At 59.5% G+C, this 57,671-nt stretch carries 40 protein-coding genes (1 of these 40 running past the window's edge); 22 read left to right on the top strand and 18 right to left on the bottom strand.

The features are described from left to right. From AC0ZWN_RS14330 to AC0ZWN_RS14300, 7 genes are all read left to right on the top strand, one after another. On the top strand, positions 1-78 hold the end of the coding sequence (locus tag AC0ZWN_RS14330) for a glutamate/aspartate ABC transporter substrate-binding protein (protein WP_476335487.1). 849 nt of this gene lie to the left of the window's left edge; the window shows 78 of its 927 coding nt (coding positions 850-927); its start codon lies beyond the left edge, outside the window; it ends in the stop codon at positions 76-78. A gap of 193 nt (positions 79-271) precedes the next feature. Further along, the gene (locus AC0ZWN_RS14325) at positions 272-1,018 is read left to right on the top strand and encodes an amino acid ABC transporter permease (protein ID WP_016986630.1); all 747 of its coding nucleotides are present in this window, start codon (positions 272-274) and stop codon (positions 1,016-1,018) included. Beyond that, on the top strand, positions 1,018-1,689 hold the full coding sequence (locus AC0ZWN_RS14320; RefSeq protein ID WP_003227756.1) for an amino acid ABC transporter permease: 672 nt from the start codon (positions 1,018-1,020) through the stop codon (positions 1,687-1,689). The genes AC0ZWN_RS14325 and AC0ZWN_RS14320 overlap by 1 nt, the downstream gene beginning before the upstream one ends. Further along, on the top strand, positions 1,686-2,420 hold the full coding sequence (locus AC0ZWN_RS14315) for an amino acid ABC transporter ATP-binding protein (RefSeq protein WP_007963947.1): 735 nt from the start codon (positions 1,686-1,688) through the stop codon (positions 2,418-2,420). Before AC0ZWN_RS14320 ends, AC0ZWN_RS14315 begins: the two co-directional genes overlap by 4 nt. Positions 2,421-2,590: 170 nt before the next feature. Continuing rightward, a complete protein-coding gene (aauS, locus tag AC0ZWN_RS14310; protein WP_095048297.1) occupies positions 2,591-4,492 on the top strand; it encodes a two-component sensor histidine kinase AauS in 1,902 nt (633 codons plus the stop codon). Further along, positions 4,489-5,817 carry a two-component response regulator AauR gene (aauR, locus tag AC0ZWN_RS14305; protein ID WP_095048298.1) on the top strand — a complete coding sequence of 443 codons (1,329 nt, stop codon included), beginning with the start codon at positions 4,489-4,491 and terminating at the stop codon, positions 5,815-5,817. Before aauS ends, aauR begins: the two co-directional genes overlap by 4 nt. Positions 5,818-5,828: 11 nt before the next feature. Then, on the top strand, positions 5,829-6,167 hold the full coding sequence (locus tag AC0ZWN_RS14300; protein WP_095048299.1) for a GlpM family protein: 339 nt from the start codon (positions 5,829-5,831) through the stop codon (positions 6,165-6,167). Positions 6,168-6,343: 176 nt separating this feature from the next. Here the strand turns inward: AC0ZWN_RS14300 and AC0ZWN_RS14295 are convergent, their stop codons facing one another. Together AC0ZWN_RS14295 and AC0ZWN_RS14290 are read right to left on the bottom strand one after the other, a co-directional pair. Beyond that, positions 6,344-7,003, bottom strand: coding sequence for a DsbA family oxidoreductase (locus AC0ZWN_RS14295; protein ID WP_476335486.1), 660 nt, complete (start codon positions 7,001-7,003; stop codon positions 6,344-6,346). A gap of 178 nt (positions 7,004-7,181) precedes the next feature. After that, entirely contained in the window at positions 7,182-8,216 is a 1,035-nt protein-coding gene (locus AC0ZWN_RS14290) for an alpha/beta fold hydrolase (RefSeq protein WP_093430592.1), read from the bottom strand. Between the two features lie 218 nt (positions 8,217-8,434). On the opposite strand from AC0ZWN_RS14290, the gene AC0ZWN_RS14285 reads away from it, so the two are divergent. The 3 genes from AC0ZWN_RS14285 (at position 8,435) to AC0ZWN_RS14275 (ending at position 16,275) form a co-directional block, all read left to right on the top strand. Further along, positions 8,435-13,981 (top strand): dermonecrotic toxin domain-containing protein, encoded by a 5,547-nt coding sequence (locus AC0ZWN_RS14285; protein ID WP_476335485.1) that lies wholly within the window; start codon positions 8,435-8,437, stop codon positions 13,979-13,981. 149 nt (positions 13,982-14,130) lie between these two features. After that, complete coding sequence (gene metR, locus AC0ZWN_RS14280; RefSeq protein WP_007916739.1) at positions 14,131-15,048, top strand: transcriptional regulator MetR; 918 nt, start codon at positions 14,131-14,133, stop codon at positions 15,046-15,048. A 291-nt stretch (positions 15,049-15,339) separates the two neighbouring features. Continuing rightward, positions 15,340-16,275 (top strand): IS110 family transposase, encoded by a 936-nt coding sequence (locus AC0ZWN_RS14275; protein WP_476335484.1) that lies wholly within the window; start codon positions 15,340-15,342, stop codon positions 16,273-16,275. 52 nt (positions 16,276-16,327) lie between these two features. On the opposite strand, the gene AC0ZWN_RS14270 is transcribed toward AC0ZWN_RS14275, so the two are convergent. From AC0ZWN_RS14270 to nosR, 4 genes are all read right to left on the bottom strand, one after another. Beyond that, positions 16,328-16,825 carry a GNAT family N-acetyltransferase gene (locus tag AC0ZWN_RS14270; protein WP_460409892.1) on the bottom strand — a complete coding sequence of 166 codons (498 nt, stop codon included), beginning with the start codon at positions 16,823-16,825 and terminating at the stop codon, positions 16,328-16,330. Positions 16,826-16,827: 2 nt separating this feature from the next. Then, positions 16,828-17,466: a LysE family translocator gene (locus AC0ZWN_RS14265; protein WP_460409893.1), complete on the bottom strand. Its 639-nt coding sequence runs from the start codon at positions 17,464-17,466 to the stop codon at positions 16,828-16,830. A 23-nt stretch (positions 17,467-17,489) separates the two neighbouring features. Continuing rightward, a complete protein-coding gene (locus tag AC0ZWN_RS14260) occupies positions 17,490-17,924 on the bottom strand; it encodes an NUDIX hydrolase (protein ID WP_460409894.1) in 435 nt (144 codons plus the stop codon). 67 nt (positions 17,925-17,991) lie between these two features. After that, complete coding sequence (nosR, locus tag AC0ZWN_RS14255; RefSeq protein ID WP_095048305.1) at positions 17,992-19,353, bottom strand: response regulator c-di-GMP phosphodiesterase, NosR family; 1,362 nt, start codon at positions 19,351-19,353, stop codon at positions 17,992-17,994. Positions 19,354-19,605: 252 nt separating this feature from the next. Between nosR and AC0ZWN_RS14250 the strand changes: the two genes are divergently transcribed. The 5 genes from AC0ZWN_RS14250 to AC0ZWN_RS14230 are packed head-to-tail and all read left to right on the top strand — an operon-like array spanning position 19,606 to position 27,940. After that, on the top strand, positions 19,606-21,864 hold the full coding sequence (locus AC0ZWN_RS14250) for a GGDEF/EAL domain-containing response regulator (protein WP_476335483.1): 2,259 nt from the start codon (positions 19,606-19,608) through the stop codon (positions 21,862-21,864). Then, positions 21,861-23,735 (top strand): putative bifunctional diguanylate cyclase/phosphodiesterase, encoded by a 1,875-nt coding sequence (locus AC0ZWN_RS14245; protein WP_476335482.1) that lies wholly within the window; start codon positions 21,861-21,863, stop codon positions 23,733-23,735. The genes AC0ZWN_RS14250 and AC0ZWN_RS14245 overlap by 4 nt, the downstream gene beginning before the upstream one ends. A 40-nt stretch (positions 23,736-23,775) precedes the next feature. Continuing rightward, positions 23,776-24,729 carry a cytochrome-c peroxidase gene (locus AC0ZWN_RS14240; protein WP_476335481.1) on the top strand — a complete coding sequence of 318 codons (954 nt, stop codon included), beginning with the start codon at positions 23,776-23,778 and terminating at the stop codon, positions 24,727-24,729. Further along, complete coding sequence (locus AC0ZWN_RS14235) at positions 24,726-26,540, top strand: DAHL domain-containing protein (RefSeq protein WP_476335480.1); 1,815 nt, start codon at positions 24,726-24,728, stop codon at positions 26,538-26,540. Before AC0ZWN_RS14240 ends, AC0ZWN_RS14235 begins: the two co-directional genes overlap by 4 nt. Beyond that, positions 26,537-27,940 carry an ATP-binding protein gene (locus AC0ZWN_RS14230; RefSeq protein WP_476335479.1) on the top strand — a complete coding sequence of 468 codons (1,404 nt, stop codon included), beginning with the start codon at positions 26,537-26,539 and terminating at the stop codon, positions 27,938-27,940. The genes AC0ZWN_RS14235 and AC0ZWN_RS14230 overlap by 4 nt, the downstream gene beginning before the upstream one ends. A gap of 7 nt (positions 27,941-27,947) precedes the next feature. Here the strand turns inward: AC0ZWN_RS14230 and AC0ZWN_RS14225 are convergent, their stop codons facing one another. Together AC0ZWN_RS14225 and AC0ZWN_RS14220 are read right to left on the bottom strand one after the other, a co-directional pair. Beyond that, positions 27,948-29,273 (bottom strand): APC family permease, encoded by a 1,326-nt coding sequence (locus tag AC0ZWN_RS14225; protein ID WP_476335478.1) that lies wholly within the window; start codon positions 29,271-29,273, stop codon positions 27,948-27,950. A 282-nt stretch (positions 29,274-29,555) separates the two neighbouring features. Continuing rightward, a complete protein-coding gene (locus tag AC0ZWN_RS14220) occupies positions 29,556-30,377 on the bottom strand; it encodes a carbon-nitrogen hydrolase family protein (RefSeq protein WP_476335477.1) in 822 nt (273 codons plus the stop codon). 125 nt (positions 30,378-30,502) lie between these two features. On the opposite strand from AC0ZWN_RS14220, the gene AC0ZWN_RS14215 reads away from it, so the two are divergent. Next, a complete protein-coding gene (locus tag AC0ZWN_RS14215) occupies positions 30,503-31,300 on the top strand; it encodes a helix-turn-helix transcriptional regulator (protein ID WP_476335476.1) in 798 nt (265 codons plus the stop codon). A 171-nt stretch (positions 31,301-31,471) separates the two neighbouring features. Next, positions 31,472-33,091: an FMN-binding glutamate synthase family protein gene (locus AC0ZWN_RS14210; RefSeq protein ID WP_476335475.1), complete on the top strand. Its 1,620-nt coding sequence runs from the start codon at positions 31,472-31,474 to the stop codon at positions 33,089-33,091. Positions 33,092-33,127: 36 nt separating this feature from the next. On the opposite strand, the gene AC0ZWN_RS14205 is transcribed toward AC0ZWN_RS14210, so the two are convergent. The 3 genes from AC0ZWN_RS14205 to AC0ZWN_RS14195 all read right to left on the bottom strand — a co-directional run bounded on the left by AC0ZWN_RS14205 (position 33,128) and on the right by AC0ZWN_RS14195 (position 38,589). Further along, positions 33,128-33,490, bottom strand: coding sequence for a polysaccharide synthesis protein GtrA (locus AC0ZWN_RS14205; protein ID WP_093430606.1), 363 nt, complete (start codon positions 33,488-33,490; stop codon positions 33,128-33,130). A 211-nt stretch (positions 33,491-33,701) separates the two neighbouring features. Beyond that, positions 33,702-35,123, bottom strand: a complete 1,422-nt coding sequence (locus AC0ZWN_RS14200) for an amino acid permease (protein ID WP_093430607.1) — start codon at positions 35,121-35,123, stop codon at positions 33,702-33,704. A 340-nt stretch (positions 35,124-35,463) separates the two neighbouring features. Next, entirely contained in the window at positions 35,464-38,589 is a 3,126-nt protein-coding gene (locus tag AC0ZWN_RS14195) for a dermonecrotic toxin domain-containing protein (RefSeq protein ID WP_476335474.1), read from the bottom strand. A 292-nt stretch (positions 38,590-38,881) separates the two neighbouring features. Between AC0ZWN_RS14195 and AC0ZWN_RS14190 the strand changes: the two genes are divergently transcribed. Both AC0ZWN_RS14190 and AC0ZWN_RS14185 read left to right on the top strand, forming a co-directional pair. Next, a complete protein-coding gene (locus AC0ZWN_RS14190; protein ID WP_476335473.1) occupies positions 38,882-42,025 on the top strand; it encodes a transglycosylase domain-containing protein in 3,144 nt (1,047 codons plus the stop codon). 192 nt (positions 42,026-42,217) lie between these two features. Continuing rightward, on the top strand, positions 42,218-47,344 hold the full coding sequence (locus AC0ZWN_RS14185) for a dermonecrotic toxin domain-containing protein (protein ID WP_476335472.1): 5,127 nt from the start codon (positions 42,218-42,220) through the stop codon (positions 47,342-47,344). A gap of 110 nt (positions 47,345-47,454) precedes the next feature. Here AC0ZWN_RS14185 and AC0ZWN_RS14180 read toward each other — a convergent pair whose 3' ends face one another. The 5 genes from AC0ZWN_RS14180 to AC0ZWN_RS14160 form a co-directional block, all read right to left on the bottom strand. Then, positions 47,455-47,958, bottom strand: coding sequence for a CS1 type fimbrial major subunit (locus tag AC0ZWN_RS14180; RefSeq protein WP_175559563.1), 504 nt, complete (start codon positions 47,956-47,958; stop codon positions 47,455-47,457). A gap of 33 nt (positions 47,959-47,991) precedes the next feature. After that, positions 47,992-48,735, bottom strand: a complete 744-nt coding sequence (locus AC0ZWN_RS14175; RefSeq protein WP_093430612.1) for a pilus assembly protein — start codon at positions 48,733-48,735, stop codon at positions 47,992-47,994. Positions 48,736-48,779: 44 nt separating this feature from the next. Then, positions 48,780-49,994: a hypothetical protein gene (locus tag AC0ZWN_RS14170; protein WP_093430613.1), complete on the bottom strand. Its 1,215-nt coding sequence runs from the start codon at positions 49,992-49,994 to the stop codon at positions 48,780-48,782. Between the two features lie 4 nt (positions 49,995-49,998). Beyond that, complete coding sequence (locus AC0ZWN_RS14165; RefSeq protein WP_476335471.1) at positions 49,999-52,521, bottom strand: CS1-pili formation C-terminal domain-containing protein; 2,523 nt, start codon at positions 52,519-52,521, stop codon at positions 49,999-50,001. A 123-nt stretch (positions 52,522-52,644) separates the two neighbouring features. Beyond that, on the bottom strand, positions 52,645-53,124 hold the full coding sequence (locus tag AC0ZWN_RS14160) for a CS1 type fimbrial major subunit (RefSeq protein ID WP_099757076.1): 480 nt from the start codon (positions 53,122-53,124) through the stop codon (positions 52,645-52,647). Positions 53,125-53,623: 499 nt separating this feature from the next. Between AC0ZWN_RS14160 and AC0ZWN_RS14155 the strand changes: the two genes are divergently transcribed. Continuing rightward, positions 53,624-54,199 carry a PadR family transcriptional regulator gene (locus AC0ZWN_RS14155; RefSeq protein WP_093430616.1) on the top strand — a complete coding sequence of 192 codons (576 nt, stop codon included), beginning with the start codon at positions 53,624-53,626 and terminating at the stop codon, positions 54,197-54,199. Further along, the gene (locus AC0ZWN_RS14150; RefSeq protein ID WP_476335470.1) at positions 54,196-54,981 is read left to right on the top strand and encodes a siderophore-interacting protein; all 786 of its coding nucleotides are present in this window, start codon (positions 54,196-54,198) and stop codon (positions 54,979-54,981) included. Before AC0ZWN_RS14155 ends, AC0ZWN_RS14150 begins: the two co-directional genes overlap by 4 nt. A gap of 102 nt (positions 54,982-55,083) precedes the next feature. Here the strand turns inward: AC0ZWN_RS14150 and AC0ZWN_RS14145 are convergent, their stop codons facing one another. Together AC0ZWN_RS14145 and AC0ZWN_RS14140 are read right to left on the bottom strand one after the other, a co-directional pair. After that, positions 55,084-55,725 carry a Pr6Pr family membrane protein gene (locus AC0ZWN_RS14145; protein WP_476335469.1) on the bottom strand — a complete coding sequence of 214 codons (642 nt, stop codon included), beginning with the start codon at positions 55,723-55,725 and terminating at the stop codon, positions 55,084-55,086. 1 nt (position 55,726) lies between these two features. Next, the gene (locus AC0ZWN_RS14140) at positions 55,727-55,957 is read right to left on the bottom strand and encodes a VF530 family protein (protein WP_007916799.1); all 231 of its coding nucleotides are present in this window, start codon (positions 55,955-55,957) and stop codon (positions 55,727-55,729) included. A gap of 300 nt (positions 55,958-56,257) precedes the next feature. Here AC0ZWN_RS14140 and AC0ZWN_RS14135 point away from each other — a divergent pair, with 300 nt between their 5' ends. Beyond that, positions 56,258-57,619, top strand: a complete 1,362-nt coding sequence (locus AC0ZWN_RS14135) for a carbohydrate porin (protein ID WP_476335468.1) — start codon at positions 56,258-56,260, stop codon at positions 57,617-57,619. Positions 57,620-57,671: the final 52 nt, after the last annotated feature.

Raw genomic sequence — 57,671 nt, 5'->3', positions numbered from 1 at the left:
AACTTCCCGATGAGCGACAAGGTAAAAGATCTGATCGCCAACCCGAGCGACAAGCCGGCGCCTGACGTAAAAATCTGATTCCTGACTAACCTTGTCTCCTGAGGGGGCGACCCTCCCTCAGGCGTTTGTTACTACCTGCTGGCTTCACTGTGGAACACTCGACCTGGCGGTTTCCGAGCCGATCGCGTGTGCCTGACGTTCAACGTCAGGCGGGAAAGGATCTTCCCCAAGCGGGTGCTTGTACATCGATCGATCTCGAGGGGAGACCCTAATGAATTACAACTGGGACTGGGGCGTGTTCTTCAAGTCCACCGGCGTCGGCAGCGAGACTTATCTCGACTGGTACGTCACCGGTTTGGGCTGGACCATTGCCATCGCCATCGTGGCATGGATCATCGCCTTGCTGCTGGGCTCCATTCTGGGGGTCATGCGCACGGTGCCAAACCGCATCGTATCGGGCATCGCCACCTGCTACGTCGAGCTGTTCCGTAACGTGCCGCTGCTGGTGCAACTGTTCATCTGGTACTTCCTGGTGCCCGACCTGCTGCCGCAAAACCTGCAGGACTGGTACAAACAGGACCTCAACCCGACCACCTCGGCTTACCTGAGCGTTGTCGTGTGCCTGGGCCTGTTCACCGCCGCCCGTGTCTGCGAGCAAGTGCGTACTGGCATTCAGGCGCTGCCACGCGGCCAGGAATCCGCCGCGCGCGCCATGGGTTTCAAGCTGCCGCAGATCTACTGGAACGTGCTGCTGCCCCAGGCCTACCGGATCATCATTCCGCCGCTTACCTCGGAATTCCTCAACGTTTTCAAGAACTCCTCCGTGGCGTCCTTGATCGGTTTGATGGAACTGCTGGCGCAAACCAAACAGACCGCTGAGTTCTCGGCCAACCTGTTTGAAGCCTTCACCCTGGCCACGCTGATCTACTTCACCCTGAACATGAGCCTGATGTTGCTGATGCGCATGGTCGAGAAGAAAGTCGCAGTGCCCGGCCTGATCTCCGTGGGGGGTAAATAATGGACTTCGATTTCAGCGGCATCATCCCCGCCATTCCGGGCCTGTGGAACGGCATGGTCATGACCTTGCAGTTGATGGTCATGGGCGTGGTCGGCGGCATCGTGCTGGGGACCATCCTCGCACTGATGCGCCTGTCGTCGAGCAAACTGCTGTCGCGGGTGGCCGGCGCTTATGTGAACTACTTCCGTTCGATCCCGCTGCTGCTGGTGATCACCTGGTTCTACCTGGCGGTGCCGTTCGTACTGCGCTGGATCACCGGTGAAGACACGCCAATCGGTGCGTTCACCTCCTGCGTCGTGGCCTTCATGATGTTCGAAGCCGCGTACTTCTGCGAGATCGTCCGCGCCGGTGTGCAGTCGATCCCCAAAGGCCAGATGGCCGCCGCCCAAGCGATGGGCATGACCTATGGCCAGACCATGCGTCTGATCATCCTGCCCCAGGCGTTCCGCAAGATGACCCCGTTGCTGCTGCAACAGTCGATCATCCTGTTCCAGGACACCTCGCTGGTCTACACCGTGGGCTTGGTGGACTTCCTCAACTCCGCCCGCTCCAGCGGCGACATCATTGGCCGGTCCAACGAGTTCCTGATCTTCGCCGGTGTCGTCTACTTCATCATCAGCTTTTCCGCCTCGCTGCTGGTCAAGCGTCTGCAAAAAAGGTTCGCCGTATGATCTCTATCAAGAACATCAACAAGTGGTATGGGGACTTCCAGGTGCTGACTGATTGCAGCACCGAGGTCAAAAAAGGCGAAGTGATCGTGGTCTGCGGCCCGTCGGGTTCCGGCAAATCGACCCTGATCAAATGCGTCAACGCGCTGGAGCCGTTCCAGAAAGGCGACATCGTCGTCGACGGCACCTCGATTGCCGACTCGAAGACCAACCTGCCGAAACTGCGCTCGCGCGTGGGCATGGTGTTCCAGCATTTCGAACTGTTCCCGCACCTGACCATCACCGAAAACCTGACCATCGCGCAGATCAAGGTGTTGGGCCGCAGCAAGGAAGAAGCGACCAAGAAAGGTCTGCAATTGCTCGAGCGCGTCGGCTTGTCCGCTCACGCCCACAAGCATCCGGGGCAACTGTCCGGTGGTCAGCAACAGCGTGTGGCGATTGCCCGTGCGCTGGCGATGGACCCGATCGTCATGCTGTTCGACGAACCGACCTCGGCGCTCGACCCGGAGATGGTCAACGAAGTGCTCGACGTGATGGTGCAACTGGCCCACGAAGGCATGACCATGATGTGCGTAACCCACGAAATGGGCTTTGCGCGCAAAGTGGCTGACCGGGTGATCTTCATGGACGCCGGCAAGATCATCGAAGACTGCCCGAAAGAGGAATTCTTCGGCGACATCAGCGCCCGCTCCGAACGCGCGCAGCACTTCCTCGAGAAAATCCTGCAGCACTAAAACCGAGTACTTGCGCCATCACACTTATCCCTGTGAGAGCGAGCTTGCTCGCGAAAGCGGACTGACATTCAACATTGATGTTGACTGATCCGGCCTCTTCGCGAGCAAGCTCGCTCCCACAGGGACAGCGGTGAGCCTGCAAGTGTGGTGGTTGACCCAAGGCAACTGTGATGAAATGCGACCCCAATCTCTATCGCGCCGCGCCGCCATCACTTGCCGTGAAGCCTCGTCTGATTCGTCATCTGTTTCTGCCGCCACTGGTCATCGTCCTGATGATCGGGTTGGGTTACGCCGGCTTCTGGACCAGTGAGCATTTCGGCATTCGCAGCCTCGGCGAAAACGGCCAGCGTCAGCTCGAACTGAACGCCCGCGCCGTCGAAAGCGAAATCAGCAAATACACCTACCTGCCCAGCCTGCTGGAACTCGAAACCAGTGTGTCGCAGTTGCTGGCCGATCCGACCCCGGAACACCGGCGAACGGTCAACGATTACCTTGAAGGCCTGAACCGGCGCAGTCGCAGTCGGGCCATCTACGTGATGGACACCACCGGCCGTGTCATGGCCACCAGCAACTGGCGCGATGTCGACAGTTATCTCGGTGAAGACCTGTCCTTCCGCGCCTATTTCCAGAAAGCCGTACGCGGCGAGTCGGGGCGTTTCTACGGCATCGGCAGCACCAACGGTGAGCCCGGCTATTACCTCGCCCACGGCCTCGAAGAGCATGGCAAGATCATCGGCGTCGCCGTGGTCAAAGTGCGCCTGGAAGCCATGGAAGAACGCTGGCAACGCGCGCGTCTAGAAGCCTTTGTCAGCGATGAGAACGGCATCATCATTCTCTCCAGCGATCCGGCTCGACGCCTCAAGTCAGTGATCCCGCTCACCGACGAAATCAAAGAAAAACTCGCCCGCAGCCTGCAGTACTACTGGTTCCCGCTCAACGAACTGCAACCGCTGGCCCGGGAAACCCTGTCCGAAGGCGTGGAAAAACTGACCTTCCCCGCCAACAGCGAAGTGCGCTCCGACGATGACGACATCAGCTATCTGGCACAGACCCGGCCACTGAGCGACACACCGTGGAATTTCACCCTGCTCACGCCGTTGCAGGACCTGCGCCGCGAAGCCATCAACCAAGGGATTCTGGTCGCCGTCGCGTTTGCGCTGGTGGCATTCCTGTTGATCGCCTGGAACGAGCGGCGCAAGGTCATCGCCACCCGTCTCGCCGCCCGCGAAGCCTTGCAGGAAGCCAACAATCAACTGGAGCGTCGGATTACCGAACGCACCACTGATCTGCGCGCCAGCAACGAGCGCCTGAAGAGCCAGATCCGCGAACGGCGTCAGGCCGAAGAGACGTTGCGCCGTGCGCAGGATGAACTGGTGCAGGCCGGCAAGCTCGCCGCCATCGGTCAGATGTCGACCAGCATCGCTCACGAACTGAACCAGCCGCTGGCGGCGATGCGTACGCTATCGGGCAACACCGTGCGCTTCCTCGAACGGGGCCAACTGGATGTCGCCAGCACCAATCTGAAAACCATCAACGAGCTGATCGACCGCATGGGCCGGATCACCGCCAGCCTGCGTTCGTTCGCCCGGCGCGGTGACAACCAGGGCCAGGCCAGCCTCGGCAAAGCCGTGGAGGCCGCGCTGCAATTGCTCGGGGCACGCCTGGAGAGTTCGGCGGTCAACATTCACCGCCAGTTCATCGATGTCCAGGTGCAGATCGACCAGACCCGCCTCGAACAGATTCTGGTCAACCTGATCGGCAACGCCCTCGACGCCATGCAGGCGCAACCCCTGCCCGAGCTGTGGCTGGAGGGTGAAGAATTCAACGCCAAATACCGCCTGCGCGTACGTGACAACGGTCACGGCATCGACGCTGAAGCGCGCAAGCATCTGTTCGAACCGTTCTTCACCACCAAACCCGGCGAACAAGGCCTGGGCCTTGGCCTGACCCTTTCCGCCAGCCTCGCCGCCGCCACCGGCGGGCATCTGGGTGTCGAACACCCGGCCAGCGGTGGCACCACCTTCGTCCTCAGTTTACCGTTGGTAAGCCCTACTCCTGCCGAGCCAATATGAACCACGACCTTAGTGTGCTGATCGTCGAAGACGACCCCCATGTGCTGCTCGGCTGCCAACAGGCGCTGACCCTCGAAGACATTCCCTGTGTCGGCGTCGGCAGTGCAGAAGAAGCGCTGGAGCGCGTCGGCGACAACTTTGCCGGCATCGTCATCAGCGACATTCGCCTGCCGGGCATCGATGGCCTAGAACTGCTGACCCGCCTCAAGCAACGTGATCGCAGCCTGCCGGTGGTGTTGATCACCGGCCACGGCGACATTTCCATGGCCGTCGGCGCGATGCAGAAAGGCGCCTATGACTTCATGGAAAAACCGTTCTCGCCGGAGCGCCTGGTCGACGTCGCACGGCGGGCGCTGGAGCAACGCAGCCTCGCCCGCGAGGTCTCATCGCTGCGCCGGCAACTGGCCGAGCGCGACTCCCTTGAGGGGCGGATCATTGGCCGCTCGCCGGCGATGCAGAACCTGCGCGAACTGATTGCCAACGTCGCCGACACTTCGGCCAACGTGCTGATCGAAGGCGAGACCGGCACCGGTAAGGAACTGGTCGCGCGTTGCCTGCACGATTTCAGTCGGCGCCACAGCAAGCAATTCGTCGCGCTGAACTGCGGCGGTCTGCCGGAAAACCTTTTCGAAAGCGAGATTTTCGGCCACGAGGCCAACGCCTTTACCGGTGCCGGCAAACGCCGTATCGGCAAGATCGAACACGCCGACGGCGGCACGCTGTTCCTCGACGAAGTGGAAAGCATGCCGCTGCCATTGCAGATCAAACTGCTGCGCGTGTTGCAGGAGCGCACCCTCGAACGTCTCGGCTCGAACCAGAGCGTGGCCGTGGATTGCCGGGTGATCGCAGCAACCAAATCCGACCTCGACGAAGCGAGCAAGGCCGGCGAGTTCCGCAGCGACTTGTACTACCGCCTCAACGTGGTAACGCTGGAGCTGCCACCACTGCGCGAACGCCGCGAAGACATCCTGCAACTGTTCGAACACTTCACCCAGCAATCAGCACTGCGCTTCGACCGCGCACTGCCGGAGCTGGACAACCAGACCCTGTCGAACCTGATGAGCCACGATTGGCCAGGCAATGTGCGCGAACTGCGCAACGTCGCCGAACGTTTTGCCCTCGGCCTGCCGGCGTTCAAGAAGTCCGGCACCAGCGCTGGCGGCCAAGGCCTGGCGTTTGCCGAAGCGGTGGAAGCCTTCGAGCGCAACCTGCTCAGCGACGCCCTGCAACGCAGCGGCGGTAACCTGACTCAGGCCAGCCTGGAATTGGGCATGGCCAAGACCACGCTGTTCGACAAAGTGAAAAAGTACGGGTTGAGCCATTAAGCGAGAACGATGTGGATCTGTTTTTCAAAGCCCTGTTGGGCGCCGCGGTAGTACTGATCATCGCGGCGCTGTCGAAAACCAAAAACTACTACATCGCCGGATTGGTCCCGCTGTTTCCGACGTTTGCGCTGATTGCGCATTACATCGTCGGCAAGGGGCGTTCGATTGAGGATTTGAAGACCACGATTGTGTTCGGCATGTGGTCGATCATTCCGTACTTTGTGTATTTGGCGACGTTGTATGTGATGGTGGATCGGCTGCGGCTGGAGGCATCGCTGGCGGTGGCGGCGGTGGCCTGGTTGATGGCCGCCACGGTGTTGGTGACTGTGTGGGTGCGCCTGCACGGCTAAGTGCAAAAGCCACCCTCACCCCAGCCCTCTCCCTCCGGGAGAGGGGGCCGACCGAGGTGTCTTGCGTCTGACATTGACCTGAAAGATCCAGTTGATTATGGATTCGGTACAGCACGTTCACGTCGGCGTATCACTCCAGCATCCCCCAATCAGTCCCCTCTCCCTCAGGGAGAGGGCTAGGGTGAGGGGCAGGCGTCAGCCATAATCTGCCGGATCGCCCCGACAAACGTCTCCACCGGCTGCCCGCCCGTCACCGCATACTGACCGTTGAACACCACAGTCGGCACCGAACTCACCCCGCGCTGCAACCACAATTGCTCTTCTTCACGCACCTCATCGGCAAACTCATCGGACGCCAGAATCGCCTCGGCTCGCTGACGATCCAGCCCGACACTTTCCGCAATCTGCACCAGTTGCCGATGATCCGACGGATTGCCACCATCGCTGAAATACGCCTTGAACAGCGCCTCTTTCAACAGCAGTTGCACACCTTCGAGCCCGGCCCAGTGCAGCAAGCGGTGCGCATCGAAAGTGTTGTAGATACGGCTGTTGCCGTCAGTGCGAAACGCAAACCCGAGTTCAGCGCCACGGGCACGAATGGCTTCGCGATTTTTCTGCGATTGCTCCGGGGTCGAGCCGTACTTCTCTTGAATGTGCTCAGCGATGTTCTGCCCGTCTGCGCCCATTTTCGGATTGAGTTCGAACGGCTGAAAACGGATCTCGGCCTGCACTTCGTTGCGTAGGATCTCCAGTGCCTGTAACAGGCCACGCAAACCGACGACACACCAGGGGCAGGAGACGTCGCTGACAAAATCGATTTTCAAGGCAGAACTCATCACACACCTCGCGGGGGGAAATCGTGCGGGAAAGTTTGCACGATACACCTGCTCCGGATTTTGTGGTGACCGTAGTGGCCCCTTCGCGAGCAGGCTCGCTCCCACCCTTGGAATGCGTTCCCCTGTGGGAGCGAGCCTGCTCGCGAAGAGGCCCGCTCAGGCGATACAAATACCTCGATTACAGCAGATTCCCGCCCACCACCGGCTCAATCTGTGCCCAATGCGAAGTGTCTTCACGATGCGCCTGCAAATACGGCAGCACCGCCGCCAGCAATGGCTCCTTGAACGCCTCTTGAAAGCGATGCGCCAACCCCGGAATCAGTTTCAACTGGCTGCCGCGAATATGCGCCGCCAGATGAACCCCGTGCATCACCGGCAACAACGGATCCGCCGTGCCATGCACCACCAGCGTCGGTACCCGCAATTGATTGAGCAATGCCACCCGGCTCGGCTCGGCAAGAATCGCCATGATCTGCCGCTTCACGCCTTCGGGATTGAACGCGCGGTCATACGACAGCGCAGCCTGATGCAGCAAGACCTGGCGATCATCGGTGACCGCCGGGCTGCCCAGCGCGGCCAGCAGATCAGCCTGCTGTTCCAGCGCCACCTGTCGATTCGGTGCGCCGCGACGCGACAACAACTGCACCAGCGCCGCGCTGGGTGCCGGCAGACCTTCGGCGCCCGAGGTGGTCATGATCAATGTCAGACTCTCGACCCGCTGCGGTGCCATCGCCGCCATGTGCTGGGCAATCATCCCGCCCATGCTCGCGCCCAGCACGTGAAATTGCTCGACGTGCAACGCGTCCATCAACCCCAGCGCGTCGTCTGCCATGTCGGTCAGGCTGTAAGGCGCTGCCACCGGTAGACCGAGCTTGTAGCGCAGCACTTCGAAGGTCAGATTGGCGTCAGCCGGCGCCTGCCGCCAGGTCGACAGACCGACGTCGCGGTTGTCATAGCGAATCACCCGAAAACCCTGCTGACACAGCGCAACCACTACTTCGTCCGGCCAGTGGATCAACTGTCCACCCAAGCCCATGACAAGCAACAACGCCGGATCCGACGCGCGACCAATGCTCTGATAAGCCAGGCTCACCTGCTGCAGATCAGCGTGCTCGGTCGGCACATTGACGTCGCAACGCGCCGCCGCCCAAGACGACGATCCGAAAAAAATCGCGACCAGAACAGCCGCGACCGATACAAAACCCTTGACCATGAAAAACACCGAAACGCAGAACCCCAGTAGAGCGCGAGTCTGATGAAGTTTGTTCAAGCGCGCTGCCACACTTCGATGACAGTTTGATGAAGAGTGCCGAGTGGTCATGGGCGGTGGTTGCAAACAATATCTATGTACCACCATCGCCTTGGGCGATTTCTCTTGAATGACCCGCTCAGGGACGGATTCCCCGCCCCGCCAATGCGAGTCACGCCACCATGCTCGAGCGTCTTATTCTGGATGAGTTCCCCGCACCGTCACCGTTGCCCGAGGCCGTCGAACAGCTGCCGAAAACGATTGATGACAGCCTGCTGCTGCAGGCTTGCCAACGCTGGCGCGACAGCAGCGAGGGTTTGCGCGATTTGTTTGCCGCCAGCCCGGCCCTGCGCGACAGCGTCAATGAATTGCTGCGCCAACAACTGCAACTGGACGGCGAAAAGACCGGACTGCGCTTTGCGGCCACCGCTGACCAGCCGGAGCACATCGTCAGCCTCACCGACGCCTGTGCCTTTGTCGTTCAACACCCGACACTGGAAACCGATCTGGATCAGCGTTGTGTCCTCACCGGTATCCGCGCGGGCCATCTGTTATCCACCCTGAAGCCCCGGCAGCTCCTGGAAAAACTCAAAGCCCTCGACCCACGCAAAAGCCACGAGATTCGCTGGGCAGAATTCTGGGACGCGCGAGCGCCGCGCACACCGGTGTCGCGACGTAGCCGCGCCACGCAGCTTTACCGCGAGCATTTCGAAGCCACCGCGCACATGGCTCTCGCCCATCAGACGATTACCCCGGCGCAACTCAAAACGCTGCAACTGATCATTGATTCAGGTGCTGGCGCGCTGACAATCGAGGGTCAACCTGTGCACACGGAAAAGTTGGCCCTGGTGCTGAGCAACGACAGCAAAATCAAACTCCCCGGTGCATGGGTCGTCAGCGTCGGCGATTTGGCCACGGCGGCGCCTTTGCTTTATCTGCCCGGAAACGCCATATCGATCCAGGCCTTCACCACCCGCGCAGACATGCAGACGTGGCTGACCCATCAGGTACAGATCCCCACCGGACTACCCAAGGAAATCCTTCGCGTTGACTACAGCGCAGCGCTTGACCCGATGGTCACTGGCGCCAGCGATCTGTTCGCCGACCGTCACCACGCGCAGCTCGACGCCTTGAGCAATACCAACAAAGGCCATCCCGGGCTCAGGACGCATGGCGCGCGCTCACTGGTGCATGTCGACCTGATTGATCATCAGCGCAGCAGCGCGATCATCGTGGCGGCGCCGCCAAAACCGCTCAACTCCGCCAGCGATGTCGAGACCGACGAAACACCGCTGTTCGGCAGCCTGTCCGCCGGGATTCCACTGGCGGTGCGCCACGCGGCGCTCAAACGCCAACGCGAGGCGCTTGAGCGCTTGCAGGACAATGACAGCGACGGCTCTCGATACCGAGAATGCCAGGACGCCCTCAAAGCGCTGGAAGCCGCCGAACAAACTGGCGCGACCGCTGCCACAACCCTGCTTTACCGCGAAACGGCCCTCGACGCGAATACCTTCAACACCGCCCTCAGTGCCCTGCGTCAGGCACACCGGGACGGCCTGTATGCCGAAGGCAGACTGCAAGCAACCCTTGGCCAACTTAACAGCGCCGAACACGATCTGCTCAAGGCCTTGCTGGACACCCCCGTCGCGGCCGAGCGTGACACGGATATCACGGCGGCCAGCCTGACCTTGTCACTGAGCGAAACCAAGGACGGAATCACAACAACGCAAAGCGAAGTGCTCAAGGGCGCACTCGTCATCGAACGCCAAGCGGCACTCTCGGACACTTCCAGTCTGATGCTCTACTGGCCGGGCAATGGCGGTGGCCTGCAACGCTTTGCCGATCGCCGGACACTGGCGCGCGAGGTGTTCAGGATTCTCGACGACGACAACGACCTGGCCCTGCAACTGAGTCCGATCACCACCGACCCGTTGCATTATTGCCTCAACGCGTTGGTGAGCGACTTCGAAGCGAAAGCCACACCCCTGCGCGGCAAACCCGAACAGGCTGATGCGCTGGAGGTTCTGCGCCAGGGCTGCCTGGCTAATCTTCAGGTTCCGCTGCACGCCGCCAGACACCTGGCTTTCACTCATCTGCAGGAACAGCAACGTAGCGGCACCCTCGCCGGCCACCTGCCGGGCTGGCTGGTCAAACTCAAGGAAAACGAGCGTAGCGCGCTGAAACAGAACATCGAGGCGTACGTCGCGGCGATGCGTCAAAGCCACGCCCTCATGACCCTTGCGCTGGAACCTCGTGATGACTTCACCCGCCGCCATCTGCACGCCCGATTGCGCAGGGACTTTTCCCTTGAGGGCGACTTTTCCATACAAGTCGAACTGCCCGACTCGACCAAAACCGAACAGGTCCCGGAGTCGGGGCCGGGTGGCGTCAGAAAGATCACGACCATTGTGCCCAGCAAAGCACGCAGCAAAATGTCACTGGAGGACCTGGCCCAGCTCAATATCGATAACGTGCAATCGGTGCTCAATGACTCGCTGTCACAACGCTTGATCTTCTTGCGTCTGGAAATCACCGCGACGCATAAAAAGGATCGGACGCGCCTGCTCAACGGCATCAACCTGACCTATCTGCGCAAGGTTCTGCCGGAGCTGGACCTGCCCAAAGTCTATGAGCAGAAGATCCGTGACGCCTTTCAGGGCGCCGCCAGCGAGTCAGCATTCGTCAAACAACATCGCCGGGAAAGCCTGATCGAGCCGTGGCGCCTGATGCTGAAAATACAGAGCGAAAATGCACGCCTGCAAAAACACCTCAGCGCTGATGAAGCGGCACTGCTGAACATCGCCATCGACGCCGACACCTCACAGGCGTGGCAAGCCAGCGGCAAGCGTCTTGTGCTGTTGCCGGTGTCGCTGAAAGTCGGCGGCAAGGACACCCCCGGCGAAGGCCCGGTGACCCTGTCCGGCGTCAGCTTCATCGAAGAGCAGATCAGCGGCGTCACCCTGCTGTACCTGCCGGACAGCCATGACGGGCAGTTCTTGCGCCGCTACGACACGCTCGAAGCGGCGCGCAAAGGGCTGTTCACCTTGTGCGCAAGTGACAAGTGGATCAAGTACCTGGCGCACAGAACGTTGCAAGGTAACGTCAGGGCCCATGTCAACCGAATCGGTCAGGCCGTGGAAAAAAACTTCGATGCGATCATCGAAGTCGGTGTGCGCTGGCCGGCCAGTACCTCGCTGGCCGCACACCTGCTCGATGCGCACATGGGACGCTTGATCGAGGCCCATCGCGGCACGTCGCGCTCCAACGATGAACTGTTCTTCGAGCGCTACGCCCTGAAAGGCCCGCGTGCCTTCAACTACATCAAAATGGCCGTGGGCATGGTGCCCTTCGTCGGCAGTGTGCTGGCCCTCTATCAGGCCTGGACCGCTGCCAATCAGGCAGCCGCCGCGTTCTTGCGTGGTGACGTGGCTGACGGTCTGGTGGAAATCGAGTCAATGCTGCTGTCGCTGATCGACGCCTTCATGGATCTGCTCCCGGGTGAAGCCGCGGCCTCGACGCTCTCCCGGACGACCCGCGCGTTGACACGGGCGCGTCAGCTGCACGCGGTGGTGCGCGATGTGGCGACACTGCAGGTCAAGTCGCAGCGTCACGCCCGACATGTGCTGGCGCGCTTCAAGGATTACGACTATGAAAAACCGATTTCCCTGGGCGGCACAGAACCGGCCAGCCACGGCCTCTACCGCGGGATCTACCGGCTTGCCGACGGCGACTTCATCGAACGTCAGGGCCGCGTCTACCAAGTGGAGCTGAGCCGGGATTCGCGCAGCTGGCGTCTGTCCGGCAACTCGCGAAAAACCTACAAGCAGCCGATCGCACTGGATGAAAGCGGGCAATGGGATACCTGGTTTGGCGTCTATGGCACAGCCCTTGAAGGTGGCGTGGTGGGGGGTGGCAATGTCGGCGGGCGCCTGGTCGATACACTCGACCCTTACTGGCCGTCGGTGATTCGGCAACGCCTGCCGCGCTGGCTGGTAGATCGAAACTTCCGCCGCCACCATCAACTGGCCGCCACTGCAAACAATTTGGGCCGCCAATTGCAACTCAGGGGAGCGAAAAGTGACCAGGTGATCAATGCCTACGCCGAAGCCACGGAAGCGCAACGCCTGACCATGTTGCCAACGGCCGAAGCCGCATGCATTGGCGATATCCAACTGGCCAGGCAACGTTATGAGGCGTTGACCGAGTTGACTGCGCTGACCCAAGGCAGAAAACACAGGACTGTCGCCAAAATGCAAAGCAAGACCGCATGGCTGTTGACTGATCGTTACCAGCGGCGCGCCTTTCACCTGTCGCATAAAATTCATGGCATGACACGAGCAATCGACCGATTGAAGCAGCTACACAATGCGCTGCCGGGTGATGCTGTGGCTGAACGTTTGAAACACATTGAAAACATACACAGGTTTCGTGTCGAGATCGTCAACCAGCTCGATCAGTTGGGCGAACTCAGGGACCAGGTCAATCACTGGTATGGACGCATGCTGGCTAAAGACCGGCCGAAAATGTCGGCACTGGTCGATAACACTAACAGCCGTCACAGTGAACCCATCCTGCTGTACCTGAAAACCTCCCAACGCCTGGAAATCGTCAGAAAAGCCGGCAGCCCCGACGATGCCTCGTGGCGCTATTTTGTGACGATGGCAGAGCCACTGCGCAATAGAATCGATCTGCATCTGTACCGCCAGTACGACCTGCCGAACATGCAGAGCACGACCGCCCAACGTAATCGCATTCTTCAGGAATGCGTCGACACTTGCGTCGAGTATCGTCGCGAGATGGTCGTCTGGACCGCCAGCTATCCGCAATTTTTTCATCTGGACGTAGTCGAGCCTCTGCTGGAAGGCATTGATCGCTTGACTGATCGAGCGCGTGCCGCTATCAACAGGCCACCCGAACCGAGGGTCGCGGGGCGACCCCTGCAGCGCGTGTTCATCACTGATGACAACCAATTGCGCCATGGCGTGGAGCAATGGGATAACCTGACCAACGCCCGTCAATACAGAAGTACCGGGATTGGAGGCTATGAAGAAATCTGGGAACATGGCGCCGATGGCGTCGTGCGCCTGACCAACCCGCAAAACCTGGCAGTTCCCTCCCCCGCCGAGCTGAGTCTGGCCACCCTGATAAGCGAGGCACAGCAACGTCTGGAGAACGTGGCCACTTACCGCACCACGGTGCAGAGCAACGCCAATCGCGGCATGCTGCCCGTCGACCTGCAGCACATGATGGACAGTCATGCGAGTGAACTCACCACCCGTGCCGACGGTATCGCTGCCAAATCGGCAGAGCAACCGATCATCCAGCAATTGCGCGATCAGGCCGCCGAGCTGATCGTCGAAGGTCGCGCCTTGCGCACCCAACGCTCGATGACCAGTCAAAAGCCCACCGACGGCATGCTTGATGACCTCATCGGACAGAACGCGGTGGAGATCCGCAAACCCCTTGCGATCCGAAAACTGGCTGATCATCAGGGGCGGCCCAACTACCTGCAGGAATATGAGGTCTGGAACCTCACACAGGAGCCCGCGCAATTACTCTGGTACGTGCATTTCCATTACCGTTCGGCGACCCGCCCCTTGCGCCAATTCGAAAGAGCCCACCTGAAACTGCCGGCGCATCGCAAGCTGACTCACGCTGACGACCCGACCCTGCTTGATTCCAGAATCACTGCACAGTCCATTGCCCTGCGGCATTTCGAGGGACTCTGAGCATAAGGCACTGTAGTCATAGGAAGAACTGCCGAGCCATCACTCGGCGGTTCTGCCGTAAAAGAACGCGTCGATGTCGACAGCGCTATCATCATGAGACAAACTCACCCTCTTTGCGCTTATCACAAGTTTTCCTCATGGAGCCTTCGGTGCTTGAAATCCGTCACCTGAAAACCCTGCACGCCTTGCGTGAAGCCGACAGCCTGGTCGATGCCGCCGACCGTTTGCACCTGACGCAGTCGGCGCTGTCCCACCAGTTCAAGGAGCTTGAGGAACGCCTGGGCATGGCGTTGTTCGTGCGCAAGACCAAACCGGTACGGTTCACCAGCGCCGGTTTGCGCTTGCTGCAACTGGCTGACGCAACCCTGCCGCTGTTGCGCGCCGCCGAGCGGGATATCGGCCGTCTCGCCGGTGGTACGGCCGGGCGTTTGCACATGGCCATCGAATGCCACAGCTGCTTTCAGTGGCTGATGCCGACCATCGACCAGTTCCGCGATGCCTGGCCGGAAGTCGAACTCGACCTCGCTTCGGGTTTCGCCTTCGCACCGCTGCCGGCGCTGGCGCGTGGCGATCTGGATCTGGTGGTGACTTCCGATCCACTGGAAATCGCCGGCATCACCTATGTACCGCTGTTCACCTACGAAGCCATGCTTGCCGTGGCCAATCAGCATGCGCTGGCGAGCAAGCCGTACATCGTCCCCGAAGACTTGCTGACGGAAACGCTGATCACCTACCCGGTGGAACGCGACCGTCTCGACATCTTCACACGCTTCCTGGAGCCGGCCGACATCGAGCCGGCGCAGGTGCGCACTTCGGAACTGACGGTGATGATGATGCAACTGGTCGCCAGTGGTCGTGGTGTTTGCGGCATGCCGCACTGGGCGCTGCACGAATACAGCTCGCGCGGTTACGTGAAGGGTAAACGGCTGGGGGAAAAAGGTTTGTTCGCAACGTTATACGCGGCGATTCGCACCGACATGCTCGATGCACCGTACATGCGGGATTTTCTCCTGACGGCGAAGGACACGTCGTTCTCGACCCTGGACGGTGTCAGCGCGGTTCGCTGAGTCACTTGTGGGAGCGAGCTTGCTCGCGAAAGCGATGTATCAGACACACAAATAGTGACTGTCAGATTGCCTTCGCGAGCAGGCTCGCTTGTATGTTTAGACTTGAAGGGGTGGGCGGGACTACAGACTCGATTCTGACTCTGACCAGTACAGACCGTGGGAGACTTCTCGTCCCGCCCCTTCTACCCAAAGCGCCGATAAGGAATTCATCGGTAAAAACCGACGATAGAGACAAGCCAGCGCAACGGTAGCCCCCAACAAGCTCTTAAACCCTAGCTCCGAGGATTCGTCATGACAATCCTTACTTCGCAGACGGTTGTTGGTATCGATATCGCCAAGGCCGAGGTCGTTGTCTATCGTGCTGACCTGGAAACAATTGAGTCGGTCAAAAATGATCGAGCCTCCCTCAAACGTTGGCTCAAAACTTTGCCCGCGCAAAGCGCTATCGCTGTCGAAGCCACCAACATCTACCACTTGGAGACTGTTGATCTGGCTCATACGATGGGGCATCAGGTCTATGTCGTAGATGCTTATCGAGTTAGCCATTATCGTCGCGGGGTCGGTCAACGGGCCAAAAATGATCCCTGCGATGCACGCGTGCTCGCGCGTTATTTGACGAATGAGCAAAGCAAATTGCGGCTTTGGAACCCGCCACCCAAGGCCTATACCGTACTGAAAAGCTTGCTGCACAGGCGCGCGACGTTAATTCAGAACCATACGGGGCTAATGTTGAGCTGGGCGGATGAACCCTTGCTGAAAAAAGAACGTACCGCCCAGCAAAAGGCCTTCGAGCGATCCGATCAGGTCATTCAGAAACTACTGCGCAAGGTCAGCAAAGAGGCGGGTATCGAAGATAATATTGACCGCTGCAAAGCGATCGAAGGCGTCGGAGAGCTGACTGCAACCGGGTTGGCAACGACCTACATGCGCGGTGACTTTGCCAATAGCGATGCCTTCATCGCGTTTCTGGGTATGGATCTGACGGTAGACGATTCGGGTAAAAAGAATGGCCCGAGATTCCTGACCAAAAAAGGAGATCCGGAGATCCGGCGGTTGACGTACAACGCCGCGATGGCGGCGAGTCGCTCAGCCAAGTGGAAACCATTTTACGAGTCTTACCTGGCCAGAGGCTTCTCGAAAACACAGGCGTTGGTGGCCCTTGCTCGCAAGCTCTGTCGAGTGGCATTCGCCCTGATGAAAAGTCAGGGCGAATACCGATCAGCCTGAGATTTTAGGGTTGCTGGGCAACATAGAATCTCCCACAGGGGTCAGCGCAATATCAGAGTTGACGCCACATGTGGATCTTGTCGAAGTAGTCTTCGCCCACCCGCACCGCCAACGGTTCGAGGCCGAACTGGATAAAGCCGCAGCGCTGGTAGAGATTGAACGCGGCGTCATTGCCGGCGGTAACGGTAAGCTGGAGCAGTTTCAGTGCCGAGTGGTTTTGCGCTTCGGTAATGGCCGCCTGTACCAGTTCATGGCCCAGACCGTGCTGGCGAAAATCCGTCGAGACGTACATGCCGAACAACGTGGCCTTGTGGCGAGCCTTCTCGCGCGGTTCAAAGGCCAGGCCGACGATGCCGGCCAGCGCGCCGGCTTCAAACGCGCCAAGCACCACATCGAGCTTGCTGGTCAGGCGCCCTTCCCACCAGCTCAATGGCATCACCGCGCGTTCGCGAACGCTGGAGGTGAACGCCTGCGGATGGCGGTCATAGGCTTCGAGCATCAGTTCGCGGTAAGCCAGGGCATGACTGGCGTCCAGCCGTTCGATCCACATGTTCACGCCGTCCTGCGTTGCTCAAGCATCAGCCGCACAGCGAGGCCGCCGAGGACTAAGCCCATGAAATAACGCTGCAGCGCCAGCCACGTCGGGTTACGCACAAACCACGAAGCGATGCCCGCCGCGAACAGCGCGATCAGCAAATTGACGCAGAAACTGACGCTGATCTGGGTCAGGCCGAGAATGATGCTTTGGGTGAACACCGAACCGTGTTCAGGGGAGATGAACTGCGGAAACACCGAGAGGTAGAACACGGCGATTTTCGGGTTCAGCGCGCTGGTGAGAAAGCCCATGGTGATCAGCTTTCGCGACGAGTCCGGCGGCAATTGCTGCGCCTCGAACGGTGAGCGCGCACCGGGTTTCACTGCTTGCCAGGCCAGCCACAGCAGGTACAGCGCACCGGCCCACTTCAGCACTTCATAGGCCATCGGCACTGCCAGAAACACCGCAGTCAATCCCGCAGCCGCGGCGAACATATGCACAAAGAATCCACTGACCACACCGAGCAACGACGTGACCCCGGCCTTGCGTCCCTGACAGATCGAACGCGAAATCAGATAGATCATGTTCGGCCCCGGCGTCAGCACCATCAGCAATGCGGCAGCGGCGAAGATCAGCAAGTCTTGAAGCGGGATCATGGCAAAGTCCTTTGCGTGGATGATCAGGCGATTGCGTTCAGCGACTTGCGATAAAACGGCAGGATCAGGTCACGTGTCAATGGCGCCAGAACCACAGCAGGATCAGTGGCCGGATCGACCCAGATCACTTCTTCGATTTCCGCCGCCGGTGTGACGTCGGCCTTGATCGTCAGTTGAAAGATCTCGGCCTGCACGACACACCCCGGCTCGTTGGCCGCAGGCGCCGAGAACTGGCCGAGAAAAGCCGCCTGCGCCGGATCGATCTGCAAGCCCAGCTCTTCTTCCAGCTCGCGGGCCAGCGCGTGCACCGGCAACTCGTGCGCCTCGATCTTGCCGCCCGGTTGCATGAACGCCGTGGTGCCGCGCTTGCGCACCAACAGAGTCTGGCCTGCGGGATTGAGCAACAGCGCGGCGGCTATACGAATGAGGTTTGCAGAGACAACGGATGCACAAGTCATGGATCAGCCACCGGCCTGGAAAAACCGCAAGGATCCCATGCCCGGCCCAATGACGTCACCTCACCGATCATTCCCCCTGCGCCTTGAGCGTGGCTTCAACCTCCTCCGGCACCTTGACGAAAATCGTGTACTTGCCGCCCTCCATGGCTTCAAACGCAATCAGCTTTTCCACCAACAGCGCGCTGAGCACCTTGCCGGCATTGAGCAGCAGCATGCCGTTATCGGCATTGAGGTTGCGCGCCAGAATCATCCCCGCCGCCAGATCCCGAGTGGACAGCACCTTGACCGACGGATCTGCCAGCGTCACGTCGCTGAGGAACGCGGCACACACCTGAATGAAATCCTCGACCAGATCGGGATCGTACAAACGTCCGGCGTACTGGCGCAGGTACAGCAGCGCTTCATCGCTGTTCATCTGCCGCTCAAGGATCAGACCGCGCTGCAACTCGACGAAATCCACCGCCAGTTTCAGCAAGCGTGAACCGAACGGAATGCCCTCGCCCTTGAGCCGGTCGGGAAAGCCGCTGCCGTCCCAACGCTCCTGATGATGCAGGATCAGACGCGCCGCATCCTTCATCGGGTCCAGGGTCATGAGCAACGATTCGCTCTGCTTCGGATAGCTGCGATAGCGCTCGCGTTCGGTATGGCGCAGCAGATCCGAGGGCGTGGTCATCATCGCGTCGGTCCAGCTCAGTTTGCCAATGTTGTACAACGCCGCCGCCATGGTCAGATCACGGCTGGTGGCCTCGTCCAGCCCATGCTGTTTGCAGTAGCTGCGCACCAGTTCGATGATCTGCCGGTTGGTCTGTTTGGCAGGTGGCAAGCGCAGATTGGCCAGCAACGAAAACACTTCAGTACCGGTGACATAGCTGTGCTTGAGCTCTTCGTACGCCAGATCGAGCATGTCGGCGGTTTGCTGCAGTTCGGCGGTGCGCGCTGCGACATGCTTTTCCAAAGTGCTGTTAAGCAGTTTGAGCTGATCGTTCTGCACCCGGGTCAAGCGCTCCAGCCGTTGGCGCTCCTGCTCGGAATGCTGGTGTTCGAGGGACTGGCGCAGAATCAGCAACAGCTCTTCGTCATTCCACGGCTTGCTGATGTACCGGTGAATCTGCCCGTCATTGATGGCTTTGATGATCGCCGCCGGGTCGGCATAGCCGGTGAGCATGATCCGCGCCGTCGCCGGAAAACGTTCACGGACATGCGCCAGCAACGAAGCACCGTCCATGCCCGGCATCCGCGCATCGCTCATCACCAGGTTGACCGGCTGCTGCGCGAGGATCTCCAGCGCCTGAGCGCCGCTGGTGGCCAACAGCAGATCGTAGGGTTGGCCGCGTAACAGGCGGCGCAGGCTGTTGAGGATCGACTCCTCGTCATCGACCAGCAGCACTGTGGGTCGATGCGCCGGCAGCGGCGCGGATGGCTCTTCCATGGCATGGCCTCAAGCAAACAGGGAAATTACGACGCACCAAGCCAACACTTCGCCGGTCCGCGCCTGAGTCCAAGGCTAGATGATTTTGGCCGGCATTCACGCCGATCTTTGTCCGGGGCCGAAAGCGCAGTGCCGGGGAGCCGACTATGCTGAAGGCAGCGCAAGACTCCATCGGCTGATACAAACAGGCAAATGGCGAGGGAAAAGGATGCCCCGGATCACCACAGCATGCCTCCCCACGGGTGGCGCGACATGACAGCGCCAACCGTGCACATCAATCGCCGCGTGCTGATCGTTGACGACAGCCCGGCGATCCATGGCGATTTCGCCAAGATTCTCAGCCCGGTCATCCCCGGTGACGATGGTTTGGGCGAAACCGAGAGCCTGCTGTTCGGCACGCCGTCCGCACCACAAACCCAACATTTCGAACTGGATTCGGCGTTTCAGGGCCGCGAAGCCCTGGAAAAACTTGAGGCCGCGCTGGCGCAAAACCGCCCCTACGCCATGGCCTTCATCGACATGCGCATGCCACCGGGCTGGGATGGTCTGGAGACCATTGAACGGCTGTGGCAGGTCGACCCCAAGCTGCAAGTTGCGCTGTGCACGGCCTATTCCGATTATTCCTGGGAAGACATCGACCGGCGTCTGGCGCTGAACGACCGCTTGCTGATTTTGAAAAAGCCCTTCGACGCCATCGAGATCCGCCAGATGGCCAGCGCCCTTACGGTCAAATGGCAGATGACCGAAGACGCTGAACTGAAGATGAGCCTGCTGGAAGCTGCGGTGCAGGAGCGCACCCGGGAGCTGTCCGACGCCAATGTGATCGTGCAGAACAGCCCGACCATTCTTTACCGTCTGCGCGGCGAACCCTCGTTTGCGCTGATGTACATCTCCCACAACATCACCCGTTACGGCCATGTCGCCGCCGACCTGGTGGGTTCGCCCGACTGGGCGCAGGCACTGATTCATCCGGACGATCAGGCGAACGTCGATGCGGCCATGGCCCGGGTGCTGGATCGGCATGCGTCGGGCGCGTCCATCGAGTTCCGCATGCGCACAGGCCAGGGCACCTGGCGCTGGGTGGAGAACCGCTACATCCCGGTGCGCGATGATGACGGCCGTCTGCTGGAAGTCGAAGGCATCATCCTCGACATCACCGAGCGCCGCCTGGCCGAGGACAAACTGGCCTTGCTCGCCCGCTCCGATGGCCTCACGGGGCTGGCCAATCGCGCCACGCTGATCGAGCGCCTGCATCAAGCGTTCGCCGCCGCGCGACGGGGCGCCATGCCGTTCGCGGTGTTCTACCTGGACCTCGACCATTTCAAGCGGATCAATGACACCTTCGGCCACCCGGTGGGCGATCTGCTGTTGCAGGAAGTCGCCCGGCGCATCAAGTCCGATGTCCGCGAAAGTGACGTAGTGGCGCGCCTGGGCGGTGACGAATTCGCGATCCTGCAACTGGACGTCAGCGACCCGACCCAATCGGCCGCGATGGCCGCCAAGATTCGCGACACGCTGCTGGCGCCCTACCACCTGGCCGGTAATGCGCTGCATATTTCGGTGAGCATCGGCATCAGCAGTTACAGCGACCTCAGCCTCGATGCCGACGCGCTTCTCGGGCAAGCCGACATGGCGCTGTACCGCGCCAAGGAAATGGGCCGCAACCAGTACCACTTCCACTCCGAGGAAATCTCTCGGGAAGTGGCCGAACGCATGACTCTGGTCAGCGAATTGATGACCGCCCTTGAGGGCAATGAGCTGATGCTGCGCTATGCGCCGGAGGTCGATCTGCACAGCGGCAGGATTCTCGGCATGGAGGCACAAGTCCTCTGGCAGCATCCTCGTCGCGGCCTGCTGCAGGCCTGCGACTTCGTGCCGATTGCAGAGAAAACCGGCGCAATCATTCCGCTCGGGCGCTGGGTGCTGGATCACGCCTGCCACCAGATGCATCTGTGGCGTAACGAAGGCGTCGCGCCGCCCGTAATGGCGATCAAACTTTCGCTGGCCCAACTCAAGAGCGGCCCCGAGCTGATCTACAACGTGCTGCGCACCACCGCCCGTTGGGAACTCGCCCCTTGGGACCTGCGTTTCGATGTCACCGAGGCCACACTGGCCCAGACCAAGTGGACGCACAACGACGCGTTGCCGCGCCTGCGTGAACTGGGCGTGAGCATCGCCATCGATGATTTCGGCACCGAATACTCCTCGTTCGACTACCTGAAAACCTACCGGGTCAATCACCTCAAACTGGCGCAGAGTTTCGTCGACAGTGCCGCCCACGATGTTGCCAGTGCCAACGCCCTGCGCGCGATCGTCAACTTCGCCCGGGATCTGGACATCGACATCATTGCCGAAGGCCAGCCATCGTCGGATCAACCGTGCACGCCCCCCACCGCGCCCCCGCTGCCCAGCACCCGGGGCATGTATTTCAGCGCAGCGGTCAGCGCCGAACAAGCCGGGCATTTACTCAAGGACAGTTGCCGGCTGACACCAAAGGAGGACGAGGCATGAAAACGCCTTTTCCGCAGACCAACCGGCGCATCCTGATCATCGACGACACGCCGGCGATCCACGATGACTTTCGCAAGATCCTCGCCCCGCAGGTGACGGACGCCATCGATTTGCAGCAACTGGAGCAGACGCTGTTCGGCACCCAGCAGACGCCGCACCTGAGCTTCCAGCTCGACTCCGCCTATCAGGGCCAGGAAGCGCTGGCGCTGGTCAACCGCGCACTGGCCAGTGGCAATCCCTACGCCCTCGCCTTTATCGACATGCGCATGCCGCCCGGCTGGGATGGCCTGGAAACCATCGAGCAACTGTGGCGGGTCGACCCGAACCTGCAAATCGCCTTGTGCACGGCGTACAGCGACTACAGCTGGGAGGCGATGGCCGAACGGCTGGAGTTCGGCGATCAATTACTAATCCTGAAAAAGCCGTTCGACAGTCTGGAAATCCGTCAGATGGCCAACGCCCTGACCTGGAAATGGCAACTGGCGCAGGACGCGGCGCTGAAGATGCTCAGCCTTGAGCGGACCATCGAGGCGCGGGTGCACGAACTGCTCAAGGTCTCGCACCTGCTGCAATACGACAGCCTCACGGAGCTGCCCAACAGCACCCTGCTCGGTGATCGCCTGAGTCAGGCCATGGCCGTGTGCCGACGGCATGACAAACAATTGGTGGTGATGTTTCTCGGTCTGGATCGCTTCAAGCGCATCAACAATGCGCTGGGCCATCCGGCGGGTGACGAGATGCTCAAACGGGTCGCCCGGCAACTGTTGTCCTGCGTGCGTGATTCGGACTCGGTGTTTCGCTACGGTTCCGATGAGTTCGTGGTGATCCTCGGCGACATCAACCACCCTCAGCAAACCCACGGCATCGCGGAAAAACTCCTCGCCGCCATTCGCCTGCCGCAGACGATTGCCGGCCACGACGTCAGTGTCACCGCCAGCCTCGGCATCAGCGTCTACCCCGAAGACGGCCTCGAAGCCACCGAGCTGATCAAGAAAGCCGAGACCGCGATGCGCAACGTCAAGGAACAGGGGCCTGACAACATCGGCTTTTTCATCGAAGCCATGAACCAGCACGCCCGGGAACAGCACAGCATCGAGTCGGGCATTCGCCGCGCCCTGCAGGCGCATGAGTTCGTCCTGCACTACCAGCCGAAAATCGACCTGCGCAGTGCCAAAGTGGTGGGTGCCGAAGCACTGCTGCGCTGGCAGAAACCCGGGCATGGCTGGGTCTATCCGTCGGACTTCATCCCGGTGGCCGAGGACAGCGGCCTGATCGTGCCGTTGAGCAAATGGGTACTGGCTGAAGCTTGTCGTCAGACCCGTGCCTGGCAACTGGCCGGACTGCCGCCGATCCGCATGTCGGTCAACACGTCACCCATCGATTTTCGCCAGCGTGACTTCGTCGCTGGCATCGAGCGCGTCCTGGAGCAGACAGGTCTGGCGCCCGAGTGGCTGGAGCTGGAAATCACCGAAGGCGTGCTGATGCAAAACGTCGAGGCGACGATGACGGCGCTCAATCGCCTGAAAACGCTGGGCACGCGTCTGGCCATTGATGACTTCGGCACCGGCTATTCCAGCCTGAGCTACTTGAGGCGATTTCCCATCGATGTGCTGAAGATCGACCAATCATTCATTCGCAACCTGTGCAACGACCGCAACGATGCCGCGCTGGTGAGCGCCATCATCAACCTGGGCAAGAGTCTGGAACTGGACGTCATCGCCGAAGGCATCGAAACCGCTGACCAACTCGCTTTTCTCAAGGCCCATCACTGCGAAGAAGGCCAGGGCTACTTTTTCAGCGAAGCCCTGCCCGCAGACGCATTTGCGCGGTTGCTGGCCGGTACGCAACCTGCGCCCTGGACGATTGAATGATCACTGTGAAACCGGCCTTGAGTCAGGGAGACAAATGCCGATGAGCCTTTTCCATCACGCTGTCGCGTTGCTGCTGTGCGGAGTCTGTATCGGCGCCAGTGCCGAGCCGCTGGACGAGCCGCTCAAACCGCTGCCCGCGGTGCCGCAGCAGGATCCCCGGCGCGTGGAACTCGGTCGACGGCTATTCCACGAGCCACGTTTGTCGATCAACAACACGCTGTCCTGCGCCAGTTGCCATCAACTGGACAAGAACGGTGCCGACAGCCGCGCCTTGTCGCTGGGCTTCGACGGCAAACCGGTGGCCGTCAACACACCGACCGTGTTCAACGCGGCCCTCAATTTCCGTCAGTTCTGGGATGGCCGCGTCGAAACGCTGGAGAAACAGAGCAACGTCGTCATCACCAGCCCCCATGAAATGGGCAGCGACTGGCGCACCGTGATCGAACGCATCGGCAACGACCCCGACTATCGTCGTGATTTCGCCGCCACCTACCCGGACGGCGTGACCCAGGCCAACGTCCAGCAGGCGCTGGCCAGTTTTGAACGCACCTTGCTGACGCCCAACTCACGCTTCGATCAATACCTGCTCGGCAACACCGACATCCTCACTCTGGAGGAAAAGTACGGTTACCAGCGCTTCAAGGAGTACGGCTGCATTGCCTGCCATCAGGGGGTCAACATCGGCGGCAACATGTTCCAGAAATTCGGCGTGTTCGGCGATTACATTGCCGATCGCGGCAACCCGACCGTGGCCGACCAGGGCCGCTTCAACGTCACCGCCGATGAAGCAGACCGGGCCGTGTTCAAAGTGCCGAGCCTGCGCAATGTCGCGATCACCGCGCCGTACTTTCACGACGGATCGGCCCCTACCCTCGAAAGCGCTGTGGATGTGATGTTCCAGTACCAGTTGGGGCGCATGCCGAGCGCTGAGGACAAACGGCTGATCATGCTGTTTCTCACAACCCTGACCGGCCAACGGGAAGTCCAGCCATGATCAACATTTCGCGGCGACGCAGCCTGTTGTTGCTGACCCTGGTGGCCCTGGCGCTGGCCTCGATCCTGCTGTTCCTGTACTTCAAGTCCAGCTCTGACCAGAGCATGACGTACACCGAATCGCGGGATCTGATCCGGCAGATCAAACAGCAGAACTCGCTGTGGGAAAACGAACTCCTCAAGGCGCGGGTGGCGCTCACCCACAACTACGATCCGCTGGTGTCACCGATGAACGAAATGAACCGGCTCTGGGCACGCTTCGATGCGATCGAGTCCGGACATGGGCGCAACGACTCGGCGCAATGGAACGACGCTCACGAAAGTTTCCGGCAGGCGATGCAGGAAAAGACTCGTCTGGTCGAACAGTTCAAATCGCACAACGCGCTGTTGCGCAACTCTCTGGCCTTTTTGCCCACTGCTGAAGACGACATCCAACAGCAACTGGCCAGCCTGTCGGACTTCGATAAATTGCAGCTGCAAAACATCACCACCGACACCTACGACCTGCTGCTCAGCGCCCTCGAATTCGCCCAGGTCACCTCCGACGACCGGGCCGCCGACATCGAGGTCGGCCTGAACAAACTGAAGGTCAATGCACAACGCCTGCCGCTCGCGTTTCAGACCCCGATCAGAATCATGAGCAGCCATATTTCGCTGATTGCGCGCGAGCAGCCAGTGGTCAATCAGTTGCTCGAAAGCATCGAAAACATCCCCGTGGCCGACAGCCTCGACAACATCACCACCATGCTCGATCGCGATCAGCAGCGCGCCGATCAGGTCGACCGGCAGTACCACTTCTACCTGCTGCTGTTTTCGGTCTTGCTGGTGTTGTCACTGGTGTGGCTGGCCATTCGTTTGATCGGCAGTTTCGCCGAAATCAATCGGGTCAATAACGCCCTGCAAACGGCCAACGATGCACTGGAACAAAGAGTCGAAGAACGCACCCGGGAACTGCGGGACGCCCAGAGCGAACTGCTCGACGCGGCACGTCAGGCCGGCATGGCGGAAATCGCCACCAATGTGCTGCACAACGTCGGCAACGTGCTCAACAGCGTGAACATCTCCAGCGACCTGATTACGCGCAAGCTGCGCAACAGCAAGGCCCAAGGCCTGGGCAAGGCCATGCAACTGATCAACGAACACCCGGATGACCTCGGCGTGTTCCTCAGCGAAGACGCCAAGGGCAAATTGCTCCCCGGCTACCTCAACCAATTGGTGGTCGCCATTACCCAGGAACAGCAGGAAATGCTCGACGAGTTGAACCAGATGAACAAAAGCGTCGACCACATCAAAGACATCGTCGCCACCCAGCAATCCTATGCCGGCGCCAACAGCATGACCGAACCGCTGTTCATCAACGAATTGCTCGAAGACGCGTTGCGCATGAACGCCGGGGCACTCACCCGGCACCACGTCACGGTGGTCCGGGAGTACGCTGACGTGCCGCAGGTGATGGGCGACAAACACCGTTTGCTGCTGATCCTGATCAACCTCATCAGCAACGCCAAATACGCCATGTCCGACCTCAGCAACCGCCCCCGGACCATGACCCTGGCGGTCAAAATTGTCGATGACAACTTCCTTGAAATCAGCGTCAAGGATGACGGCGAAGGCATTTCGCCGGAAAACATGACGCGGATCTTTGCCCACGGTTTCACCACCCGCAAGGAAGGCCACGGTTTCGGTCTGCACAGTTGCGCCCTGGCCGCCATCGAGATGAACGGCCACCTCACCGCGCACAGCGACGGCCCGGGCCAGGGTGCATTGTTCACCTTGCAGATCCCCCTGATCAGCGTCACGGAGAGCGCATGAGCGTGCTGTCGAACCGCCGCATTCTGCTGATCGACGACATGCCGTCGATCCATGAAGACTTTCGCAAGATTCTCGCGCCGCCGGCGGCGCAATCCGTGGAACTGGACGAGATGGAAGCAGCACTGTTTGGCGCTCAGGTGCGCGCCGAACGTCCGCCGTTCGAGCTGGACTCGGCCTATGGCGGCGAGGAAGGCCTGGGCAAGCTGAACCAGGCCTTGGCGGAACAACGCCCCTATGCGCTGGCCTTTGTCGACATGCGCATGCCCGACGGCTGGGACGGCGCGAAAACCATCGAGCATCTGTGGCAGCAGGATCCGCAGTTGCAAGTGGTGGTCTGCACTGCCTACTCGGATTATTCCTGGGATGAACTGCTGGAGCGTCTGCAGGCGCATGACCGCTTGCTGATTCTGAAGAAGCCCTTCGACAACATCGAAGTGCAGCAGATGGCCAACACCCTGCTGACCAAGTGGCAGATGACCGAACGCGCGTCATTGCAAATGCATCATCTGGAGCATCTGGTCGATCAGCGCACGGCCCAGTTCAAACAGGCCAGCGAAGACCTGCAGCGGGAAATCGATGAGCGTAAGCAACTGGAAAGTCAGCTGGTACAGTCGGAAAAACTCGCCTCACTGGGGCAAATGGCGGCGGGCGTGGCCCATGAAATCAACAACCCGATCGGCTTCATCTCCTCCAACCTCGGCACCCTCGACGGCTACTTCAAACAATTGCTCAGCGTACTCGATGCCTGGCAGACGCTTGGGCCAACACCAGACAGCGAATCCGTGGCGCGGCTTGAGCAATTGCGCAAAGACGCCGATCTGGATTTTCTCCTCGAAGACATTCCGGTACTGATCCGCGAATCCAAGGAAGGCATTGGCCGGGTCGGGCAGATCGTCAAGGACCTGAAGGATTTCTCCCGGGTCGATAGCCAGCAGCAATGGCAGTGGGCCAATCTGCAACAAGGCATCGAGTCGACCCTGAACATTGTCGCCAGTGAACTCAAGTACAAGGCCGACCTGATCAAGGAGTACCAGCCCCTGCCGGACATCGAATGCCTGCCGTCGCAAATCAATCAGGTGATCATGAATCTGGTGGTCAATGCGGCGCAGGCCATGGGCCCCGAACGCGGCACCATCACCTTGCGCACCGGGCAACAACAAGACACGGCGTGGGTGGAAGTCGCGGACACCGGCGCGGGGATTGCGCCGGACATCCTGCAGAAAATCTTCGATCCGTTCTTCACCACCAAACCCGTCGGCCAGGGCACCGGGCTGGGCCTGTCCCTGTCCTACGGCATTGTAAAAAAGCACGGTGGCGACATTTCGGTACGCAGCGAACCCGGGGTGGGCACGACCTTTCGCATCGAGTTGCCGATGCGCCAGAACCGGCCCGCGGCCTGAAGACGCCTCAGGTCGCTTGCTGAAAGTCCATTTCCGGTGGCTGGCGACGGAAACCACCGGTGAGTACTGCCAGGTAAACAACGCCGATCGCCAGCCAGCTCAAGCCCAGGTACACCGCCAGGTGATCGAGGCTGACCATCAGCCACAAGTCCGCCACCAGCCCGATCAACGGGCAGAGCAGAAACAGCAGCAGCTCGCGCGGGCCTTTTTTCTCACCGCCGATCCAGTAATGAAAGATCACCGAGAGATTGACCAGGCTGAACGCCAGAAACGCGCCGAAGTTAATGAACGAGGTCGAAGTGGTCACGTCGAGTTTCAGCGCCAGCAACGCCACCACGGCGCAGAGCAGGATGCTGTTGACCGGTGTGCCGAAGCGCGCGTGCAAGGTGCCGAAGAACGACTTGGGCAACACGCCGTCGCGGCCCATGGCGAACAGCAGCCGAGAGCCACTGGCTTGCGCCGACAGCCCCGAGGCGAACTGGCCGACAATCAGGCCGATGAGGAAGATCGAGACGAACAGATCGCCGCCGATGTTGCGGGCGATTTCATAGGCGGCGGAGTCGACGCTGTCGAACTGGAACGATGGATGGGCGATCTGCACAAAGTATGAAACGCCAACGAAGATCAGCCCGCCGATCAAGGTGATCAACATGATCGCGCGCGGGATGGTGCGGCGTGGATCGCGGGTTTCTTCGGTCAGCGTGCTGACCGCATCGAAACCGAGGAACGAGTAGCAGGCGATGGCCGCGCCGCTCATGATCAGCGGCATCTGCATGTCGCCGTTGAAGAACGGCTTGATCGACCACAACGGCGTGCTCGCCTCGCCACCGATGTAGTGCACGCACAGCGCGACGAAAGCGATCAGCACGAGGAACTGCACCAGCATCAGCAAGGCGTTGATGCCGTTGGCCAGTTTCAGGCCAATGATGTTGATCGCGCTGGTGATGCCGATAAAGCCCAGCACCCAGATCCATTGCGGGATCGACGGGAATGCCGAGGCCAGATAAGCCGCGCCGATCAGCCAGATCGCCATGGGCAGAAACAGGTAATCGAGCAACACCGCCCAACCGGCGATAAAGCCAAGTTTCGGGCTGATTGCCTTGCGCACGTAGCTATAGGCGGAACCGGCGACGGGGAATGCAGCGGCCATGCGCCCGTAACTCATAGCGGTGAAGAACATCGCCACCAGCGCCGCCAGATACGCGGCGGGGACCATGCCGGCGGTGGACTGGGCGAGGATGCCGAAGGTGCCGAGGACGATGATCGGCGTCATGTAGGCGATGCCGAACAGCACCACCGCCCCTAATGAAAGGGTGCGTTGCAAACGAGCCATGGGCGACTTACTCCGAATGTTATTGGATTTATGGCAGAGCCGGGTTCGGCGAATGTTTTCGGGTGTGGCTGATCGTTCCCACGCTCTGTGTGGGAATGCCTCATTGGACGCTCTGCGTCCGCTCTTGGGACGTGGAGCGTCCCGGGCTGCATTCCCACGAAGAGCGTGGGAACGATCGGGTAAAACCTGAGTTCGACCCGCTGCTTCTGGTCGGCGTAACTCGAACAATCAACTCGATCAGTCCCCTCTCCCTCCGGGAGAGGGCTAGGGTGAGAGCAGCGGTCAACGGCGTGGAATCAACAATTCGCGAACACCATCACCGTGCTCCAGCACCTCCCCCGGCAACTTCAAGCGCTGATCATCCAGATAGCGGTAATCCCTGCGCGCAATCTCCAACCGCGCGAAATCCAGTTCAACGCTGAACGTCCCTTCCTCACGCCCGGCCTCGAACAGCAACGTCCCCAGCGGATCGACCAGCGCACTGCCACCGGCAAACATCAAACCGTCATCCCCCGCCTCGACGCGATTGACCATCAACGCAAAGGCCTGATTCTCCTGGGCACGGGCCATGATCGCGGTGCGGTGAGTCGGCGCGTACGGGTCCATGTTGCCGTTAGTCACGATCAGCAACTCGGCACCCAGTTGCGCCAAGGCACGGGCCGACTCCGGAAACTCGATGTCGTAGCAGATCAGCAGGCCAACGCGCACACCGTTCCACTCACAGGTCGCGTAACGGTCACCGGCCTCGAACACGCCGCGATCCGACGCCCACAGATGAGTCTTGCGGTATTTCAGGGCAATGCCTTCAGGGGTGATCAGCAACGTGGTGTTGTAGAAGCGACCGTTGTCGTTCTCGGCCATGCCGATCACCACGGCGATGTCGCGTTCACGCGCCGCGGCCCGCACCGCGCTGACGGTCGGGCCGTCGAGCGGTTCGGCGGTTTGCGCCACGGTTTCGGCCGTCGGGAAGCCCATCAGGTGGGTCTCCGGGAACACGATCAATTGCGTGTCGGCCGCACACGCGGCAATCGCTGCCAGCGCGCGTTCGAGGTTGTAGGCCGTGGCATTGTCACGGCCTGCCAATTGCGCGAGTTCGACTTTCATGGGAATTCCTTGTGATAAGCGGCGGGCGCTGAAAGATTGCCCGGTGGCTGTCTGTGGGCCAGTATGCGCAGCAAGCAGCCGGCCAGGGAATTACGCGGCTGGGGTAACCCGATAGGGGTAGATCAATGACACTTTCGTTTGACGACATCACCTGGCACCGCGCCGTCGGGCAATTGATCGACGCGCTGGACAAGCCGAATTTCTGGGCGCAACTGGTGCGTCTGCTCGATCAATACGTGCCGTTCGATAGCTGGGTGGCGCTGCTGTTCAGCGCCGATCAACACCCGCAAGTGTTCGCCGAATGCCCCGGCGAGGACGGCAATCCTGACCCGTTGTTTCAGGATTATCTGCGTGGTCTGTACCTGCTCGACCCGTTCTACATCGCCTGCCGCGAGCAAACCCGCACCGGCCTGTATCGCCTCTCGGAAGTGGCGCCGGAGCATTTCGAACTGACCGAGTATTACCAGCGATACTTTCGTCTGAATGTCGTGGCCGATGAAATCCAGTTCAATTGTCAGCTCGAAGGTGAGCGCACGTTGTGTCTGTCGCTGGGCAGTGAAAAACGTTTCACTGGCGAACAGATTGCCCTGCTGTCATTGATTCAGCCCTGGGTGCTGGGTTTGTTGCGCCAACGACTACCCTATGAGATCAACGAAACCGTGGCCCTCGCCGCCCCTGCCCGGGCTGACTGGCGGGTGCAACTGGAGGCGTCGGTGCAGCAACTCAAGGGCGCGCAGTTGACTGCCCGGGAACTGGATGTCGGGCGCTTGATGCTCAGCGGTTGCTCCAGTAAAGAAATCGCCCGTAAGCTGGAAATCTCCGTAGAAACCGTGAAAGTCCATAAGAAACACATGTACAGCAAGCTGGGAATCAAATCCCAGTCCGAGCTGTTTTCAATTTTTCTTCAGGCGCAAAACGCCTGATCGTTTGGTGAAGTTGCTTTATGTAGGAGTGAGCCTGCTCGCGATGGCGTCGGGTCAGTCAAATCATTTGTAGCTGATAGATCGCTATCGCGAGCAGGCTCACTCCTACAGGGGAATGTGTTTATCCCTCACTCTTCGCTGATTATTCCGAGTCCGAACCAAGGAAACCGTATGAGCCTGTCACTCCTGAGCCGCTACGCCTTCTTTGCCGTCTGCGTGATTTTCACCCTCGCCAGCCTGCCTTTCCTCGAACATGACTGGCTATGGCCAATCACCGCCGTCACCAGTGTACTGAGCCTGATCGGCCTGTTCGACCTGCTGCAAAGCCCGCACGCGGTACGGCGCAACTACCCGATCCTCGGCAATATCCGCTATCTGGTTGAAGGCATCCGCCCGGAGATCCGCCAGTACCTGCTGGAGTCCGACAGCGATGCCCTGCCCTTCTCCCGCGCCCAGCGCTCGCTGGTCTATTCGCGAGCGAAAAACGAAACCGCCGACAAACCGTTCGGCACACTGATCGATGTCTATCAATCCGGTTTCGAATTCATCGGCCACTCGATGCGTCCGGCGCCGCTGAGCGACCCGAGCAGTTTCCGCGTCACCGTCGGTGGCCCGCAGTGCAGTCAGCCGTACTCGGCCTCGGTATTCAACATCTCGGCGATGAGCTTCGGTTCGCTCAGCGCCAATGCCATTCGCGCGTTGAACCAAGGCGCGAAACTCGGCAACTTCGCCCACGACACCGGTGAAGGCAGCATCAGCCCGTATCACCGCGAACACGGCGGCGACCTGACCTGGGAGCTGGGCAGTGGCTACTTCGGCTGCCGCACCAGCGACGGCCGTTTCGATCCGGAACGCTTCGCCACCCAGGCGCAGAACCCGCAAGTGCGGATGATCGAAATCAAGATGAGCCAAGGCGCGAAACCCGGCCACGGCGGCATCCTGCCCAAACACAAAGTCACCAAGGAAATCGCTGAAACACGCGGCATCCTGATGGGCGAAGACTGCGTGTCGCCGTCACGTCACAGCGCGTTTTCCACGCCGATCGAAATGATGCAGTTCATCCAGCAACTGCGTGAACTGTCCGGTGGCAAACCGGTGGGCTTCAAGTTCTGCCTCGGCCATCCGTGGGAGTTCATGGGCATCGCCAAAGCCATGCTGGAAACCGGCATCCTCCCGGACTTCATCGTCGTCGACGGCAAGGAAGGTGGCACCGGCGCCGCACCGGTCGAGTTCACCGACCACATCGGCGTACCGATGCGCGAGGGCCTGCTGTTTGTCCACAACACCCTGGTCGGCCTGAACCTGCGCGACAAGATCAAACTCGGCGCCAGCGGCAAGATCGTCAGCGCCTTCGACATCGCCAGCGTGCTGGCCATCGGCGCCGACTGGGCCAACTCCGCGCGCGGCTTCATGTTCGCCATCGGCTGCATTCAATCGCAGAGCTGCCACACCAACAAATGCCCGACCGGCGTGGCGACTCAGGATGCTCTGCGCCAACGTGCACTGGTGGTGCCGGACAAGGCGCAGCGCGTGTTCAACTTCCACCGCAATACCCTCAAGGCGCTGGCAGAAATGCTTGCCGCCGCCGGTCTTGAGCATCCGTCGCAACTGTCGGCCAAGCACCTGGTGCGGCGCATGTCGGCGACCGAGATCAAATTGTTCTCGCAGTTGCATGTATTCCTGAAACCGGGGGAATTGCTCACCGGGGAAGTGAATGGCGAGTTTTACTCGCGGATGTGGCAGATGGCGCGGGCGGACAGTTTTGAGCCGCAGGAAGTGGTGGCGGCGTAACGGCCAATGCGCCAGTCTGCGCAACGGACTGGCGCGTTACTGCTGATTTTGGCGCAACAAGACAAACCGGAAAAACAGGTAGCCCGACGACAGATTGAACAGTGTGAACGACGCCACTGTGGCCAATCCATGCCAGTGCTGCGCATCGGCAAGCAAACCGATGGCAAAACTCACCCCGCCCATCCCGCCGATAAACAAAAGATAACCAAGCATCGACGTATTGCGCTCGAAGGTATACAGCACATTCACGTAAAACGAGAACGCCGCGGCCACGCAAAACGCGGCGAAATTACTCGCGGCTTGAGTCAGCCCCGCGGCGGTGCACAGGACAAAAAATATTTGCCAGTGAATCAGTCCATCGGCGAGGCCGATCACACTCAATGCAGAGAATCCTTTCATCTCGGTTCCTTGCCAAAGCCGTTTTTGGCGAACAGCCAACCTAGGTCATCACGCGCTGGCGGTCTACTGTCAGAAATTACAGGTCAAGGGTCGATTACGACGAATGGTCAGCACTTCACCCCATGGCGGTTATGTATCGCCGGGCTACGACAGTGCCAACAAAAAAGCCCCGGTCTCGCGACCGGGGCTTGGTTGATGCAGACGCTAAAACTTACGAAGCCGAACGCGCAGCACCTTGCGCTACGTTGCTCGGTTGCAGCTTGAACACGTAGAACAACACCGTCAGCAGCACCAGGAACGCAGGCCCCACATAGAGCGCCACGCGCGTGTCCGGGAAGTACGCCATCAGGCCGACCACCAGCACCAGAAACGCCAGCGCAAAGTACGAACTGACCGGGTACAGCCACATCTTGTACTTGAGGCCGGCACGTTCGCTGGCGCTCAGGCCTTTGCGGAATTTCAGTTGCGCCAGCAGGATCATCACCCAGGTCCAGATCGCGCCGAAGGTGGCAATCGAGGTCACCCAGACAAAGACTTTTTCCGGCACCAGATAGTTGAGCAGCACGCCCAGCAACAACGCACCGATCGACAGCAACAGCGCTCGACGCGGTACACCGTTATTCGAAGTCTTGGCAAAACCGGCCGGCGCCTGGCCATTCTGCGCCAGGCTGTAGAGCATACGCCCGGTGCTGAAGATACCGCCGTTGCACGACGACAATGCTGCGGTAATCACCACGAAGTTGATGATGCCGGCGGCGGTCTTGATGCCCAGACGCTCAAAGGTCATCACGAACGGACTGCCCTGCGTGCCGATTTCGTTCCACGGGTAGATCGACAGAATCACGAACAGTGCGCCGACGTAGAACAGCAGAATCCGCCAGAACACCGAGCCGATCGCATCGGGAATGGTCTTCTGCGGGTTCTTCGCTTCACCGGCGGTCAGGCCGATCATCTCCACGCCGAGGTAGGCGAACATGACCATTTGCAGGGACATCAGCACGCCGGTCACGCCGTTGGGCATGAAGCCGCCGTGGGCCCACAGGTTGGAAATCCCCAGTGCCACGCCGTCATTGCCGAACCCGAAGGCGATGATGCCGACGCCGCCGATCACCATCGCAATGATGGTGACGATCTTGATCAGGGCGAACCAGAATTCGAACTCACCGAAGGCCTTTACCGCGATCAGGTTGACCGAACCCATGCTGACCAGCGCCGCGAGAGCCCAGATCCAGCGCGGTACATCGGGAAACCAGATGCCCATGTACACGGCCACCGCGGTGATTTCCGCGACGCAGGTCACCAGCCACAGGAACCAGTAATTCCAGCCCGTGAGGAAGCCCGCCAACGGACCGAGGTAGTCTTGCGCGTAACGGCTGAACGAGCCGGCGACCGGGTTGTGCACGGCCATTTCGCCGAGAGCGCGCATGATCACCAGGATCGCCAGACCACCCAGAATGTACGACAGCATGATCGCCGGGCCGGCCATTTCGATGGCCTTGGCGGAACCTAAAAACAGACCGACGCCGATACAGGCACCGAGTGCCATCAGGCGAATATGCCGTTCGCCGAGTTCGCGTTTGAGCGGACCGCCCTGAGCGGTGTCGCCGTGAGGCAGTTGATTGCCGACTGGCATAGGGGTGCAACCTCGTCTTGTTATTGGATATGACCACCGAGTGTCGAAGCGTCGGCCGATAAGCCCTGGCTTGAAATGAAACCGCGCCGGCTTTGTGAGCAGACACGTCTTGCAGGACAGCCTGCAAGATCAGCGGGACGTGCAGTATAAAAAGCCTTTGGCAGGGCATTTCACTCTATAAATCACAAGATTAAGGGGGAGTTAGCGCTAAGAAGGCAGTTGATCGAGCAGATCAACTGGTAGCTGTAGGAAAACTCGCCACTAAAAGCGGTGGCGAGTATTGCACAACCTTGGTGCATCGTCTTTTCAACGTGGTTTTTTTATCCAGAGGAGTCCGCTATCAGGCCGCGCTGCTTTGCCGCGCTGGGTCGGTCACGGTTTTCACGACTTTGGAACCGGTTCTGATGATCTTGTTCTGAGGAAAGGCTTTCGCCTGTCGGGTTGGCTTGTCAAAAAAACCGGGATCTTTAACGGAATATTGTGCAATGGTCGGGGCACCGTACTGGGCTTGGTAGTGAAGCATCCATTCACCCGTCGTCCGCTCATATTTCATGTAGGCGAACCCCGTCAGAATCATATACGCGTTGCCGCTTTCATCATTACGCAACCCGTAATCCGGAAACTCCATGGCGGTACTCAACCCCCAACCATGTTCGTGGTCGGGTAGATCGTTGTATTGAGCAGCTTCCTTGCCCGCTTCCACGTGTCTGACGCGCAGGACATTTTCCCCCATCTGATCCACGGTAAAAGAGCAGCCGCTGAACCCGGGCGTAAACACATGATCGGGCTCACCCCATCGCGGGTGAACGGGTATGTCCACGTATCCTCCCTGAGGAGCCCAATACCCCAACAACGCATTGCTCTGATGTGGCAGTTCGTTAGGGGTGCTCCACACGCTGATGGCATTGAACTCACTGTCCACCGCGCCGGAAGTGGTCATCCGTTGCATGGAAAAAATCATCTGCCCTCCTCCTTGGGTATTGGTCATTTGCGGGTCTACGTTGAGGACATCCGACCAGAACTGCGACTTGAAAAGATCAGTGCTGACAGGAAGATGATCGAATTGTGGGGCGGCCAGAGCCTGATGAATATTCGTCGGCCTGCCCGTGAAAGGGACGAATTCAAATGGCCCCCAATCATAGGAAAGATGGCGAACATCGTTGAGCGTCACCACTTCGATCCGCGGCTCCCACAGGCCGTTGGGCAAAAGTTCGCGGCTGAAAGGCGGGCGCAGCCAAACGGGTCTGCCGGAGGTACCTGGCTGCTGTCCGCTGACAACGTCCGTTTCATGCAGATCATCGGTAATATTGCCGCCGAACAGCGACTGCGGTTGCCATTGATCCGGCGCCACTTGCCGGTATCTGCGAGGCGCAAGTTCGTTGAAAGCCGAATCGACGAGGAGGACGTCGACACTTTCCGCGTTCAGGGTGAAATCATTCTTGACCCGGTACACAGCGACCTTGCCGCGCTCATCTATATTGCGGATATAACGGCGCAGTCCATCAGCACTTTGCAAGATGCCTTTGCCTGCCGGGCTGAGACGCGCGAGTTCGGATGGTTTGACGGCATAGCGACGAAACTGCCTGTTACTGAACCCGGCCGGTGGCGGTTCAACTGATGTCGAAGGCGGCGGCAAGGCATGTTGCCATTCGCCAGCGCCATCTTGTTCAACAATCGGCTGATAAGCCTGCGGTTTGTTCGGGTGCAGAATTCTCGATTGTCCGGTGCCCGGTTCGGTGACTTTCTCGAAGACGCCGTCCTCGACCTTCACATAGTGTCTGGCGCCGACCGCAAACTGATTCTGTGGATCAGGCTCCACGTCTGCCAACGACACATCGCTTCGATAGGGTACAAGGTCAGGCTTCCACAAACGCTTCTGTCCACCGGGCATTTCAATCGGCGTGAATTCTGAATGAACGCCGGCCAGCAACGGCAGCGTCGCCACGCCAATGCCGATGTTTTCCAGCACGTCGGTGATGTGTTCCCAACCGGCTTCCCTATCGCCCTTGCTGAGATCTTCAAGCCCCTCCAGCACTTCGTCCATCAGTTGCACGGCGGACACTCCGAGCATGACCAAGCCCAATGGAGGTACGGCAAAAGACAGTACATTCAGCGCGGCCAGGCCGACTTCGAGGAATATCGCGAGCAAGGATTGCTCATCCCGCACATCGGCATCGGCATTGGACACGGCAGCGTCGCGGGCATCGCTGAAAATCCGCTGGTTGAACTCCCGCTGCAATGTTGTCCAGATGTCATAGTGCTGGACCCACGGATCACCTGAAGGGTCCAGCACCCTGAGCTGCAGAAGAAAATCGGGATCATGCTTTTGCCGACGGGTTTGATGATCCCATAGCCGCGGCTTGCCTGACGCCGTTGGAATCTCTTCGGTAAAGCTGTAGTAAAACGTCGACCGATCCCTGTAACGCAAGAACCGGCTGAAGAAATGCTGATAGGCCGTTGGCGCCTTGGGCGAGTCACTTTCAGCGCGGCGCACGAACTGTTCGGTCAATCGGGCCTTGAGTGCCGTCACTGTGGCGTAGTGCTTTACGGGATGATCGGGGTCGTCGGGAATGTAGGCGATGAAATCGTTATTGGCGAAACCGTCAACGGTCGGCAGCAGGTCATCCAGAATGCTTTCATCGTCCGGATCGGCGATCTCGAAAATGATACAGCTGTGTACGGGCAACTCATTGAAACTCAAGCTGCGATACCACAGCGTCTTACCGTCGACGTGAACAGGTTCCTGCCCTGCTGCACTCGACATCAAAGCCTCAAAATGTTCCTGGCGAATATCACCCTTACATAAGGCAATATAACTCGCAGCCCTCAGTGCTGCTTTCTGGTAATTGACGAACAGCTTATTCAGTTTGTCGCGAGCATTGCCGTCAGCCCAATGAAGTTCATTATGCAAATAGGCCTGATACTGTTTGCCGATATCCAGTTGCCTGCATAACCCGATGAACTCATGAACATCAAGTCCGACGTCGACTGTCTTTCCACCTGAAACTGTCACATAGCAATTCGGCTTGAAAAAGAACATTGCCTTTTTATCAGGCGAATGGTTATGCAGGGCGGCGTCAAGCAGCGAAGCGGGTGGAACCTGCGAGCTGTGAAAATCACTTTTACCGGACAAATCCACCTGTACCCGATTGACGTCCAGATCCAGCCCGGCGCTTTCCTTGATGACCTTTGCCAGCAATGGCGCGGCGAATTCATGAGGTGTTTGCACGGAGGCCATGGCGCTATTCAGCAACGTATGCGCCGCGACACTTTCTTCGATCAGGTGTCGCGCTTCTTCGCATTGTTTCGGCGACGCAATCTTTAACCATTGTGGCGCATCGGCATCAAATGTCTTTAACATCTCAAGGTTTTCTTTTGACATACCCAACAGTGCTGACGGCGTTGCAGCCTTAACAATATCAATATGCTCGGCAATACTGAAAACCTGACCACGAGATTCCAACATGACTTCATCCCAGACAAATAAAATTGAAGTCCGAGTTAACAACAAAACATTCAACAGGCGAAGCCCATGAGTACTACCAGACTTTAGCAACTTACATTCATATAAATAACCTTCACTGAAAAGTTACATATGTGTTTTCTTGATTCGCGGTCTCTCAAAGCGCCACGTCGCACCGCACTCTCCGTACCGGGGCTGCCAGCCGGCCCCCGATCGCACATTTTTTTCACCAGCCCCAACCACCGTCTAAGCTTCAGACAAGTCCGATCAATCTGCGTGAATGGATCAATCGACTATGGGCGCTTTGTGGCAAACCGATTCGAGTAAAGCCGTGGTTCCGACTGAACGAGTGGATGAAGCGCCTGTCCCTGAAAAACCCCGCCGCAACCGGCATGGGTGGAAGGCTTTCTGGTTGTTGCTGGTGATTATCGCGATCGTCGTGGGGCTGGCTGCGTCCAAGGAAATGCGCACTTCGCGCTTCCAGTCGCGTGAGCTCAGCCAATACGCCGCGTCGCTGACGTACACCCTCGAACCCGGTCCCAGTGAGGCCATTCGCTATCCGGGCAATGGGCCGTTCGATCTGCGCCTGGGTTACAGCTCGCTGGATGAATTCCTGCCGCGCCTGCTCAAACGCAACTACGTCATCACCGAGCAGGCGCGGTTTTCCCCGGCACTGCTCAGCTACACCGACAAAGGCCTGTTCGTGCCGTATTCGGAAAAGATTCAGGCCGGACTGTCGATCACCGATTGCCGCGCCGCACCGTTGTACAAGTACAACTACCCACAACAGCTGTATTCAAGTTTCGAATCCATCCCGCCGGTGGTGGTCAGCAGCCTGTTATTCATCGAAAACCGCTTCCTGCTCGACCCGAAACAGCCGCTGGCCAACCCGGCGGTGGACTGGCCGCGCTTCGGCATGGCCGCGTGGTCACAAGTGGCGAAATTGCTGCGCCTGCCGGGCCAGTCGGCGGGTGGCAGTACGTTAGCCACGCAATTGGAAAAGTACCGGCATTCCCCGGATGGCCTGACGGTGTCCGGCGCCGAGAAACTGCGGCAGATGATGTCGGCCAGCGTGCGCGCCTATCAGCCCGGCCCGCAAACCCTCGGGGCACGGCAGAACATCGTGCGTGACTACCTCAACAGCGTACCGCTGTCGGCGGTGCCGGGGCACGGCGAAGTGCATGGCATGGCCGAAGGCCTGCGCGTCTGGTACGGCAGCGACTTCAACCAGGCCAACGAACAACTGAACAGCCCGGCCACCGATGCGAAGACCATGGCCGCCAAAGGCCTGGCCCTGCGCGAGATGTTGTCGCTGATGATCGCCCAGCGCCGCCCTTCGCGTTACCTGACCAAGGGCCGTGAAGAGCTTGCCGAGCTTACCGACAGCCATTTGCGCCTGCTCAAACAGAACGGTGTGATCGACAACGCGCTAGCCGATGCCGCCCTTGCCAGCAAAGTCACCTACCGCGACTGGCAGACCCAGCCGACCATTCAGCCGATCGAAACAAACAAGGGCATCAGCGTTGCCCGCAGTCGTCTGGCGAGCATGCTCAACCGGCCGCTGTACGACCTCGACCGCCTCGACCTCTCGGCCACCAGCACCCTGCAGGGCGAACTGCAAACCCAGGCCACCGCTTACCTGAAGAAACTCGCCGACCCGGCCTATGCCGCCGAAATCGGCTTGCTCGGTGAACGTTTGCTGACCCCGACCAGCACCACCCAAGTGCGCTACAGCTTTACCCTCTTCGAACTGACCCCGGACGGTTCTCGCGTGCGGGTGCAGACCGATAGCACTGACCAGCCGTTCGATATCAACGAAGGCAGTAAACTCGAACTCGGCTCCACCGCGAAAATGCGCGTGCTCACCACTTACCTGCAAATCATCGCCGAACTGCACGACAAGTACGGCGCCATGAGCGTGCCGGAACTGAAGAAAGTCGAAGTCCCCGATCAGGACCGCTTGAGCCAGTGGGTCATCGATTACCTGATCCAGAACAAGGATCACGACCTGTCGAAGATGCTCGGCGCAGCCCTCGACCGCAAATACTCGGCCAGCCCCGGTGAGGCGTTTTTCACCGGCGGCGGATTGCATACATTTCACAACTTTCGCAAAGAGGACAACGGTCGCATACCGACTCTGCGCGACGCCCTGCGCGAATCGATCAACCTGCCGTTTATTCGGCTGATGCGCGATGTGGTGCGTTATGTCACTTATTCAGGGCCCAATAGCAGTGCCGAACTGCTCAAGGACGATCGCGATCCGCGCCGGCAGGAATACCTGGCAAGTTTCGCCGACCGCGAAGGCACGGCGTTCCAGCTCAAGTTCTGGAAAAAATACAGGAACAAAGACACACAGGCGCGTCTCGACACCTTCCTCGACAGCATGCGCCCGACGCCGATCCGCATGGCCGCCGTGCATCGCTACCTGCTGCCCGATGCCAGTCAGGAAGACTTCAACACGTTCGTCCGCTCGCACCTCAAAGGCACCAAGCTCACCGAAAAACTCACCGATGATCGCCTGATCCGCCTCTACGATTCCTATGGTCCCGGCAGTTACGATTTGCCCGATCAAGGCTTCATCGCCAAGGTGCATCCGCTGGACCTGTGGATGATGGGCTACTTGTTGAACCACCCGGACGCGACCTTCAGCGAGATCGTCAAGGCCAGTCACTTCGAACGTCAGGAAGTCTACAGCTGGCTGTTCAAGAGCAAGCACAAGGGCGCCCGCGACAGCCGTATTCGCACCATGCTCGAGATTGAAGCGTTCCTCGAAATTCACCAGCGCTGGCAGAAAGTCGGCTACCCGTTCGACCATCTGGTGCCGTCGCTGGCCACCGCGATTGGCAGCTCCGGTGACCGCCCTGCCGCACTGGCCGAGTTGATCGGCACCCTCCTCAATGACGGCGTGCGCATGCCGACGCTGCGCATCGACAGCCTGCATTTCGCCGCCGGCACGCCTTACGAAACGCAACTGGTCAATGACCCGCACGTGGGTAAACGAGTGATGCCGTCCGAGGTCGCCACAGCCATGCGCGAGGCACTGTCGCAAGTGGTCGACGCCGGCACGGCAAAACGTGTTTCCGGCAGTTTCAAACTGGCTGATGGCAGCCCACTGGCCATGGGTGGCAAAACCGGGACCGGTGACAACCGCATCGAAGCCATCGGTTCGGGCGGACGCATCCTCAGTTCGAAGTCGATCAACCGCACGGCGACGTTCGTTTTCTACATCGGCGATCACCACTTCGGCACCCTCACCGCGTTCGTTCCGGGGCGTTCGGCGGAGAACTTCAAGTTCACCTCGGCCCTTCCAGTGCAGGTGCTCAAGGGCATGGCGCCGATTCTGACGCCGTATCTGCAACCGGGCAGCGACTCACAGTGCAACCCGACGCAGACCGCCAGCGTGGCGATGCTCGAAGCGCCGCGCCCTACAGCGAGGTAACAAATCGTGTCGGCTTTTTCTGCATCAGGGTGACGAATTTTCGCTTCAGCGGGTGGTATTTATATATTTTTCAGATTCGAATTTTCGTCGAATTGGCGCTGCGCAAAGCCGTTTGCCTCCCGATCTTTGAACTTTTGTTTTGCCCTGCCCTGAGTAGGCTGATCACTCCTCAACAATCAAGGATGATTGGCCATGTCTCTCTCTCCCCTGCCTGCGGAAAACGCGGACAAAGGACGGCACTACGAATTCATCAAGTCCGCCGTCAACGACAACTTCAAAAGCGCCACCGTCACCCGGAGCCTCGCCTTGGCAGTTTCGCCGCTGAAGAACGAAGCCTGGTACACCAAAGCACCTTCCGCGTATCTGAACAAACTCGCTGCGGCCAACCTCAAGGCCTGGGGATCGCAGAACCAGGTTGATCATCTCTTGGCGAAAATCGATCTCCATGCCTTCGCCGAGCCGCTGCTCAAGGCAAAAATCAAGGAGCGGCACGGCATCGAGCCGGACGTCAAAAGCACCTTTCTGCGCCTGTACCTGCCCAAGGACAAACCGTGGTACGCCATCGACCTTTCCGCAGGCGTTGTGACCCGCACCGTCTCGCTGCTGGATGCCGCCCTGCACAATTTCGCCAGCAGTGAAACGGTCGACCATGGCTCGGACTACATCAGCGAGCCCGATGAGCGCGGTCTGTTCGATGTCGTACCGATCAAAAGCGCCATGCCCATCAGCCAGTTTCAGGCGCTGTGCCGCGATCTGGATATCGGCGCGCAGTATAAAAAACACCTGGAAAGTTACCTGCTGCCCGGCGAACCGCTGGCCGAGAGCGTGCTGCAGTACAAGGTCAACGAGAGTCAGAAGGACGCCCTCGCCGTCGCCGCACATTTGGCCCTGATCAAGGACGATATCCAGTACGACGCCTACAAAATGCTCTTGAGCCTGACCGAGGAAAAAACGCAACTGCTGCTCAATGGCCGCGCGATGCAGTGCGCTGACCTGTCACTGCTAGGCACCCGGCTGACCGGCATTCTGCTGCTGACGCACACGGCATCGGACAGCCGCGGTGTTCGACGCCTGATCGTCTACATTCCCCACGACCCGGATCACCCGGTCAAGGAGTACAACTCTCTGAAAGCCTTCCGGGAGGAGTTGGTGCGCCAGCTTCGTGAAGACCGATTCAGCGAGTGGACCGAACAGACCTACCGTCAGTTCTTCAGCCAGTTTGTCGACCATCAGCAGCGCGGGCATTTCTTTGCCGAGCTTGAGCAACGCCTGTTCATTGTCAGGTATCACCCGCGTCAGGATCCCACCGATCAGCAACCACCGTGGCGCAAGGACCCGCTGGACAATCCCAACCTGCAGTTCGGTCGGGTGAAACTGCAGGGCGATTACTGGCGCCACGCCTATCAGCAGAAGCTCAACAAGATCCTCAACGACGCCCGGGAGATCGCCGTCTCCACCGCCGACACCGACAGCAAGGCACGCTGGGCGTGGTGGGACAACTTCAAGAAAATCCTTTCGGACATTTTCAACGTGGCGCTGTTGATCGCCACACCATTCGTGCCGGGGCTGGGCGAATTGATGATGGCCTACACGGCCTACCAGCTGACCAGCGATGTGATCGAAGGCATCGTTGATCTGGCCGAAGGGCTTTGGCAGGACGCTGCCGGGCATGTCATCAGTGTGGTCACCGACATCATTCAGTTTGCCGCCTTCGCCGCCGGCGCGCAGATCGGCGAAACCTTTCGCGTCAAACTGTCATCGCTGGTAGACGGCATGAAACAGGTCAAGCTGCCCAATGGCAAAAACAGCTTATGGCACCCGGACCTGAGTCCCTACGAGCGCAATGAACTGATGCTCTCGCCCGGCGCCAAACCCGATCGCCATGGCCTGCATCAGTACCGCAACGAACACGTCCTGCCGCTGGAAGGTAAGCTGTATGTCGTCGAAAAGGCCACGACTGATGCGACGTCCAACACCCACCGTATCAAGCACCCGAGCCGCGCCAACGCCTACCGGCCGAAAATCGAACACAACGGCCACGGCGCCTGGGTGCATGAAGCGGAGACCCCGCACAACTGGCCGAATGACGCGCTGATGCGACGACTGGGCCACAGCGTCGAACGCTTTTCGCCCGCGGAACTTGAGCAGATCCGCATCGGCAGCGGCACCGATCACGACGCCCTGCGTCAGATGCATATCGACAACAGCCCGCCTCCGCCGCTGTTGGCCGACACAGTCAAGCGCTTCAGCGCCTACGACGATGTACTCACGGCGACTGCCGACATCCGCGCGGGCCGCCCGATCGATCCACAGGCCGTCTGGCTGGAACCGGTGTTGACCGGTTTGCCGGGCTGGCCTTACAGCAAAGCGCTGGAGGTGTTTGCCGATGCCAGCCTGAGCGGTTACTCGCGCAAGTACGGCAATCCACAGGCTGCGCCGGCGGAGACGTTGCGCATCAGCCTTAACGATCTGAATGCGGGCCAGTTGCCGGATCGCGTGACGAACTTCCTCACCAATGAAGAATTCAACCACCTGCTGGGCCCGGACATTGCCCCTGACCAACGCGTCGCGGCCTTGCGCAATCGGCTCGCCAATGCCGTCGATGAGCGCCGTGGCGACGTATCCCGTCATGTCTATCAAGCCGGGGAAAGATCAGATAAAGCCGACGTCAAAACCGTCAAACAGACCTTCCCCGACCTCCCGCTGCCGCTTGCCGAAAAACTCGTAGCCCAGGCCAGCCCCACCGAACTGCAAAGAATCGCCAAGGAAAAACGCCTGCCGTTACGCCTCAAGGTCCAGGCCCGCGAAATGGCCTTCGAAGCCTGCGCCACCCACGCCTACGAGGGCTTTTATCATGACGAGCTGATGACCGCAGACAGTGAACGCCTGGCCCTCAATACCCTCAGGCTCAACACCGACACCTTTGCCGATCTGCGTCTGGAAGTGCGCGACGGCACCTACGACGGACCACTGCGCTGCAGTGTCGGACCCGATGATGCAAGCGTCGTCAGGCGCCTGATCCGCAACGAACAGGGGCGCTATGAAGTGCTCGACGCAGGCAACCGCACGCTGCATGACGCGGATGATTTCTACGAGTCGATTCTGCAGGCCGTGCCTGCCGAAAAATTGCCAGCCGTGGGTTACCGGCACGGTCAGGGGCGCCCGCTGAAAAGTTGGATCATGGAAGAGGCCGCCGCCCCTGCGCAGCGCCGAACCGCGCTGGCGGAACCGCCGATCCGCCCAGTGGCGACGATCGAGACCGAAACGCTGGTGCGCGGTTGGCCGTGGTTTTGGGCTGAACCGACGCTGGAACAACGCGTCAGTACGCTCTACCCGAAAATGAACACAAGAGAGGTGAATGCCTTCATTGAAGTCTTGCGGCGCAAGAGCGACGGCAATGCAGTCGATGCCATCGCAAAGCTGGAAAGCGAACGCAAGGATTTGCACCGTAAATTACAGGCATCGCGTGAAAAACACCCCGCCGGCGTGGACGACGAGGGAAATCCGGGCTACGGAGCGTCCATGGATTACATGCAACTTGGCGGGAGGCACATAGAAGAAAGGTTAATTGAGTGTTTCGAGCGCAAAAGCGCGGGGTTCGACGAACAGATCCATCATCCAGAGCAAGGCTATACACTGGACCTGACCACTGAGTTGAACCGATATGATCTCGAATACTGGTGGGAAGAATTGCGCAAGCAACCCGGCATGAAGCAACACCTTGATCAGATCACCGCACTGAGGCTCAACAAGACATCCCTCTCGGCAAATCGCGACGGACTGCTCGGCAGCTTCCCTCATCTGCGCCAATTGAGCGCCCGTCAGTGCAATCTGAAAGAAATACCCTCCAGCATCGGCCAGATGCGTCAACTCGAGGATCTGGATCTGGCCGATAACCGCATCGACTTGACGTATCGCTCCAGCAAACAACTCGACGCACTGGTACGTCTGCGCACGCTAAACCTGAACGGCAATCCCTTGCGCATCCCCCCGGATGTCGGGCGAATGTACCGGCTGGAGGAGCTGAGCCTGGCTAACACCGACATCCAGACCTGGCCCAAGGGGCTGTTCAAGGTGGACAGCGTTGACCGGCAGCGACCGCGCAGTTTCATGCTCGACATGCGGGGGGCGCCAATCAATACCCTGCCCGAAGTCACGCCTGGCTCTGATCAGGCGTTTGTGCTCAGCCGCGCACGTTTCAGCCTGGAAAAACTGACCAATGAAGAGCGGAAGCGTTTTGGCGAGTATCGAGAGTCTTCACGCCTGGGTTTGGTGCAGGATTATTTTCCCGCCGCCAATGACGAACTCCGCCATTGGCAACTCGCTGCCGATGTGCCCGGCGGTTTCGGCCCGTCTTCGGCACTGAGCAAATATCGCGAAGAAACCTGGCATGACCTGATGGCCGAGCCGCACTCCGCCGGTTTTTTCAGCGTGATTGCCAAACAAAGAGAAAGCGCCGACTACCTGACGGAGCCCGCACGCCGCAAGCTGACCCAACGTGTCTGGGAAATGGTCGAAGCCGCCGCCCTCGATTCAGAGCTGCGCGAAAAACTGTTCAGACAGATTGTGTCCCCGGAGGACTGCGGCGATCTCGGTGCGCAATTGTTCAATTCACTGGGAATGAAAGTGCTGGTGTCCAAAGCCTATACAGCGCCGACATCGGCCCAGGTTCTGGATAACACCCTCGTACGCCTGGCCCGCAGTGCTGCGCGGCTGGACTTTGTGAGCGACGAGGCTCGCGTGGAGTACAGCAGCCAGGCGCAACAGAACCTGATCGATTCGAGGAAGCCTGCACCGGATGAAGTAGAGATTCATCTGGCACTCGAAACCGGCCTGGCGCAAAGACTGGAACTGCCTTGGCAATCGGAGGGCATGCGCTATCAGCCTCGATCCGGTGTCACTAACGCGGAGATCGAACTGGCTCACAGAATGATCATGAATCGGGAACAGGGCGACGGCTTGATCAATAAAATGATCAACCTGGCTTCAGACAACTTCTGGGAGCGTCATCTGCGCAAGACTCACCCGACACAATACGAGCGCAATGATCGTCTGTTCGAGAACAAACTCGAATGGGTCGAAGAGTTGAAGAAAATAAAAGCGCAGTGGGCTGACCTCAAGGATCCGGGTCAGATAAAACCACTGACGCAAAAACTGGAAAGTCTTGCGAACCAACTCGGCATTTCCGTGGCCGATGTACTCAAGGATGAGCCCTTGAGCCAAAGGCTGTACCAGGACCTGCAGAAACAAATCGGTTATCAGCGCGATGACCTTTCCCGACAATTGACCCGGGAGGCCATGAGAATCGCGAACCTCTGACGGCAGGCTTGCAAACCGGTCAGACCATCAAGGACTGGCCGGCCCCTGCGACAGCTTTTCGCCCCCCCATAGGCCCGGGCTTGCGTGCTCTGGGTCAGGCCAAACCGCGCTCATTCTGCACCCGGCGCCCTGGCGGTGAACATCAGCACCACCGTGCCTTGGTAATCCCCGGAGAGATACCCCCCTTCCGGCTCAATCGGATCGATCTTCAACGCCACGCGTTTGCTCCTGGCGGCTTCTTCCTCGGACAGCACCTGGCGCGGAGTGGCGTGCGAACTCAGCTCGACATCATTGAAAGAGACCCGCAGATCGATCACTCCGCCGGGGCGGCCATTATCCAGATAGGGGTCAAAGATCAAACGCGCTTCGATCGCGCTGCTGTCATGGTGCACATCGAAATTGCGCATCAGCCCGCTGAGGGTCGAGCGCTGATAGTCCCACTCAAGCCGCTGTGGCCGGTGAATCCAGTCTGGTTCTGCCGGAATGATATAGAACGGGCGGCTGGGAATGGTCAGGGACACTTCGAAGGTGTGCTCTTCGCGCGCGGCCCACGCCCCGGCGCCGGTCAGCGCAGTGGCGACCACCAGCGCGGCGGCGGTGCATTGCTTGATCATGTTGGTTACCCGATGGGTCAATGGAAAACAAACCTAGCGACTGGCGGTCTTCATGCTTTTTTTCTCGCTGCCTTCGATCAGGAAGAAGCGGTATTCGCGGCCCTTTTCCTTGTCAAAGGCAAAGGTCTTGCCCGCCAGCACGTGGTGTTTGGTGGTCGCGCCGCAGTCGCTTTCCTTGCTCAGTGAACAGCTCTTGAACTCATCGACAATCAGCACGGTGTTGCCATCGTTACGCAGTTCATAGCGTTTTTCGGTGTCATTGATGACGGTGGCAAAACGCGCGTCCTTCGGCCGCACAAAGAAGATCGTGCCGAACCCGGTCATTACGTTGACCCCGGCTGAAAGCGAGTTTTTGTAGTCTTCGCGCTCCTCGCTGCTGACCACGAACTCGTCTTCCTTTTCCGGCACCACCGGGACGAAGCGCACGCGGAAATAGCGCTCGCGATCGCGCTCGCCCATGTACAGCAAACGCGTACCCTGCATGCCCTGCGCCGGGACGATCAGCCGCGCCGGACTGGCCATCACGCCATTGCGTGAAGCGCCGTCGGCCGCGTTTTGCACGGGCACTTCCTGCGGCACGCCATCGGCGCCGTAGATGATCTCCAGCACATTGACCTTGACGAAAGCCGTGGCATCGCCGCTGTTGAATACGCGTTTCAGGTAAGTACTTTTATCGGCGTCGAGATAGTCGTAGACGGTGCCGACGTTGATTTGCGGGCCGGCCTGCGCCGTCAGGCAACACACGCTGAGCACGCCCAGCAGAAAACCACGTTTCATCGCGTTCAACTCCATGAAAATCGAAAAGGGCCAGACTGGAGCGCTCACGCATCCGAGTCCCAGATAATGGTGATGTTGCCGCGCAGCCGGTCGTTCTTTCCGGGGCGCAGGAGGAATTCGATCGCAAACGGGTCCAGCTCGAAATGCAGCGTGCCGCCCTTGCGCTCCACGTACATGTTTGGCTGGAACGGCCCCATCCAACTGTTGAAATGCAGTGGAATTTTGCTGACGGGGCCACCGCCGGGGCCGTCGATTCCCGCAGGCAAGGACATCGAGACCTTGACCTGAACGGAATCGCCCGAAGGGCTGCCGAGGTTGCAGTACGCCCCGCCCTGGGAACTGCACAGCATCATCACCTTGAAGCGCGAAGATGCCGAGATGAAGAACGGTTGGTCGCGGAAGATCCGCGACGGCTTGCGCCCGCTGTCGATCCACGGCGCCCATCCGCCTTCGGGTTCCAGCGACACTTTGTTGCCACCCGGCGGGAGATCGACTTTGAGGGTGTGCTGTACGTCCAGTACGAAGTCGAGGGTCAGGTTGGAGTCATCAGGTTGAAAACTCTGGCCCATATCGAAATCGCCGCCATTGCCCAGGCGGTAGCTCAGTGACCCGGTGTAAAGGCCCGATGACATGCCCAACGGATTTGGCGTGCGCAGTTCATAGGCGAAGTCGAGGGTATCGAAGTACATGGACGGAATGGTCGCCAGGGTCTTTTTGACACAGAGGTCTTCGACAGGGGTTTTCCAGAAAAACCGGTAGTCGGTCGGGGAGTAAGCGCCGACGCCGCTGTACAGGCACGGCGGGGACGCATACACCCAACTGCTGCCTTCCCAGAGCCGTTGATGGCCGAGCAATGGATCGCTCACTCCGACCAGTTCGTGGGCCGGCTGGCTCAGGACGTATTTGGAACCGACGCCCGTAATACGCACTTCCACGGTTTCCGTTTCCATCGTATCGGTATTGGTTACTGTCAATCGGCGCCAATTGGCGGGCACCTTTATGCCGACGCCCCAATTGGGCGGGAGGGTCAGGGTGGAGTTGAACCGGACCGGCGTCTGAATGCTGAACATCGAGTTTTCCGCGCATTGATCCGGATAAGTCGCGCAGTAACCGCTGTTGGGGGTCTGGTTGACGAACACGTTCTTGCCCGGCTGCGAAGAGTCCGGCTGAAACAACGCGCGGATCTCGTGGCTGGCCGCCTGCGCCGAGGACACACCCAGCGCCAGTGCCAGCGCACAACCACCTGTCATCATTTTCATAAGATCAACCTGCCTTCTGTTCGGTGGAGGTAGCGTCAGCGAGGGTGTCCGGCGTGCAGCGCAGATCGCCGATCATCAGCACATTGTTTTCGCTGCGATGGTCGGACTCGTTGAGGCGGAACTGGCAGAGCAACTGGTTGCCCTGACGCACTTCCAGGGTCGGTGAACCGGCATTCATTTCCATCGAGAAGAACCCGTCGACTTCGCTCACCCCACGGCTGGCGTGGTTGATCACGTGGTGGCCCTTGAGCGGCCGTCCCTGGCCATCCACCAGTCGGCCGAGCACGGTGATGGTTTTCATCACGCGGACCTTGCGGTACTCCACGCCGCCCTTGTTCAGGTGATAGCGGGTGCGCGGCGGTTCGATGGATGCGGCCGGCACGTGGTTGCCCTCGAAGTCGAAACTCACCGAGCTGTTCTGGTACGCGGTGATCGGGATGAAATTGCGCCCCGGCTTCAACGCCGCACCGCCACCGCTGAAATCATCGGCCCGCAGGACGATGTCCTCGATGTCCGACTCGACATCGACAATCAGCCCGGCGCCACGCACTTCGGTCTGACTGGTCATGAGCATCTGCTGCGCACCGACCACCAGCGTGCTGTCGAGGTTGAGGCCGCCGGTGAAATTGCCGTTGTAGGAGGAGCGCTGAATAAAGCCGTCACCATTGACCGCGTCGGTGCGGAAGTTGGCCAGGCTGGCGACGCCCACCCCGTAGGTGTCGGTGAGTGCCGTGACCGACACGTTCTGCAAGACGTGATCCCGGAAATCCTTGCGCCAGCCGAGCGAGGCGTTGTTGTCACGCGCACCGTCACGGGCCGTGCGTGAGCCGATACTGCCGCTGATCTGCTGACCGGGGGCGCCGAGTGCCATGTTGATGCTCAGGTCGACCCCGCGGTTGCGCGCATCGCCGCTGCTGAAACTGCCCGGCCGATCAAAAATCGACAGGCGCCAACTGGCATCGCTGCCCAGCACCATCGTGCGCTGCGTCCAGCCCAGATCGACGCCCATGCCTTCGACATTGCCCTCGCTGTGCGAGACCCGCGCGTTGACCGAACTCTTGCTGCTGAGGCGATGGTTGAGCGCCAGCGAGGAATTGCTGGTCTGGCCGATGAACACATTGCGCGGGCGCACCCGGGTGCCGTCCGGCAACGTGTCGTAGGTATTGGTGGTGTCGAGCCAACTGCGGTTATGGCTGACGACAAGACTGCCGGCGCCGTAGTTGTAGAGGCTTTGCAGATCGAGACCGGTGCCGTAATCCTCGGTCTTGTAGACGTTGGCGTAGAGGCTGATGTGATTGGCCAGGGTCCAGTCGATGGACGTGCCGTATTGCAGTTTTTCGCGAATCTGCCGTGCCGACAGCCCGAGGATGACGCGCGGATGCAACAGGTAATTCAGCGAGGCACCTGCGGTCGGGCTGCCGCTGGCCTGGGTGTCCCAGTTGCTCAGCAGTTTCTGTTCTTCGCCGGCAAAGACGTTGTAGCGCCAGCGCTCGTCGAGGTTGCGCCAGTTGTTGGGCTTGTACACCAACTCCTGAGTAGTGGAGGTGATCTGGCCGTCCTCGATCAGCCGGACTTCCACTTCATAAATGCCACCGGGCAGCGGCCGGGTGTCGAGGGTCTGCAAACCGGCCGGCACCGATTGGGTATTGATCAGCAGGCCATCGCGCCAAATCTCCACCGAACCCTGGCGGTTGGCGGTGACATAGATCGGATAAACGCTGGGCATCGGGCTGTTGATGGCCAGGCTGTCGGAGCTGCCGTACATCACGCCGACGGCGGTGTCGGGACTGCTGCCGAACGTGCGCGGCTGGCGCGTCAGCCCTTCGGAATTGGGGGTGAAATAGCCCAGGCGGAAAAAACTGCCTTGCAGTTCGCGCTGAGTGTGCAGCTCTTGAACGGAGTGAAAAAGCTTGTCGTCCGGACCGCCGAGACGGGCCACTTGCAGATTCAGTGTCTGACTCCAGCTGCCCAGACTTGAGCTGGCTTCGAGGCCGAAACGCCCGCCGAGATCCTGATCCTGGCCGCCATTGAGGTTGAGCTGGTTACGCACCATCAAGCCATGACTGCCACCATCAGGCTGTTCGAAGTACCGCTTGGCTTCAACGTCGCGTTCGGCATTTTCGGTGAGAATCGAGACCAGCGAGTTTTCCAGGTTGTAATGCACCGCCAGAAACTGGTCCGGGCAGGAACCGCTGCACGCACCCAAGGGCACGCCGGGTTTCAGATAGCTCGCCCATTTTTCCCGCTCGGCGGGGCCAAAACGATTTTCGCTGGTGTCAGTGAATTCGAGCAGGGTGAGGCGATCGTCGCGGGACAACACCACCATGGCCTCACCCAGTGGTTGCTGATCGACTTCGACCCGTACCGCCAGCGGCACATCAAAGAAATGCTCCTCGAAATCCGCCGGCAAACCCTTGGCCTGCGCCAGCAGACTGCGGGGTGTGGTGCCGGTGGAGTTGGAAGCCACAGCTGCGCTGGCACAAAACAACAGCGCAAGCGCAGCCGCGATGGGTGTCATCGGGAACATGAACGCGTACTCGGATAACAAACAATGGAAGTCCGTCGAGGCAAACAAATCGTCAGCCCCGACGGTCAAGCGTCAACATTGAAGTTGGGCTTAGTGCCTGATCGATCGATCAAGTGACTGCTGTTATGGCGTCACGGCGTCGAAGATCATCGCCACGGCCCCGGTGTAATCACCTGGCTGGAAGTTGTTGCCCACCGCGCTAATGTTCAGCGGCGCACGGTAGTTGACGTCGGACTCGGCTTCACCCACGACCAGTTGCGGAGTCAGGGTCAGTTCCTTGTTGTTGAACAGCACGCGCAGTTCGATAGAAGTACTGCCCGAGATCAGTTTTGGCAGGCTCTCGAGGCTGGCGTGTACCGAGCCGTTATTGTTGCGCACGTCGAAGAAGCCATTGACGTCGCGCATCTTGCCGGTGGTTGGCTGATAGCTCATGTCCTGGTCCTTGTTGACCAGATCCGGATCGGTCGGCACCACATAGAAACCGTTGGTCGGCACATGCGCGACAAGGCTGATCGAGTGCGACGCTTCACCAGCGGCGAATGCGCCAGTGGAACCCAGTGCCAGAAGAGCCAGTGGAGCGGCGATTGCGAGTTTCTTGAACATCGTTATGTACCTGTTTTCTTGATAGGGGGATGAACATTGAAAGTTCAGGTAAATCATTGCCCGAGTTGAGCCAGATCAACTTGAACGTTCAACGCCTAGGCATCATCGACTGTTGCCTCTGGAAAGTAAGCAAGCAACTTCCGATAACCTCGTAGTTAAACAACCCCATGACCCGCCAGAAAAAAGAACAAAATAACGATATTCGAAACAGTAACTGTAAGTTATCCCCTACAGACAGTTTAAATTAAAAAACCATACAGCAACTTCGCCCCGACAGTACGGCAACTCAGAGTCATTTAGAACATATACTCTACATCAAATAGAGTGATGACTTTAACTTTCAAGTTATCGCTGACTTACACCCCCCTGAAAAATCATCGCTTGCATTGGCGGGTGGGCTGCCGCTCGTCAGCCGAGGTCGCGACGCGGGGAAAAACGTCTTGCGCAGACCTTAAGATATATCTTAAGTTGTATCTAAACACGACGAGAGAAGACCGAAATGAGAGACCATCATTCCCCCCACCGCGAACACGGCGACGGCCGTGACGGCTTCGAGAAGCGCCCCGGGCGTGAGCGCGGCGGCCGTGGCCCACGGGTATTCGCCCCCGGTGACCTGAAATTGCTGCTGCTGGCGCTGGTGGCCGAACAGCCGTGCCACGGCTACGACCTGATCCGCCAGATCGAAGGCATGTTCGACGGCGCGTACAGCCCCAGCCCCGGGGTGATCTACCCGACCCTGACCTTTCTCGAAGAGAGCGAACTGATCACTGGCGACGCCGAGGGCGGTAAAAAACGCTACAGCGTCACCGAGGCCGGACGTTTATCACTCAGTGAGCAAGCGGTCGCGCTGGACGGCGTGCGCATGCGGATCGATGTGAGCAAACGCTCACTACGTGGCCATGATCGGCCGCCGGAAATCCACGAAGCCGTGCACAACCTGCGCCATGCCCTGCAAATGCACCACGGCCGCTGGAGCGCCGCAGAAATCCTGCGCGTGCGTGACCTGCTTAACGACACCGCCAAAGCCATCGTCGACGGCCCTGCCGTTCAACCTGCCCCGGAGAAAGCCGAATGACTGCAGTCGATACCCAAACCATTCACCGTGTGATGCACGAAATCAAACGCCGCAAGCTTGAGGTGTTGCGTGTGGTCGACCTGACCCCGCGCATGCGCCGCATTACCCTCGGCGGGCCGGAGCTGGCCGGGTTTATCAGCCTGGGCACTGACGATCACGTCAAACTGTTGTTCCCGCAGAACGCCGAACAAGCCGCCGCGCTGGAGACCATGGTGCTCGGCGCCGGCAAGGACGATGGACCAAAACCGGAAATGCGTGATTACACGCCGCGTCGCTACGACCTCGATGCGCTGGAACTGGACATCGATTTTGTTCTGCACGGTGACGGCCCTGCTTCGACCTGGGCTGAGCAAGCCAAGCCAGGACAATTCCTGCACATCGGCGGCCCGCGCGGCTCGATGATCGTCCCGGATATTTTCGACAGCTACTTGCTGATCGGTGACGAAACCGCCCTGCCCGCCATCGCCCGCCGCCTCGAAGGCCTGGCGGCCAACCGCAAGGCCTTGGTGGTGATCGAAGTGGAAAACGGCGCCGAACAGCAAGTGCTCGAAAGCGCGGCGCAGGTCAATGTGATCTGGGTACTGCGCGAAGGTAGCAAGGACAACCTGCTGGCGACGGTGAAGCAACTGCAGGTGCCTAAAGGCAATCTGTATGCGTGGGTGGCGACCGAAACGAAAGTTTCACGGCAGATTCGCCGGGTGCTGATCGATGAGCATGGGCTGGATGAACAGCTCATCAAAGCCGTCGGCTACTGGCGCGCCGAGGGCACTGAAGAAGAGTGATATCCCTTGTAGGAGTGAGCCTGCTCGCGATAGCGGAGTGTCAGTCAATAAATTTGTAACTGATCCACCGCCATCGCGAGCAGGCTCACTCCTACAGGTGCTTTAACTTCGTGCAAGCCTCCAGCGGTCGAGGCTGATGACCAGCAAGCCAATCCCCACAAACCCCAGCAATATCCCCCCGGCATTCAGCAGCACCTGTGGATAACCCAACAGCGCCACATCAATGAACGGATACGCATACGCGCCGAGCAGATGCCCGCGCAGCAAGGCGTAGATGAAATACACCAGCGGATAGATCAGCCACACCGGCAGATGCCCCAACCGCAGCGTACCTTTCGGTACGCAGAGCCACCAATAGCCAAGAAACAGCAGCGGCATCACGTCGTGCAGCAACTCGTCAGCAATAAATTGCCAGCCTTCCGGGTGCCACAAATGCCGCAGCAAAAGGCTATAGGCAAGCCCGACCACAGCAATGCTCACGGCAATTCCGCTACTGACCCACGGCTGCAAAAACCAGCGGCGCGCGGCGGATTCGCGAGCGGTCACGGCACAGGTCAGCACCGTCGCCACCAGCGTGTTGGTCAGAATCGTGAAGTAGCTGAAAAAGCTCACCAGCCCGCCCAACAGGCTGGCGCCGACGCTTAAACGTGCGAAGAAAATCAGATAAAGCTGAATGCCCAACCCCGCCCAGCCCAATATGGCTGCGCAGGTGATCAGGCGGCGGCGCCAACAACCGGTATGCATTTCAGAGCGGTCGCTTGGTGCGCATCAATTTCACGTACAGACGCTCGACCTTTTCGCGCGCCCATGGCGTTTTACGCAGGAACGTCAGGCTCGACTTGATGCTCGGATCACTCTTGAAGCAGCGAATATCGATGCGCTCGGCCAATCCCGACCATTCGTAATGGCTCACCAGTGCATTGAGGATCTGTTCAAGGGTGACGCCGTGCAGCGGATCGGGAGTTTGTTCGTTCATGCCAGGCCTTTGGGCGAAGTGAAAATGCGGAAGCCGCGCACCTTAGCCGAGGGGCTGACCGGGTGGAAGGCCTGACTTCAAATGTAGGCCAACCTGGAAAGATCGCAGGCCACGACCCGGCCGACAATGCGCCCGTTTGCCGCACTGTTACCGAATCCGAAACGCTGCATGTTCACAAAAGGCCTTTGTCTTTTTGTAACAGATCTTTATCCTGCCGCCCTTCCGCTGAATCGCTTCACTGCCTGCGACATATTGAAGCGCTCGAATTGCACCCCGAAAACACCAAAAAAAGACTGAGCCATGCCCGATTTTTCCTTCTCCCGAGACAGCGCTATCTCAACCCTGCGCACCCTTGGCGGCTTTACCGCCCTCGGCCTCGCCACTTGCGTTCAAGCGGCGCCCGCGTTCGACAGTGAATCACCGTACATGCTCGGTGACTGGAACGGCACGCGCACCGAACTCTCGGAAAAAGGCTACGACTTCAAGCTCGATTACACCGGCGAAATGGGCAGCAACCTGCACGGCGGCTACGACCACGACCGCACTGCGCGCTATAGCGATCAGTTCGGCCTGGGCACGCACGTGGACTTGCAAAAGATCCTCGGCTGGGACGACGCCGAATTTCAACTGACCATCACCAAGCGCAGCGGCAACAACATCAGCAACGACCGCATCAACGATCCGCGCGTTGGCGGCTTCACCTCGGCCCAGGAAGTCTGGGGCCGTGGCCAGACCACGCGCCTGACGCAGATGTGGTATCAGCAGAAATTCTTCGATCAGAAACTCGACATCAAGGTCGGTCGCTTCGGTGAAGGCGAAGACTTCAACAGCTTCCCGTGCGACTTCCAGAACCTGGCGTTCTGCGGCTCGCAGGTCGGCAACTGGGTCGGCGGCATCTGGTACAACTGGCCGGTCAGCCAATGGGCGCTGCGCGTCAAATATCACCTGACCCCAGAGCTGTACGCACAGGTCGGCGCTTACGAGCAGAACCCGTCGAACCTCGATCGCGGCAACGGTTTCAAACTCAGCGGCAGCGGCACCCAGGGCGCGATCCTGCCGATCGAACTGGTGTGGACGCCGAAACTCAACGGCCTGCCGGGCGAATACCGTGCCGGTTACTACTACAGCAACGCCAACGCCAGCGACGTCTATAAAGACAGCCACGGCCAACCGGCGGCCCTGAGCGGCGAAGCCTATCGCAGCGCGTCGAGCAAACACGGCGTGTGGCTGGGTATTCAGCAGCAAATCACCAGCGTGGCCAGCGATAACGCGCGCGGCTTGAGCGTGTTCGCCAATGGCACCATGCACGACAAGAAAACCAACGCGATCGACAACTACGTGCAGGCCGGCATCACCTACAAAGGCCCGTTCGATGCGCGCGCCAAGGATGACATCGGTTTCGCCCTCGCCCGCGTGCACGTCAACCCGGCCTTCCGCAAAAACGCCGAAGCCAGCAACCGCGCCAACGCCGTGTACGACTACGACGATCCGTCCTTCCTGCCGCCGCAAGACACCGAATACAGCGCCGAGCTGTATTACGGCGTGCACGTGACCAACTGGCTGACCGTACGCCCGAACCTGCAATACATCCGCCACCCCGGTGGCGTGAACAACGTCGACGACGCCCTGATCGGCGGGATCAAGATCCAGTCCTCGTTCTAAAGATTTACGTAAATCCATTGTAGGAGTGAGCCTGCTCGCGATAGCGGTGTTT

The sequence above is a fragment of the Pseudomonas sp. 3B-A001-10F genome (assembly GCF_056313565.1).
The sequence above is the reverse complement of the archived record's forward strand: the minus strand, read 5'-3'. Positions and strand labels throughout refer to the sequence as shown.

Bases quoted from the DNA above. Each gene is read 5' to 3' on its own strand.
- AC0ZWN_RS14325 (WP_016986630.1), top strand. From the start codon at position 272: ATGAATTACAACTGGGACTGGGGCGTGTTCTTCAAGTCCACCGGCGTC.
- AC0ZWN_RS14320 (WP_003227756.1), top strand. From the start codon at position 1,018: ATGGACTTCGATTTCAGCGGCATCATCCCCGCCATTCCGGGCCTGTGG.
- AC0ZWN_RS14315 (WP_007963947.1), top strand. From the start codon at position 1,686: ATGATCTCTATCAAGAACATCAACAAGTGGTATGGGGACTTCCAGGTG.
- aauS (WP_095048297.1), top strand. From the start codon at position 2,591: ATGAAATGCGACCCCAATCTCTATCGCGCCGCGCCGCCATCACTTGCC.
- aauR (WP_095048298.1), top strand. From the start codon at position 4,489: ATGAACCACGACCTTAGTGTGCTGATCGTCGAAGACGACCCCCATGTG.
- AC0ZWN_RS14295 (WP_476335486.1), bottom strand. From the start codon at position 7,003: ATGAGTTCTGCCTTGAAAATCGATTTTGTCAGCGACGTCTCCTGCCCC.
- AC0ZWN_RS14290 (WP_093430592.1), bottom strand. From the start codon at position 8,216: ATGGTCAAGGGTTTTGTATCGGTCGCGGCTGTTCTGGTCGCGATTTTT.
- AC0ZWN_RS14285 (WP_476335485.1), top strand. From the start codon at position 8,435: ATGCTCGAGCGTCTTATTCTGGATGAGTTCCCCGCACCGTCACCGTTG.
- AC0ZWN_RS14275 (WP_476335484.1), top strand. From the start codon at position 15,340: ATGACAATCCTTACTTCGCAGACGGTTGTTGGTATCGATATCGCCAAG.
- AC0ZWN_RS14270 (WP_460409892.1), bottom strand. From the start codon at position 16,825: ATGTGGATCGAACGGCTGGACGCCAGTCATGCCCTGGCTTACCGCGAA.
- AC0ZWN_RS14265 (WP_460409893.1), bottom strand. From the start codon at position 17,466: ATGATCCCGCTTCAAGACTTGCTGATCTTCGCCGCTGCCGCATTGCTG.
- AC0ZWN_RS14260 (WP_460409894.1), bottom strand. From the start codon at position 17,924: ATGACTTGTGCATCCGTTGTCTCTGCAAACCTCATTCGTATAGCCGCC.
- nosR (WP_095048305.1), bottom strand. From the start codon at position 19,353: ATGGAAGAGCCATCCGCGCCGCTGCCGGCGCATCGACCCACAGTGCTG.
- AC0ZWN_RS14250 (WP_476335483.1), top strand. From the start codon at position 19,606: ATGACAGCGCCAACCGTGCACATCAATCGCCGCGTGCTGATCGTTGAC.
- AC0ZWN_RS14245 (WP_476335482.1), top strand. From the start codon at position 21,861: ATGAAAACGCCTTTTCCGCAGACCAACCGGCGCATCCTGATCATCGAC.
- AC0ZWN_RS14240 (WP_476335481.1), top strand. From the start codon at position 23,776: ATGAGCCTTTTCCATCACGCTGTCGCGTTGCTGCTGTGCGGAGTCTGT.
- AC0ZWN_RS14235 (WP_476335480.1), top strand. From the start codon at position 24,726: ATGATCAACATTTCGCGGCGACGCAGCCTGTTGTTGCTGACCCTGGTG.
- AC0ZWN_RS14230 (WP_476335479.1), top strand. From the start codon at position 26,537: ATGAGCGTGCTGTCGAACCGCCGCATTCTGCTGATCGACGACATGCCG.
- AC0ZWN_RS14225 (WP_476335478.1), bottom strand. From the start codon at position 29,273: ATGGCTCGTTTGCAACGCACCCTTTCATTAGGGGCGGTGGTGCTGTTC.
- AC0ZWN_RS14220 (WP_476335477.1), bottom strand. From the start codon at position 30,377: ATGAAAGTCGAACTCGCGCAATTGGCAGGCCGTGACAATGCCACGGCC.
- AC0ZWN_RS14215 (WP_476335476.1), top strand. From the start codon at position 30,503: ATGACACTTTCGTTTGACGACATCACCTGGCACCGCGCCGTCGGGCAA.
- AC0ZWN_RS14210 (WP_476335475.1), top strand. From the start codon at position 31,472: ATGAGCCTGTCACTCCTGAGCCGCTACGCCTTCTTTGCCGTCTGCGTG.
- AC0ZWN_RS14205 (WP_093430606.1), bottom strand. From the start codon at position 33,490: ATGAAAGGATTCTCTGCATTGAGTGTGATCGGCCTCGCCGATGGACTG.
- AC0ZWN_RS14200 (WP_093430607.1), bottom strand. From the start codon at position 35,123: ATGCCAGTCGGCAATCAACTGCCTCACGGCGACACCGCTCAGGGCGGT.
- AC0ZWN_RS14195 (WP_476335474.1), bottom strand. From the start codon at position 38,589: ATGTTGGAATCTCGTGGTCAGGTTTTCAGTATTGCCGAGCATATTGAT.
- AC0ZWN_RS14190 (WP_476335473.1), top strand. From the start codon at position 38,882: ATGGGCGCTTTGTGGCAAACCGATTCGAGTAAAGCCGTGGTTCCGACT.
- AC0ZWN_RS14185 (WP_476335472.1), top strand. From the start codon at position 42,218: ATGTCTCTCTCTCCCCTGCCTGCGGAAAACGCGGACAAAGGACGGCAC.
- AC0ZWN_RS14180 (WP_175559563.1), bottom strand. From the start codon at position 47,958: ATGATCAAGCAATGCACCGCCGCCGCGCTGGTGGTCGCCACTGCGCTG.
- AC0ZWN_RS14175 (WP_093430612.1), bottom strand. From the start codon at position 48,735: ATGAAACGTGGTTTTCTGCTGGGCGTGCTCAGCGTGTGTTGCCTGACG.
- AC0ZWN_RS14170 (WP_093430613.1), bottom strand. From the start codon at position 49,994: ATGAAAATGATGACAGGTGGTTGTGCGCTGGCACTGGCGCTGGGTGTG.
- AC0ZWN_RS14165 (WP_476335471.1), bottom strand. From the start codon at position 52,521: ATGTTCCCGATGACACCCATCGCGGCTGCGCTTGCGCTGTTGTTTTGT.
- AC0ZWN_RS14160 (WP_099757076.1), bottom strand. From the start codon at position 53,124: ATGTTCAAGAAACTCGCAATCGCCGCTCCACTGGCTCTTCTGGCACTG.
- AC0ZWN_RS14155 (WP_093430616.1), top strand. From the start codon at position 53,624: ATGAGAGACCATCATTCCCCCCACCGCGAACACGGCGACGGCCGTGAC.
- AC0ZWN_RS14150 (WP_476335470.1), top strand. From the start codon at position 54,196: ATGACTGCAGTCGATACCCAAACCATTCACCGTGTGATGCACGAAATC.
- AC0ZWN_RS14145 (WP_476335469.1), bottom strand. From the start codon at position 55,725: ATGCATACCGGTTGTTGGCGCCGCCGCCTGATCACCTGCGCAGCCATA.
- AC0ZWN_RS14140 (WP_007916799.1), bottom strand. From the start codon at position 55,957: ATGAACGAACAAACTCCCGATCCGCTGCACGGCGTCACCCTTGAACAG.
- AC0ZWN_RS14135 (WP_476335468.1), top strand. From the start codon at position 56,258: ATGCCCGATTTTTCCTTCTCCCGAGACAGCGCTATCTCAACCCTGCGC.